Annotated in this window: 27 protein-coding genes and 1 pseudogene (1 of these 28 running past the window's edge); 26 read left to right on the forward strand and 2 right to left on the reverse strand. The window is 56.9% G+C overall.

What is annotated here, in order from left to right:
* Positions 1 to 290 precede the first annotated feature (290 nt).
* Complete coding sequence (locus tag ACFPPD_RS09695) at positions 291 to 1,316, reverse strand: hypothetical protein (protein ID WP_209749169.1); 1,026 nt, start codon at positions 1,314 to 1,316, stop codon at positions 291 to 293.
* Between the two features lie 175 nt (positions 1,317 to 1,491).
* On the opposite strand from ACFPPD_RS09695, the gene ACFPPD_RS09700 reads away from it, so the two are divergent.
* From ACFPPD_RS09700 to ACFPPD_RS09735, 8 genes and pseudogenes are all read left to right on the forward strand, one after another.
* A complete protein-coding gene (locus tag ACFPPD_RS09700; protein ID WP_209749168.1) occupies positions 1,492 to 2,499 on the forward strand; it encodes a hypothetical protein in 1,008 nt (335 codons plus the stop codon).
* A gap of 186 nt (positions 2,500 to 2,685) precedes the next feature.
* Positions 2,686 to 6,567: a non-ribosomal peptide synthetase gene (locus tag ACFPPD_RS09705; RefSeq protein WP_209749167.1), complete on the forward strand. Its 3,882-nt coding sequence runs from the start codon at positions 2,686 to 2,688 to the stop codon at positions 6,565 to 6,567.
* 42 nt (positions 6,568 to 6,609) lie between these two features.
* Positions 6,610 to 7,659, forward strand: coding sequence for a hypothetical protein (locus ACFPPD_RS09710; protein WP_209749166.1), 1,050 nt, complete (start codon positions 6,610 to 6,612; stop codon positions 7,657 to 7,659).
* Positions 7,660 to 7,662: 3 nt separating this feature from the next.
* Positions 7,663 to 8,724 carry a hypothetical protein gene (locus ACFPPD_RS09715; protein WP_209749165.1) on the forward strand — a complete coding sequence of 354 codons (1,062 nt, stop codon included), beginning with the start codon at positions 7,663 to 7,665 and terminating at the stop codon, positions 8,722 to 8,724.
* A gap of 25 nt (positions 8,725 to 8,749) precedes the next feature.
* Positions 8,750 to 12,157: an AMP-binding protein gene (locus tag ACFPPD_RS09720; RefSeq protein WP_209749164.1), complete on the forward strand. Its 3,408-nt coding sequence runs from the start codon at positions 8,750 to 8,752 to the stop codon at positions 12,155 to 12,157.
* A gap of 408 nt (positions 12,158 to 12,565) precedes the next feature.
* Positions 12,566 to 14,470 (forward strand): cyclic peptide export ABC transporter, encoded by a 1,905-nt coding sequence (locus ACFPPD_RS09725; RefSeq protein ID WP_378082034.1) that lies wholly within the window; start codon positions 12,566 to 12,568, stop codon positions 14,468 to 14,470.
* Positions 14,467 to 15,195, forward strand: a complete 729-nt coding sequence (locus ACFPPD_RS09730; protein WP_209749163.1) for a thioesterase II family protein — start codon at positions 14,467 to 14,469, stop codon at positions 15,193 to 15,195. The genes ACFPPD_RS09725 and ACFPPD_RS09730 overlap by 4 nt, the downstream gene beginning before the upstream one ends.
* Before the next feature lie 80 nt (positions 15,196 to 15,275).
* A pseudogene (locus tag ACFPPD_RS09735) lies at positions 15,276 to 25,013 on the forward strand (amino acid adenylation domain-containing protein); the annotation flags it as partial.
* Positions 25,014 to 25,702: 689 nt separating this feature from the next.
* On the opposite strand, the gene ACFPPD_RS09740 reads toward ACFPPD_RS09735, so the two are convergent.
* Positions 25,703 to 26,332: an HD domain-containing protein gene (locus tag ACFPPD_RS09740; protein ID WP_209749158.1), complete on the reverse strand. Its 630-nt coding sequence runs from the start codon at positions 26,330 to 26,332 to the stop codon at positions 25,703 to 25,705.
* 203 nt (positions 26,333 to 26,535) lie between these two features.
* Between ACFPPD_RS09740 and ACFPPD_RS09745 the strand changes: the two genes are divergently transcribed.
* The 18 genes from ACFPPD_RS09745 to ACFPPD_RS09830 form a co-directional block, all read left to right on the forward strand.
* The gene (locus ACFPPD_RS09745) at positions 26,536 to 28,290 is read left to right on the forward strand and encodes a methyl-accepting chemotaxis protein (RefSeq protein WP_209749157.1); all 1,755 of its coding nucleotides are present in this window, start codon (positions 26,536 to 26,538) and stop codon (positions 28,288 to 28,290) included.
* A 216-nt stretch (positions 28,291 to 28,506) separates the two neighbouring features.
* Complete coding sequence (locus ACFPPD_RS09750) at positions 28,507 to 28,725, forward strand: cold-shock protein (RefSeq protein ID WP_378082042.1); 219 nt, start codon at positions 28,507 to 28,509, stop codon at positions 28,723 to 28,725.
* Between the two features lie 220 nt (positions 28,726 to 28,945).
* Positions 28,946 to 33,079 (forward strand): hemoblobin-interacting domain-containing protein, encoded by a 4,134-nt coding sequence (locus ACFPPD_RS09755; RefSeq protein WP_209749155.1) that lies wholly within the window; start codon positions 28,946 to 28,948, stop codon positions 33,077 to 33,079.
* Between the two features lie 176 nt (positions 33,080 to 33,255).
* The gene (locus ACFPPD_RS09760) at positions 33,256 to 37,614 is read left to right on the forward strand and encodes an S-layer homology domain-containing protein (RefSeq protein WP_209749154.1); all 4,359 of its coding nucleotides are present in this window, start codon (positions 33,256 to 33,258) and stop codon (positions 37,612 to 37,614) included.
* A gap of 176 nt (positions 37,615 to 37,790) precedes the next feature.
* Positions 37,791 to 41,984: an S-layer homology domain-containing protein gene (locus ACFPPD_RS09765; protein ID WP_209749153.1), complete on the forward strand. Its 4,194-nt coding sequence runs from the start codon at positions 37,791 to 37,793 to the stop codon at positions 41,982 to 41,984.
* 227 nt (positions 41,985 to 42,211) lie between these two features.
* Entirely contained in the window at positions 42,212 to 42,412 is a 201-nt protein-coding gene (locus tag ACFPPD_RS09770; protein ID WP_209749152.1) for a cold-shock protein, read from the forward strand.
* A gap of 75 nt (positions 42,413 to 42,487) precedes the next feature.
* Positions 42,488 to 42,712, forward strand: coding sequence for a cold-shock protein (locus tag ACFPPD_RS09775; protein ID WP_378082047.1), 225 nt, complete (start codon positions 42,488 to 42,490; stop codon positions 42,710 to 42,712).
* A 188-nt stretch (positions 42,713 to 42,900) separates the two neighbouring features.
* On the forward strand, positions 42,901 to 43,734 hold the full coding sequence (locus tag ACFPPD_RS09780) for a formate/nitrite transporter family protein (protein WP_209749150.1): 834 nt from the start codon (positions 42,901 to 42,903) through the stop codon (positions 43,732 to 43,734).
* Complete coding sequence (locus ACFPPD_RS09785; protein ID WP_209749149.1) at positions 43,727 to 44,641, forward strand: L-lactate dehydrogenase; 915 nt, start codon at positions 43,727 to 43,729, stop codon at positions 44,639 to 44,641. Before ACFPPD_RS09780 ends, ACFPPD_RS09785 begins: the two co-directional genes overlap by 8 nt.
* A gap of 122 nt (positions 44,642 to 44,763) precedes the next feature.
* A complete protein-coding gene (locus ACFPPD_RS09790; RefSeq protein ID WP_209749148.1) occupies positions 44,764 to 46,629 on the forward strand; it encodes an NACHT domain-containing protein in 1,866 nt (621 codons plus the stop codon).
* Positions 46,630 to 46,827: 198 nt separating this feature from the next.
* On the forward strand, positions 46,828 to 47,829 hold the full coding sequence (locus ACFPPD_RS09795) for a cell wall hydrolase (protein WP_209749147.1): 1,002 nt from the start codon (positions 46,828 to 46,830) through the stop codon (positions 47,827 to 47,829).
* Between the two features lie 246 nt (positions 47,830 to 48,075).
* Positions 48,076 to 48,513, forward strand: a complete 438-nt coding sequence (locus ACFPPD_RS09800; protein ID WP_209749146.1) for a DUF1641 domain-containing protein — start codon at positions 48,076 to 48,078, stop codon at positions 48,511 to 48,513.
* A gap of 37 nt (positions 48,514 to 48,550) precedes the next feature.
* Complete coding sequence (locus ACFPPD_RS09805; protein ID WP_209749145.1) at positions 48,551 to 49,729, forward strand: NAD(P)/FAD-dependent oxidoreductase; 1,179 nt, start codon at positions 48,551 to 48,553, stop codon at positions 49,727 to 49,729.
* Positions 49,730 to 49,994: 265 nt separating this feature from the next.
* Positions 49,995 to 51,437 (forward strand): SWIM zinc finger family protein, encoded by a 1,443-nt coding sequence (locus ACFPPD_RS09810; protein WP_209749144.1) that lies wholly within the window; start codon positions 49,995 to 49,997, stop codon positions 51,435 to 51,437.
* Between the two features lie 33 nt (positions 51,438 to 51,470).
* A complete protein-coding gene (locus ACFPPD_RS09815) occupies positions 51,471 to 53,273 on the forward strand; it encodes a HEAT repeat domain-containing protein (protein WP_209749143.1) in 1,803 nt (600 codons plus the stop codon).
* Positions 53,252 to 54,340: an ATP-binding protein gene (locus ACFPPD_RS09820; protein WP_209749142.1), complete on the forward strand. Its 1,089-nt coding sequence runs from the start codon at positions 53,252 to 53,254 to the stop codon at positions 54,338 to 54,340. Before ACFPPD_RS09815 ends, ACFPPD_RS09820 begins: the two co-directional genes overlap by 22 nt.
* Positions 54,298 to 56,661: a DUF5682 family protein gene (locus ACFPPD_RS09825; protein ID WP_378082053.1), complete on the forward strand. Its 2,364-nt coding sequence runs from the start codon at positions 54,298 to 54,300 to the stop codon at positions 56,659 to 56,661. The genes ACFPPD_RS09820 and ACFPPD_RS09825 overlap by 43 nt, the downstream gene beginning before the upstream one ends.
* 3 nt (positions 56,662 to 56,664) lie before the next feature.
* On the forward strand, positions 56,665 to 57,671 hold the 5' portion of the coding sequence (locus ACFPPD_RS09830; protein WP_209749141.1) for a VWA domain-containing protein. Its footprint extends 187 nt past the window's final position; the window shows 1,007 of its 1,194 coding nt (coding positions 1-1,007); its start codon is at positions 56,665 to 56,667; its stop codon lies off the right edge, out of view.

Genomic DNA, 57,671 nt, shown 5'->3' on the forward strand with positions numbered 1-57,671 from the left:
CGGATCTGTGAGGGGTAGGGGGCGCAATCCATGATAGGAGAGGCCCCGCCTACTCGACCATTTCGCGGAAAAGATGTAGGGGAAGTTAAGCTGCTCCTATGCTCCTCCTGATCGGAAGGGATAAAGGTACATTTCGCGAACAGCCGAAGGCAGGAACTGGATGTCGGACCGGTCTACCCCAAGAGTGACAAGGGTCATGGGGGTGATTGCCGCATTATGGGAATCCGCCCAAAGTATAAGGACCGGAGGCAAAGCCTCCGGTTTTTTCTTCCCTCGGCTTTTTTCCGCGTTCAAGACCCCGCCTTCAACCGGTGGAGCAAATCGTTCGAGCACTCCAGATCCATGTTAAGCAGCGTCTGATAGAAAGCCGCCGCTTCTTCCAAGATCGACTTATCCTGCGTAAAGAAATACTTGAGAATCATACCTCTTGCCCTGTGCAGCTTTCGCTCCAGATCCCGGTAACGCTCGACGATTCGGGCGTCTTCCATCATGCGTTGTTCCGCCATATAACCCAGCCTTGTCAGCATGACGCTTTTGTGCTCCCACAAAATTTGGAATCTTCGGATGTCGAAGAAAGCGTCGGGCTTGTCGATGATTTCGCGAATATTGCCGATCGCAACCTGATAGACGGCCGAGCAGCCGTAGGCGTGCGGCTTATAGTCGAATAGATTAAAACCGGATGTAGGCATCGTGCCTAGCAAATAATCCTCCAACGATTCCGCGAACAGCCCCGGATCGAATGCGGGAGCGTCGGCTCCGCTGAAGCTGATTAACTGAATCGCTCCTTTTGCTTGAGGAGCCCCGTAAAATTTCCGTTCGTCTTGGGCGGACGTATGCGAATACCCCTCGTCCAACTCTTCGTACGTACACTTCTTGAACTGATATCTGCCGTAATCGAAATTATCCGCGATATAGAACTCCCGGGCATCGTCGTCGTAACCGTAGACGAACAGCTCATGCAAATGATCTCCTCCATGGATGTACGCCGGAATGAATCTGGTTTTGACCAGGAAGGAGACATAATAGCCGCTGTCGATCGCGTTTTTGGCAAAGGCTGCAATATCGTTATCCCACTTGAGCGCAATGAACGTTTTGTCGATTCGTTGGTAATTCAGCATAGGGCAGTCCCGAAAGTTGAAATCCAGATAGTCGACCCAGGCCTTCTGCCAACATACCGTTTGAACGAACCTGTTCAGCAGCCACGGTACGGTACCGGGGCGACTTTCCAATACCGACAAAGCATTCGCATGCGCCGCATATAGCGTAACCATCGGATTGGAGACAGGCAGAATGGATTCCTTGCGAGTCACGGACATTTGAATATCCTCCCAGAATCGTTCTTTTCTTGTGTATTCTCCTTTTCGAAGTCAATATCCTTTGGTAATATTAAGTAATAATGACATTGAATACGAAAACATAATCCGGAATGTAAATGAAAGGGGGAAGTCGAGCAATTGGAATTTCAAAATCGATTCGGCAAGGGGGATGATGATGGAAGATGCCATACGGCTGCCGCTCGGTCAGCCAATCGTTTCGTCATGGGCTAATCATTCGCATATTCTATCTATCATTTCGAGAAGTCCGGACAGCGTCAATTGGATCTATTCGAACTATATTCAGCTTGAGTTGATCGAAGCGCTGAACGATGACCTCATGCTGCTTAATTATTCTTTCCCGACGACTCCCGAGGATGCCTGCCAGTTGCTTGACGTAACCAGATGCCCGAGGGAAAGCGTCGAATTAGGCGGCGGTTTGGTGAATTTTTTGAAAGAGAGCCTGCGGAATAAGCAATACGTCTACCTGTTCCTGGATGCTTTCTATATGCTCGGCTATCCTTTTTACGAAGCGGAGCATGTTCCGCACGACCCTTTAATCGTAGGTTTCGATGACCGCGAGCAAGTGTTTTATTTGGCGGATTTTCATGTGTCGACGGGCGGTATCGTAAAATACGGCATTTTTGCGGTCTCTTATCGGCAAGTCGAGCAGTCGTATTACCTCTTGCCTCCGGAAGGGGACCGCATGAACGGCATCGAACTTTTCGGCTACCGCGCGGACGCGAAGTGCCGCTTCGATGCGGATTTGGTCAAGCTCTATTTATCCGATTATTTGAATGCCTCGTTCACGCTAAGCAAAGAGCAAACTTGGCTTTCCACCAAGGTAGCGGCCTATGGGATCGAAATCTACGATTACTTGTTCAAGCAATTATCGTTAGTCAAGGAAGAACGCCAGGCGCCCGACTTTCGTTTGGTTCATGTTTTGCACGATCATAAAACCCTCATGTATAACCGTTTAAAGCATATGAATGGGATGGGATATATTTCGGAAGAACGATCTCGATCCTATGGGCAGGTCGTAAAGGATTGCGTCAAATTGCGAAATTCCGCCCTGAAGTACGGCGTAACCGGCAATAAGGCGTTTCTAACGGAAGCGCAACATACGCTCCAAGCTATTCTGGAGAACGAAAAACAAATCCTGTATTCGGTTTATGTTGAAATATAGTTAACCATTTTTTACAAAAAACGAACAGAAATGATATTGACCGCAATCGGGGGCTGTTGTTAAACTATTGACATACAAAATTTACTATAAAATGAATTTCAAGTCTAATTATGTCGCATTATGGGAGGTTTTGTCGAACGCATTGGAATAGATCCATTTACCCCCCCATAAGGAGATGGTCCTTTCATGTCGCCTCGCACGTTGGAAGAGCGTGCTTTCGAAAGGCAAGCGTCGAATTTCTGGAACGATAAGCTGCAAGGTTGGGTCAATGAGCCTCCTGTGCAGCCGGATGGTTTCGGAGATGCGATCGGCAAGAACAAAATCGAGATTCGGATTCCGGCCACGGCCATGGAAGATTTGAATCTTTATTGCCGACGGCGCGACGATTTGCGGTTGATCTTTTTCTTCGCCGCTTGGGCAACCGTGCTCTCGGCATTCGCCCACTCGGAACAAAAACGGGCAGTAGCCGTACCCGCGTTTCTTGGAAGCGCGACCGGCCGGCTCGTACCGATGATGATCGAGAAACCGAAGACGGGCGTTTCCTTCAAAGAATGGCTGGGGCAATGGCTCGAGACGTTTCGGGACGCTAACCGGTATTCCGAGTATTGGCATGCCCGACCGGACAAGCCGCTATTGCGGGAAGGAATAGAGCGTTTCGTCTTCACCTATCAAACGATGCAAGGGAGGGAATTCGAGAACTCGTTCGCAGAGGCGAACGGAATGGCAGTATGGCTTCATATCGAGAACGACAACGACAACGCCGGAGAATGGGTCGGCATCTTTAGCTATGACGCCGGTCTTTATAGTCCGGTCTTGATGAGGTCGATAGCGGAAAGCTTCGTCGCCGTACTGGAACAGGCTTCCGCGAATCCCGATAGCGATATGGCCGCATGGGAACTTCGGTCGCGGGAGGAGATAACCAGGCAAGCGTCCTGGAACGACACGTCCGAGCCCTATGACCGCGAACAGACGATTCATGGCAAATTCAAGCTGGTAACGAATCGGTATCCGGATCAACCGGCCGTAGTAACGCCATCCAACCGCCTGACTTATCGGGAAATAGACGACCGATCGGATCGTTTGGCGCGCCTATTGCAGCGTGAAGGGATTGTCGCCGGCGACCGCGTAGCCGTCATGATGGACCGGTCCGCGGAGTGGGTCATCGCCTTTTTGGCCGTTCTGAAAGCCGGCGGCGTCTATACGCCGGTCGACCCCGCCTACCCGGCATCGCGAATCGATTATATGCTCTCCGACAGCCGGTCGTCCGCGTTGATCGTCTCGGGAGAGAACGACACGTCCCGCCGTTTCGACGGTCTCGTGATCGATCTGGCTAACGGACAGACGAGGCTTCATCCGGAAGAGGACGTCATGACCGAATCGCAACCTCGCCTTTCGTCGAAAGATTTGGCCTATTTGCTGTATACGTCGGGCTCGACGGGCGTCCCGAAAGGCGTCATGGTCGAGCACCGCGGGGTAAGCAATTTGCGGCGTTATTTCGAAGGCGTTCTCGGCATCGGGTCCGACGAGCGCGTTCTGCAATTTGCCAGCGCGTCCTTCGACGCGTCCATCTGGGAGCTGACGATGGCGCTGCTGACCGGCGCGCAGCTTCATATTGCCGCCGCGGACGTCATCGGCGATTTCCGGAAGTTCGAGACGTTAATGCGGGAACAAGCGGTCACGGTCGCCACGCTTCCGCCGACTTACGCCGTTCATCTGAATCCGGAACGGATGCCCTCGCTCAGGCTGCTCGTCACGGCAGGCTCCGAATCGAACAGGGAGCTGCTCGCGAGGTGGCGTGACCGCGTCACGTACGTGAACGCCTACGGTCCGACCGAGACGACCGTGTGCGCGACGGCATGGAATGGCAGTAAGGAGCCGCTGCCGGAATCGGCGATCGTTCCGATCGGCCGGCCGCTGCCGAATATGCAAGCTTGGATCGTGAACGATTCGCTGCAGCCGCTACCGGCGGGCTTGGCCGGGGAGCTTGTCGTGGCAGGCGCGGGCTTGGCGCGGGGGTATTGGAACAAGCCGGATATGACGGATAGTAAATTCGTCCGTCTTCCTTCCGACGGAACGCGGATTTATCGGACCGGGGATTTGGCGAGATGGACGCCGGAAGGACGTCTGGCTTTCTTGGGAAGGCTCGACCGCCAAGTGAAAATTCGCGGTTACCGGATCGAGACGGAAGAGGTGCGGCATGCGCTGACGAGGCAAGCGGGCGTAAGGGATGCCGTCGTGACGGTCAAACCGGACGCGCTGGGCGAAGCCGTCTTAATCGGATATTATACGGCGGATCCGGAACATGCGCCGACCGCCGAAGCGCTGCGGGAATCGCTTGCGGGCCGGCTGCCCGGATTCATGGTTCCTGCTTATTTGATCCCGCTGCCCGACATTCCGCTCACGCCTAATGGCAAGCCCGACATGAATGCGCTCCCCGGGCCTTCGGAATGGCTTGCCGGCAAGGATGAGCCGGACGGGGAGCCGCCCCGCGGCGAAACGGAAAATCGCTTGGCCGCGATCTGGCGAACGCTACTCGGAGTCGAACGGATCGGAAGAAGGGACGACTTCTTTAAGCTCGGCGGTCATTCGATGAAAGCGGCCCGGATGACGGCGCGGATTCACGAGACGTTCGGCGTCAATATGCCGCTGGAGCAGATGTTCCGGCATTCGACGCTTGCGGAAATGGCGGATCGAATCGGGCAGATCGGAACGGAACCCGCGATGCCGGGCATTCCTCCCGCCCCTGTCCGGTCCGGTTACCGGCTCTCGCCCGCGCAGACGAGGGTGTTCACGATCGAGAGCTCCCGCCCCGGCAGCGCCTTATACGTATTGCCGTTCGCCTTCTGGCTGGAGCCCGCTCCGGACTTCGAGCGGCTGGAAGCCGCATTCGTCCGGTTGATCGAGCGTCACGAGCCTCTGCGCACCTCGTTCGGATGGGAAGGCGGCGAACCGGTACAAACCGTTCATCCTGCCGTTCCGTTCCGAATGGACCGAATCCGGGAAAGTCCGGAACGACTGGAGGACTTGACCGGGCGGTTCGCGAGGGCGTTCGCCCTGGACCGGCCTCCGCTGCTGCGGGCGGCGCTGGTCGAATTCACCGACGGCAGGACGATGCTCCTGCTCCATCTCCACCATATTATCGCGGACGGGATTTCGCTCGGCATTCTCTTGAACGATTTGACCGCCATGTTATCGGGACATGAGCTTCCGCCTTTGACTTTGCAATATAAGGACTACAGCGAATGGATCAGCGGCAGGGAGATTTCCGCGGAGCACGACGCGTTCTGGATGAGCCGATTCCGGGATTACGCGTCGACCCCCGACCTGCCGATCGATTTTCCGAGATCCTCTTCCTCGCGCCGTTACGAGGGCGGAACGCTGGCTCTTCAATGGGACCGGGCAATGGCGGAATCCGTCCGCCGATTGGCGGCGCGATGCGACGCCACCGTGCATCTGACGATGCTGGCCGCGTATTACGTGCTCCTCTCGAAGGTGACGGGATCGGAAGACGGGGTCATCGGATCGCTGCATGCCGGCAGGGACCATCCGGATCTGATGAATATGGCGGGCATGTTCGTGCATACCTTGGCGCACCGCAACAAGGCGGACGGGAAGATGACGTTCGAAGCCTTCGCCCGCGAGGTCAAACGGCGGGTGGCGGAAGATTACGAGCACGCGGACTATCCGTACGAGCTGCTCGTCCGCAAGCTGAAGCTGCGCGACCCTTCCCGGAATCCTCTGTTCGACACGATGTTCGTGCTGCAAAATCTGGAGGCGCCTCTGCCGCGCGGCGGCCATACGAGATGGATCCCGCATGTGCTGTACGAGAAATGGTCGCGTTTCGATCTCGTATTCCAAGCCTGGGAGAATGCGGAAGGCTTGCTGCTATGGGTCACTTATTCCAGCTCGTTATTCCGCGAGACGACGGTCGGGAAGTTGGCGGAAGATTACCGGAAACTGCTGGCCCGGCTGGCGGAACGACCGGATCTCGTCTTGGCCGACCTCGACCTGGCAACCGGGTACAGGCCCGTAACCTCTTCCCGCCACAATCTGGATTTCCGGTTCTGACGCTCGCGGAGTTCAAGGAGAAAACCGAAGGAGGAACGATCGATGGCCGCCCGCAAACTATTGCCGATCGCCGAACCGGATATTGCTTCTTATGGTCATTTCGCTTTTTTTCTCTCGGTGTTGTACACGGACGCGGACGCGATGCGGTGGGTATACAGCAATTTCGTCCAACTGTTGATGAGGGGCTCGGATAGCGACATGATGGTGGATTATTACACGAGCAATCCGGACGACCATCATTTAGTTCCGAGTCTTGCCGGCTCGCCGCGTCTGGCCCGGAAGATGATTCAGCGGTACTTTCCGCGCTTCGCCGATTTCGTCCGGAACAGCATCGAAGACGGCTATTATGTGACGACGTTCGCGGACGATTTCTATATCCCGGGGACCGTCGGCTACCAGAACCGATCCAATCCCCACAGCATCTTCATTTATGGCTTCGACGACGAGAACAGGACGTTCCATGCAAGCGCTTTTTTGTCCAACCAACGTTACGGCGGCACAACGGTCTGCTACGACGATCTGGAGAAGGCATTCCACGGATTCGAACCGCCTGACGAGTATCACTATACGGCCTATACTCACTTGTACAAACTGAACGAAAGACGGAAATCGGTCTGCGACTTTAACGTGCCATGGCTCATGGAACAGCTGGAGGATTATCGGCTCGCCAAGCCTTCGAATCGCGTGCAGGAGCTGTACGAGGTTAGCAGCTCTCCTCCCCTCGCGTGGGGAATGGATATTTACGACTTCCTTCTGCTCCAAATCGAGCGCCACGCCGCCCGGGAAATCTACCTCGATCACCGTCCCTTTTACGTGCTGTGGGAGCACAAAAGAATGATGAACCGCCGCTTCGCCTACATGGAGCGTCAAGGCTACTACGTGGTCTCCCCGGAGGCGGCGGAAGGCTACCGGAGCGTCGAAAGGTCGGCCTTGTTGAACCGCAACCTGATGTTGAAATACTGGATGACCTTGGACAACCGCTATCTGGAGCAGCTCGCCGAACGGCTGATCCCGCTAAAGGCCGAGGAAGCGCTCGTGATCGAGCGGCTGCTGGACGAATATGCAACTTCGTTGAGAACGAAGGAGGAATGAACGATGTCCGCCCGTAAAATATTGCCGATCGCAACGCCGGATCTGACTTCCTACGCCCATCTGGCCTATCATCTGTCGATCCTGTATACGGACAAGGACGCGTTGCGATGGGTGTACGCGAATTTTATTCAATTGTACGTGAAGGACGACGTTATGGTCGACTATTATACGCAGAACCCCGATTGCAGTCTCGTGCCGAGCATCGGAGGATCTCCGCGCATGACCAAGAACCTGATTCGGCGGTTCTCCCCGAGCTTTACCGACTTTGTCCGGCAATGCATCGACGAAGGCTATTACTTATCGACTTTCGTGGACGAGTTTTACATTCCGGGCACCGTCGCTTATCGGAATCGTTCCAACAATCACGGCATCTTTATCTACGGCTACGATGACGGAAGCCGGATGTTTCATGTCTCCGCGTTTCTGTCCAACCAGAGCTACGGAGATACGCTGGTCAGCTACGAGGATATGGAGCAGGGGTTCCAGGGAATCGAGCCGAGGCCGTTCCATTACACGTTTTATACCCATTTGTATAAGCTGAACGAATTGTACAAACCGTTTTTCGGCTTTTACGCGCCGTGGGTCATGGAGCAGATGGACGATTATTTGCATGCTAAGCCTTCGGACAGGAGAATGCGGGCTTTCGAGGAGACGAAGACACCCTCTTTCATCTGGGGGATGGACATCTATGATTGGATGCGGAACAAAATCGAGCGTCAAATGGCAAGAGAAACGATGATCGACCATCGTCCCTTCTACGTGCTGTGGGAGCACAAAAGAATGATGAATCGGCGCTTGGCGTATATGGAAACGAACGACTTCTACGTGTGCTCCACGGAGGTGCTCGAAGGTTACCGGAAAGTCGAGCAGGCGGCCTTGCTCATTCGCAACCTCAAGCTGAAATTTCTGATGAGCTTCGACAATCGGTATTTGGAGCAGCTCATCGCGCGTTTGGGCGCACTAAAAGCCGAGGAGTCGCTGGTCGTGGAGCGAATGCTGGAAGAATACGAGACTTCGCTGCGGCTCGGGGACGAGAACGCGAGACGGTTGCAAAACGCGTTGTAAGGATTGAGAAAAGGGAGGATGCCAGATGAGTTTGGATGCGTTGGAAATTCAGAAAATATTGTCGAGCGGAAAATTGGACAAGGAAAGACGGTTTTGGTCCGAACTTCTGGAAGGGGAACGGGAATTGACCCGCTTGCCCGAGGACCGAAGGCTGAGCGGAGCGGAGTCTGCCGCCCTGCGCGAATGGCATACGGAATTCGGCCCCGATCTCTCCGGCAAAATCAAAGCGCTGGCAGGAGCCTCGGACATCGCCGCTTTCCTCGTATTGTTAAGCGGCGTTCTGTTGGTAGCCCGGAAATACGCCCATGCGCCGGAAGCGTTGATCGTCACGCCGGTGTTCGACGCGGACGAACGGAACGCGCTCGTAAACCGTCTGCTCGTCGTTCCGTTCGCGCCGAACCCGGATGCCTCCTATCGGGAGTTCTTGAACGAGCTCAAAGACCGGCTGGCCGACATCTTGGACAATCAGAACTATCCGTTCTCCCAGCTCGCTCGGGATCGCGGATGGGGGAGCGCGGACGACGCGTCCGAATTCCAAATCCCGCTCGCCGTCGGCTACGATCGGATTCATTCCGTCCAAGCGCCGGAGGAGATGAACGCGGAATTCATGTTTTGGTTCGCGGAAAGGGAAGGGGAGTGGTTTCTGCAAATCCGCTGCGATACCCGGCGTTATTCGGACGGCTTCGCGCAGGCCGTCGCCTCCCACTATCTTCGCGCGCTGGAACGCCTGTTGACCGACCCGGATGCTCCGTTGTCTTCCTTGGAGATGCTGGACTCCTCCGAACGGGATGCGGTCGTTCGCGGTTTCAACGATACGGATGGTCCTTTTCCCCGCGATCTGACGCTCCATCGTTTATTCGCCGATCAAGCGGCCAGAACGCCGGATGCCGTAGCTGCCCTATTCAAAGACGAGACGATCGGCTACCGGGAGCTCGACGAGCGGTCCAACCAATTGGCAAGAACGCTGCGGAGCACGGGCGTACGTCCGGAAGATCGCGTTGTCCTGTTATGCAGGCGTTCATTCGATATGATCGTCGGCGTGCTCGGCATCCTGAAGGCGGGAGGGGCATACGTCCCGATCGATACGTCTTGGCCCAAGCGCCGGGTGCAGACGGTGCTGGAACAAGTGGGCGCCGCCCATATCGTCACGCAAAGGGACGTGTTCGCGCCCATGGCCGACCTCCTGTGGCGGACGAACTCGCTTGAGCATGTCGTGCTTATGGATGAATCCGGACCGGAACCGGCTACCGCCCATCCGGATCGGGAATCGGTCGTCCGGATGTTCGACGATCTCGCGGCCAAAGCCATCGACCGCGTGTCGTCGGGCGGGTTCATTAGCTCTTACACGGGAATATTCTTCACCGAGGAAGAAGTGGACGAATATCGGGACCGGGTGATCGAGCTGGCCTTGCCGTACGCCGGAGAGGGAAAAGCCGCGCTAGAAATCGGCTGCGGATCGGGTATCGTGTTGTTCGAGCTAGCCGGGCGATTCGAACGGTACACCGGCCTGGATCCTTCGACGGCGACGCAGGAACGCAACCTTCGCAAGATCGAAGGCGATGGCCTGGCGGAACGGGTAAGGCTCGTTACCGGATTTGCCGACGAGATATCCGGCATGGCGGACGGCTCCTATGACGCGGTACTGCTTCCGAGCACGATCCAGTTTTTCCCCGATTATTTCTATTTGGAGAACGTGCTGCGGGAAGCGGTGCGGCTCCTCCGGCCGGGAGGGGCGCTGATCGTGGCGGACGTTCCGGACGAAGCGGAGAAGGAAGAGTTCCGATCGTCGCTCGAGGAATTCAGAAGGAATCACGGCGCCTTCTACAAGACCCGCGTGCAATTGGATCAGCATCTGTATTGCCATGAGGACTTTTTCACGGGTTTTGCCGGCCAATTCCCCGGTTTGCGCGTCGAAATCCGCAAGAGGACGCGAGGGTTCAAGAACGAACTCCGCTTCCGTTACGACGTCGTGATCACGAAGCCGGAAGAACCGAACGCGGAGCCGGCCGCGCGCCTGATCAACTTCTATTCCAAACAGCGCCTGAACGAAGAGGATAGCGGCGGGCTTCCGGCCGCGGGCGATCCTTCGGACACGGCGTACGTCATCTTTACCTCCGGCTCGACGGGAACGCCGAAAGGCGTCGTCGTGCCGCACCGTCCGGTCGTTAACGTCATCGATTGGGTCAACGGAACGTACGGCGTGAACGCTCGGGATCGTCTGTTTTTCGTCACGTCGCTTTGCTTCGATCTGTCCGTCTACGATGTGTTCGGAATGTTCGCGGCCGGCGGGGCGATCGACATCGTTCCGGAGGAGGACGTCCGCAGGCCGGAAACGTGGCCGGAGCGGATGGCCGCAAGCGGCATCACGATCTGGGATTCGGCGCCCGCCGCTTTGGCCCAGAGCATTCCGTTTTTCGAGAAGCATGGCGGCGCGCGGGCGCCGCTGCGCTTGTGCCTGCTCAGCGGGGATTGGATTCCCCTGCCGCTTCCGGACCAATTGCGGCATTTGTTCCCGGGCAGCCGGGTCGCGGCGCTCGGCGGAGCTACCGAAGCCTGCATCTGGTCGAATAGCTACGAGGTGGGCCAGATCGACCCGCAGTGGCTGAGCATTCCTTACGGCAAGCCGATTCGGGGCGCCAAGTATTATATTTTGGATCCGGATAGGAAGCCGTGTCCGATCGGGGCCCGGGGAGAGCTGTTCATCGGAGGGGAATGCCTGGCGAGCGGTTATCATGCCGAACAACTGACGAAGGAACGTTTCCTACCCGACCCGTTCGCCGCGGATCGCGCCGCCCGCATGTACCGGACGGGGGATTTGGCGAAATGGATGCCGGACGGCAATATCGAATTTTTGGGCCGGGTCGATCATCAGGTGAAAATCCGCGGCTACCGGATCGAGCTGGGGGAAATTCAGGCGAAGCTGCTCCGCCACCCCGACATCGCCCAAGGCGTCGTCCTCGATTGCAAGGACGGCTCCGGGCAAAAAGCGCTTTGCGCCTATTACGCCGCACCGGCCGAACTGCCGGTTCGCGAGCTGCGGGATTACTTGGGCGCGGATCTTCCGGGGTATATGATCCCTTCCTATTTCGTCCGAATGGAAGCCATTCCGGTTACGGCCAATGGGAAAGTGGACCGCGCGGCATTGCCGGATCCGCTGTCCCAAGTCCGGTCGGACGAAGCTTACGAGCCGCCGGCGAGCGACATCGAAGCCGAGCTGGTCGAGATGTGGAAGCAGCTGCTCGAAATCGAAGTCGTCGGCGTGAACGACAATTTCTTCGAGCTGGGCGGCCATTCGCTGCTAGCCGTCAAGCTGGAAATCGAGATGGAGCAGCGCGGACTCGTCATCTCTCCCGAGGATTTCCAACAGTGTTACACGATTCGCGACCTGAGCCGGTTCACGACCAGAGCCTCCGATGCGGACGCGGCCAGTTGACGGTATTAATGATGCCGTTATTGAACACTGGCGTGAGGTACGGCGGGTTGAGAAGTTATAACGGTTTTTAAAGACGTAAATATAAGTGGAAATAATACTACTAATTTCCACGAATAATCGGCTAATTGAATACTAAAGGGAAAAAATGCATTTAATTCTTCCGAAACGCCTCCATTTAGCTGAGTTAGAAGGAAAATAAGCGTACTTTTTCCCTTTAGAAAGTCAGGATTTCGAAATAGGGCTTATTTAAATGCATGATTTCCCTCTATATAGACAGTGGCGTGAGGTACGGCTGGTTGAGGAGTTATAACGGTATTTTAAAAGCCGTCAATATAGTTGACGGAGTGTCCGGGAATGAACGGAAGCTTATTGCCGCTAACCGCGGTCCGATGAGAAGGGGGAGGACCTATGCCGAACGCGTTATGGATCTGGATAGGAGCGCTCGGGCTTTGCGTGCTGCTTAGCGCCGCGGGAATCGCGGTTGCGTTGGTCGATATCCGTACCGGCAAAAGGCAGCTATTGCACTCGGGCAGAAGAATCTTATCGTATTTGCCGTTCGCCGCCGGTTTTTACGGATGGCTCGGCTATTGCGTCTACGGCATCGGCTGGCTGCTGACGTCGGATCGGTCCGCCGCCGGCTTCTGGAAAGACGCGTCCGCGCCGGAAATCGTCGTTGCCGCGTCGGCCTGCGCCCTCCCGGTATTGTTCGGCGTCTATCTCGCCTTGACGTTCCATTACCCGAAACGGAGGGAACGCCCCTATGCTGCCATGCTGCTACTCAGCATCGTCAGCGGGGTCGGCAACGCGTCGATGATCTTCGTCATCAACGCGGCGATTGCCGAAGGCGGGGAAGTCCGCGTCCGGCTGTTTCCCTTTTTCGTCCTGGGCATGTTGCTCTTCGTCTGCGGGCAGAAGCTGCTGCGTTCCCGCCTCATCCGCATGACCAACGGCATGGTGTACGACAAGCGGATGGAAATTCTCGGCACCGTCCTGAACGCGTCCTACGAAAAAATGGAAGCGATGGAACGCGGAAAAATCGAAACTTGCCTGAACAACGATACGGAAACCGTCAGCGCCTTCGCCAACAAATTGGTCAGCATCGGGACATGGACGGTCACGATCATCGCCGGCTTCGTCTATTTGGCGCTGATCAACGGGGCCGGATTTCTGCTGTCGCTCGGAGTCGTGGTTATCGCATCCGGCTCTTTCTACGCGATCGCCCGGTCCGCCAACAAGCTGTGGGAGCAAGCCAGGGACATTCAGAACGTGTTTTTCAAATTTATCCACGATCTCATCCATGGCTTCAAGGAGCTGTACCTTCACCGCGACAAGGCGCGCGATTTCCGTGAGGACATGGGGGACAGCTGCGCTTCCTACCGGGACAAACGCATGAAAGCGGAAGCCAAAATCGCTAACGTGATCGTCATCGGCGACCTGCTCTTCGCTGCCGTTATCGGAGCCGTCGTGTTCGCGTTTCCTGCCTTGTTTCCCGGTATGGGGGACGGAGAGCTTCGCAGCTTCGTGTTCGTCTTTCTGTATATGGCGGGCCCGCTTACCGCGATATTAAGTTCGCTGCCGGAGCTGTTCCAAGCCCGGATCAGCTGGAATCGGATCAAGCGATTTTCCGAGGAGCTGTCCGGGCTCCGCGGCCGGGAAACGGAGCCGTTCGCGGCGGAGCCGGTGGACGAGGTGTCGCTTCGGCTCGACGAAGCGGTGTACGCGTACCCCCGGAACGAAGAAACGGCGTTCGCCGTCGGTCCGATCGATTGCGAGTTTCGCTCGGGCGAGCTGGTCTTTATCGTCGGCGGCAACGGCAGCGGCAAATCGACGTTGGCCAAGCTGATCACGGGACTCTACGAGCCCAAGGGCGGAAGCGTGACGCTCAACGGCGAACGGCTGCATGCGGGCGACATCGGCAGCTACGTGTCTACGATTTTCAGCGACGCGTATTTGTTCGACCGCTTGTACGGAATCGACTTCGCGGCCAAGGAAAAGGAGGCGCAGCGGTATTTGCTTCTGCTGGGGCTTCAGGACAAAGTGAGCATTCGGGACGGACGCTTCAGCACGACCCGGCTTTCTTCCGGTCAACGGAAACGGCTTGCGCTGTTGGTCAGCTATCTGGACGACAAGCCGATCTGTTTGTTCGACGAATGGGCCGCCGATCAAGACCCGGAATATCGCGATTTCTTCTATACCGTATTGCTGTCCGATTTGCGGAGCCGCGGGAAGTGCGTCATCGTCATCACCCACGACGACCGGTATTTCGGACTGGCGGATAAGCTCATCAAGCTCGAAATGGGGAAAATCGCATGAAGCTTTTCTGTCTGCCCTATGCGGGTGCCTCGGCGGCTATCTATATGAAGTGGAATAAAGCGATCGCGCCCGGCGCGGCATGTTTCCCCCTCGAATTGGCCGGCCGCGGAGTCCGATCGGGAGACCCTTTCTACCGGGGCATGGAAGAGGCGGCCGAAGACGTGCTCGAGCGGTTGATGCGCCATTACGACGGCACGCCTTATGCCGTGTTCGGCCATTCGATGGGCGGGATGATTTTGTATGAAGTCTGCCGCCTCCTTCGCGAGCGGAATCTTCCGCCGCCAGCGGCTCTATTCTTCTCCGGGCGTCCGGCGCCGGACGTCAGCCGTACGGAGGAGCCGATTCACCTGCTGCCCGACGATGAATTCGCGGAGCGTATTCTGGAGATGGGAGCGACCTCCGCGGAAGTGTTCTCGAGCAAACCGCTGATGGACGTGTTCATGCCGATTTTGCGGGCCGACTTCCGGCTCGTGGAGACGTACCGGTACGAGGAGAAGGAGCCGCTTCCTTGGAGGCTGACGATATTGGCCGGACGGGACGAGAAGTGGACGGACGAGGAGCTGGAAGGCTGGAGCCGCCATACGACGGCCGAATGCCGGTTTGTCCGTATGCAAGGCGGTCATTTCTATTGGCAGAACGGATCGGATGATTTGCAGGTATTCCTGCAAAACGAGTTGTCGGCGGCACCGCGGATCGAGATGAATTTCGTAAAAGGAGGAAGATGATGAAGCCGTTCGCCCATATGACGGATGTGCTCGAATACGGGGCCGCAAGCGGGAAAGGCATCGTGTTTATCCATAAAAAATCGGAAACCCGCTTGTCCTATCGCGAGCTGTACGATCGCAGCCTGGATTTGGCGACGCGAATGCGCGCCAGGGGTTGGCGGCCGCGCGACGAAATCGTCATCCGGATCGAAGATCCGCAATCGTTTATTACCGCTTTCTGGGGCTGCCTTCTCGGCGGATTTATTCCGGTTCCGCTGACGGCGGGCGGCAGCGAGGACCATCGGACCAAGCTTCTTCACGTGTGGAGGCTGCTGAACCGTCCCAAGCTGCTGGGGGAATCGGATCACGCGTCCGACTTCGCGGACGAATCCGAAGACGGGCCGCGGCCGGAGCAATGTCATAGCCTGGACGGCCTGCTTGCCGAACCGACGGGGGAGCCGGTTTCGGCTCATGAAGACGACTTGCCCTACCGTTCGGACGGAAGCGAGATCGCCTTCATCCAATTTTCGTCCGGTTCCACCGGCGAGCCGAAAGGCGTCATGCTCACCCACGCGAATCTGCTGTCCAATATGGAAGCGATTGTCGCTTGCTCGGGAACGACTTCGCGGGATTCATCGCTTAGCTGGATGCCGCTTACGCACGATATGGGCTTGATCGGTTTCCACTTGGCCCCGATCTATGCGGGCATGGAGCAGTATCTCATGCAGCCCGCGCAGTTCATGCTCGATCCGATGCTCTGGCTCGCCAAAGCGCACGAACACCGGGTGACGTCCATCGCTTCTCCCAATTTCGGCTACAAGCATTTTCTCGGCGCTTATAAGCCCGAGCAGGCCGAAGGGTGGGACCTGAGCTGCGTCCGGCTGATCTTTAACGGCGCGGAGCCGATTTCCGCCGAATGGGCCGAGCGTTTTCTTATGGCGCTCGAGAAACACGGCCTTCATCCCGCCGCCATGTTTCCGGTATACGGCATGGCGGAAGCGACGCTGGCCGTCACCTTTCCGCCCGCGGGCGAGCGTCTCGTAGCCGTCCGGCTCGATCCCGGCTCGCTGAAGATCGGCGAGCGGGTCCTACGCGCGGAAGTGGACGACGAACGGGCGATCGCGTTCGTGGACGTCGGATTCCCGGTTGCGGACTGCGAAGTACGGATATGCGGCGACTCGGGAGCGTCCTTGCCCGAAGGTATGGTCGGCCATATCGACATCCGGGGCAAGAATGTCACTGCCGGCTATTACAATGCGCCGGAAGCGACCGAGCGGGCGTCGGCTCCCGGCGGGTGGCTGCGGACGGGCGACGTCGGTTACATGCAGAGCGGCAGGCTGGTCATTACCGGCCGCTTTAAGGACATTATTTTCGTCCGCGGACAGAATGTGTACCCCCATGACTTGGAGAAACGGGCGGAAGCGGTGGAAGGAGTCGGCTATGGTAAAGCCGCCGCGTGCGGAGCGACCGATCCCGGCACGGGGGAAGAAGAAATCGTGCTGTTCGTCCAGCACAGAGGCCGGTTGGAGAAGTTCGTTCCCTTGGCCGAGCGGGTCCGGCGCCAATTAAACCGGGAAACCGGGCTCGATATCGGCCGCGTACTTCCGATCCGCAGCATCCCTCGGACGACAAGCGGCAAGATCCAGCGCTTCAAGCTGGCCGAGCGGCTCGCCGGCGGTGAATGGGACGAAGCGTCGAGCGAGCTGGAATCGCTTCGGCACGAGAACGAGTCGGCGGCCGCGCAATCCGTTTCGGCGCCGGAGCGGGTCGAGCATCCGGACTTGCTTCGGTTGAAGGCGGTGTGGCGGGATGTGCTTGGCACGGCGGCCGTCGGGACGGACGATCACTTTCAGGAGTCGGGAGGGAATTCGTTAAAGGCGGCGCAAGCGTTGGCGGGCATACGCAAGGAGTGGGGCGTGGAGCTGTCCCTTCGCGACTTGTACGATTATCCGACACCGCGCAAGCTCATGGAACGAATCCGAAGCGAGAACGGCCGTCCGTCCGCGGATGGGGGAGCATTGCCGCCAGCTCTTAGCGGAGCAGGGGTTCATGGCGATCTATACCCGTCGTCGGTCGCGCAGAAACGGATGGCGCTCGTCGAGCAGTCCGAACATATCGGCTGCGCCTACCATATTCCGGTTGCGCTGTCGATCAGCGGCCCGCTCTCTGCGGATGCGCTAATCGCCGTCCTGCGATCGTTGACGGAGCGGCACGAGACGCTTCGGACCTCCTTCCATTGGGAACAGGGGGAGCTTGTTCAGCGGGTTCATCCTAATGGTTCGGTCGAACCGGATATAGCGGTTATCCATTGCGACGCGGCCGATTTTCCCGATGAAAATAGGCTGGGGAAGGACGATCTCGCGGGATTGACGGCCCCGTTCGATCTAACTCGCGATCCGATGCTGCGGGCGAGGGTATGGACGGACGGATGGGAGCGTCATCTCCTGTTGCTGAACGTCCACCACATCGCGTCAGACGGCATCGGCATGAACGTGCTGATGAAGGAGTTCGCCGCCCTTCTGAACGGGGAAACGCTGCCGCCGCCGAATCGCCACTACAAGGATTACGCGGTATGGGAGAACGGCGCGGAGGAGCGGCCGGAGGCCGAGGCTTATTGGCGGGAGGAGCTTCGCGCACCGCTTCCCGTCCTGCATTGGCCGGATGCCGGGGCGAGACCCGCGGGAAGGACGTTCAAGGGTGGGACGGTGAAGGCGGAGGTGCCTTCGGAGACGGCGTGGGAATGGGAGCGGCTGGCCCGGACGGACAAGGCGACGATGTCTTCGCTCCTGCTCGGTCTTCATTCGTTCGTCGTCCATCGTTACAGCCTTCAGACCGACCTTTCGATCGGCCTGCTACTGGCCGGAAGAACGCATCCCGATACGGCCAACATGGTCGGCATGTTCAATAATTACGTTCCGGTGCGGCTAGCGATCGACGACGGCCGGACGTTCCGCGATTTCTGGCTGCGTACGCGGGATAAGCTGTGGGAGGCGCTCGGCCACTCGGACGTTTCCTATGAACGGTTGATAGAGCTTTCCGGCCAGAAGCCGGACCGTTCTCGCAATCCGCTGTTCGATACGATGCTCGTCTACCATAATCAGTCGGAAGCGGCGTTTAACCGTTTCGAAGCGGCCGGCTGCCGATTCGTTCAGCTTCCGGTGGAAACCGGAACGGCGAAGCTGGATCTGAAGCTGGACGTGTATCCGGAGCCGTCGGGAGCGCTCGCTTGCGTCTGGGAATTCGACGAACGGCTGTTCCGCCGGGAGACGGTGGAGCGGATGGCCGGCCATTTCGTCCGGCTGGCGGAGACGTTGGTTCGCGAGCCGGAACGGAAGCTTGGAGATATTAGTTTGTTATCCGACGACGAGCGGAGGCAGGTCGTCGAAGAGTTCAACGACACGAAAGCGGCGTACCCGGAGGAGCTGACGCTACCGGAGCTGTTCCGCCGGCAGGCGGAGCGGACGCCGGAGCGGACGGCTGCCGTGTTCGAAGCGGAGCGGCTGACGTACCGCGAGCTGGACGCGCGTGCGAACCGAATCGCCCGGGCGCTGCTGGATGCGGGGCTTGCGCCCGAGCAACCCGTCGGCCTGATGGCGGAGCGTTCGCCGGAAATGCTGGCCGGGCTGCTCGGCATCCTGAAGGCGGGCGGCGCTTACGTGCCGCTGCCGCCGGAGTTTCCCGAAGAGCGGCTGCGGTTCATGGCCGAAGATAGCGGCATTCGCCTGATCTGCGCGCAGCGGCGCTGGATGTCCGCGGCGGAGAAGGCGGCGCCGGAAGCCGAGCGGATTGATCTGGACGACGCGAGATGGCGGGAAGGCATGGCGGAAGCTTTGGAAGCGTTGGACACGCGCGCAGATGCGCTTGCGGCAGGGCTCGCAACCGCCGCGTCGCCGGATGGGCTGGCCTACATTCTGTATACGTCCGGCTCAACGGGCCGCCCCAAAGGCGTCATGATCCGCCACCGGTCGGTCGTTAACCGGCTGCATTGGATGCAGAAGGCGTATCCGCTCGGCGCGGACGACGTCATTCTGCAGAAGACGCCGTACAGCTTCGACGTCTCCGTCTGGGAGCTATTCTGGTGGATGCTAGCGGGTGCTAGCGTCGCGTTCCTGCCGCCGGGGGCGGAGAAGGACCCGGGGCAGCTGATCGAAGCGATCGCCCGCCACCGGGTGACGACGATGCATTTCGTGCCGTCGATGCTGGCGGCGTTCCTGGAATCGGCGCACGCGGAGCCGGCCGGGCAACTGAGGGAGAAGCTGGCGACGCTGAAGCGGGTGTTCGCGAGCGGAGAGGCGCTGCACCGGGCGCATGCGGACCGGTTCTTCGCGCTCACCCACACGCTGGGGCTTGAAGGCGCGAAGCTGGTTAACCTGTACGGCCCGACGGAGGCGACGGTGGACGTGACCGTACACGAATGCGAAGCGGACTGCGCTTTGGATTTCGTGCCGATCGGCCGGCCGATCGATAACACGTCGGTGTACATCGTCGGCGGACAAGGGCAGGCGCAGCCGATCGGGGTGCCCGGGGAGCTGTGCATCGCCGGGATACAATTGGCCCGTGGGTACGCGAACCGGCCGGATCTGACGGCGGAGAAATTCGTGCCGAACCCGTTCGTTCCGAACCATTTCGTTCAGGGCAGTCTCATGTACCGGACGGGGGATTTGGCGCGGTGGATGGAGGACGGTCAGGTGCAGTATCTGGGCCGGATCGACGATCAGGTGAAGATTCGGGGCTACCGGATCGAGCTTGGGGAAATCGAGCGGACGCTGCTGCTGCACGAAGCGGTGTCGGAGGCGGCGGTCGCAGTAAGGGACGATGGGGCGGGAGACAAGCGGCTAGTCGGCTACGTGGTGGCGGACCGGGCTTGCACGTCCGGGGAGCTGCGGACGCACTGCGCCGGGCGGCTGCCGGACTACATGATTCCGGCCACGTTCGTGCAACTCCAATCGATGCCGCTGACGGCAAGCGGGAAGGCGGACCGCAAGGCGCTACCGGAGCCGGAAACGGAGATGGCGACGGGAACGGCCTACGCTGCGCCGGAGAGCGAGACGGAAGAGAAACTGGCCGCTCTCTGGCGGGAGCTGCTGCGGCGCGAGGAGGTTGGTATCGACGACGACTTTTTCGAGTTGGGGGGCCATTCGCTCAAAGCGGCCGAACTGACGGCAGCCGTCCATAAGCAGTTCGAATGCGCGTTGACGCTACGGGAAGTGTTCGATCGGCCGACCGTGCGCCGATTGGCGAGCCTCATTCTGGAACGGAGGGCGACGGGGGAAGTTCGCCGTTACTCTCCTATCGCGAAAGCGGAACGAAGGCCGTACTATCCGCTTGCTTCGGCGCAAAACCGTTTATTCGTGCTGCAATCGATGGACGAGAACAGCACCGCCTACCATCTGCCGTCCGTCTTGACGATTCGCGGCGAGCTGGACCGGAGCCGGTTATCGTCGGCCGTCCGGGCTCTGTCGGAGCGGCACGAGATGCTTCGCGCTTCGTTCGATTGGGAGAACGGGCAGCCCGTGATGCGCATAGCCGAGGAGCCGTTCGCGGCAATCGAGTTTGCCGTCGCGGAGCCGTCGGAAGATCCGGATGCTTGCCTGCGGTCGTTCATCCGGCCGTTCCGGCTGAACGAATCGCCGCTGCTGCGGGTTAAGCTGGTCCGCATGCCGGAAGAGGACGTTCACCTTCTGCTGCTGGATGCGCACCATCTGGTCGCCGACGGCGTCTCGATGGCGGCGATGGCCAGGCAATTCATGGAGTTGTACGAGGGCAAACCCGCCGAAGCGCTGCCGGTTCAATACAAGGATTACGCGGCTTGGCAGTCGGAATGGCTGCGTTCGGAAGCGTGCGGGGACCAAGAGCGTTATTGGCTCCGGACGCTGTCGGGTGATATTCCGGCGCTCCAATTGCCGTATGATTTCGCGAGACCGCAGCGAATGGATTACGAAGGCGATCAGGTATCGTTTTCGTTCGATGCCGGTTGGACGCACGAGCTGGCGGCATTGTGCGCCCGTACGGGAACGACGCCTTACATGGTCCTGCTTGGCCTCTATACGGCATTGTTGCATCGGTACACCGGGCAAAACGACATATGGATCGGAAGCCCAACAGCGGGAAGGCCGCACGCCGATTTGGCCGATCTGATCGGAATGTTCGTCAACACCGTCGTCATTCGCGGCCATGCGAGCGGCGACCAAACGTTCGGCGAGCTTCTGGAGCAAGCGAAGGACCGCGTTCTCGGCGCGCTCGACAACGACCGGTATCCGTTCGAGGAACTGGTCGACAAACTTGCCGTACGCCGGGACGTCGGCCGGAATCCTCTGTTCGACGTCATGTTCGTCCTGCAAAACACGGGAATGCCCGCGGTGGCTTGCGGCGAAACGGTGTTCGAGCCGTTCGAATTCCGCCGGACGACGGCCAAATTCGATCTGACGCTGGAGATTGTGGAGCAAGGAGACGATTGGCGCTGCCGCTTCGAATATCGTACCTCCTTGTTCCGCCGGGAGACGGTGGAGCGGATGGCCGGCCATTTCGTCCGGCTGGCGGAGACGCTCGTTCGCGAGCCGGAACGGAAGCTCGGCGATGTCGATCTGATGTCCGCGGAAGAGCGGCGGCAAGTGGTTGAAACGTTCAACGACACGAAAGCGGCGTATCCGGAAGAGCTCACGCTTCCGGAGATGTTCCGCCGGCAGGCGGAGCGGACGCCGGAGCGGACGGCCGCCGCGTTCGAAGCGGAGCGGCTGACGTACCGCGAGCTGGACGCGCGCGCGAATCGAATTGCCCGGGCGCTGCTGGACGCGGGCCTGGCGCCCGAGCAGCCCGTCGGCCTCATGGCGGAGCGTTCGCCGGAAATGCTGGCCGGGCTGCTCGGCATCCTGAAGGCGGGCGGCGCCTACGTGCCGCTGCCGCCGGAGTTCCCCGAAGAGCGGCTGCGGTTCATGGCCGAAGATAGCGGCATCCGCCTGATCTGCGCGCAGCGGCGCTGGCTGTCCGCGGCGGAGAAGGCGGCGCCAGTCGCCGTACGGATCGATCTGGACGACGCGAGATGGCGGGAGGTTTCGGTTTCGGTGGAAGGCCTCGCGGATGCGCCGGATGCGGACGCGCTAGCTAACGGACTCGCGGCAGGGCGCGCGTCCGCCGCGTCGCCGGATGGACTGGCTTACATCCTGTATACGTCCGGCTCGACGGGCCGCCCGAAAGGCGTCATGATCGGCCACCGGTCGGTCGTCAACCGGCTGCATTGGATGCAGAAGGCGTATCCGCTCGGTGCGGACGACGTCATTCTGCAGAAGACGCCGTACAGCTTCGACGTCTCCGTCTGGGAGCTATTCTGGTGGATGCTGGCGGGAGCTAGTGTCGCGTTCCTTCCGCCGGGGGCGGAGAAGGACCCGGGGCAGCTGATCGAAGCGATCGCCCGCCGCCGGGTGACGACGATGCATTTCGTGCCGTCGATGCTGGCGGCGTTCCTGGAAACGGCGCACGCGGAGCCGGCCGGGCAACTGCGGGAGAAGCTGGCGACGCTGAAGCGGGTGTTCGCGAGCGGAGAGGCGCTGCATCGGGCGCATGCGGACCGGTTCTTCGCGCTCACCCGTACGCTGGGGCTTGAAGGCGCGAAGCTGGTCAACCTGTACGGCCCGACGGAGGCGACGGTGGACGTGACGGTACACGAATGCGAAGCGGACAGCGCTTTGGATTTCGTGCCGATCGGCCGGCCGATCGATAACACGTCGGTGTACATCGTCGGCGAACAAGGGCAGGCGCAGCCGATCGGGGTGCCCGGGGAGCTGTGCATCGCCGGGGTGCAATTGGCCCGGGGATACGCGAACCGGCCGGAGCTGACGGCGGAGAAGTTCGTGCCGAACCCGTTCGCTCCAGGCAGTCTCATGTACCGGACGGGGGATTTGGCGCGGTGGATGGAGGATGGCCAGGTACAATACCTGGGCCGGATCGACGACCAGGTGAAGATTCGGGGGTACCGGATCGAGCTTGGGGAAATCGAGCGGACGCTGCTGCTGCACGAAGCGGTGTCGGAGGCGGCGGTCGCGGTACGGGACGACGGGGCGGGCGACAAACGGCTGGTCGGCTACGTGGTGGCGGACCGGGCGTGCACGTCCGGGGAGCTGCGCGCGCATTGCGCCGGGCGGCTACCGGACTATATGATTCCGGCGGCGTTCGTGCAACTCGAATCGATGCCGCTGACGGCAAGCGGGAAGGCGGACCGCAAGGCGCTGCCGGAACCGGAGGCGGAGATGGCGCCGGGCACGGCCTACGCTGCGCCGGAGAGCGAGACGGAGGAGAAACTGGTCGCCCTGTGGCGGGAGCTGCTTCGGCGCGAGGAGGTCGGCATCGACGACGACTTTTTCGAGCTGGGAGGGCATTCGCTCAAAGCGGCCGCGCTGACGGCGCGTATCGAACAGGTCTTTTCCGTCCGGCTGTCGTTGAAGGACGTGTTCATGAAACCGACGGTCCGCGGGCTGGCTTCCCTGCTGTCGTCCGGCATGGCGGAGCGATCCGTTTCTCCGATCCCTCGCGCGCAAGACAAGCCGCATTATCCGGTGACTTCGGCGCAAAAGCAAATGCTGATCCACGAGAAGAGAAACCCCGGCGGCCTGTCCTACCATATGCCGGCGGCGCTTCTTCTGACCGGGATGCTCGACGATGAAAGGCTGCGATTGGCATTGAAAGGGCTGGCGGCGCGGCATGAGTCGCTCCGCACCTCGTTCGATCAAGCCGATGGTCTTATGGTGCAGGCGGTGCGCGAGGGCATCGATGTTCCTTTCCAACGGATCGACGAAGCCGTCTTTTTCGGCGGCGGAACGGAGGAGTGGGAGCAAGCGGCCCTCCGCTGGCTTCGGCCCTTCGAGTTGTCGAAAGCTCCGCTGTTCCGGGCGGGCCTCGTTCCGCTCGGCGAGGATCGGCATTTGTTGCTGTTCGATATTCATCACGCCGTGTCCGACGGCATGACGAACGCGTTATTGAACCGCGATCTCGTCGCCTTGTACGAGGATCGGCCGCTCCCGGACGTGAAGGCGCAGTTCAAGGATTACGGCGAGTGGCTTTCGCGGCTGCTTTCGGGCGAGGAACGGGAACGCCATCGCGATTATTGGCTGAACCGGTTCGCGGACGGCGTTCCGCAGCTGGAATTGCCGACGGATTCGGATCGAGCGGCGTTAGCCGATGCAACCGCCCGGGATGAAGGCAAACGTTACAGGTTCGCCGTCTCCGGGGAGGTCGCGGCAGCGCTTGAACGGCTGGCCAGGCAGTCTGGTTGCACGCTTTCCATGGTGCTGCTCGCTTCTTATCAGGCGATGCTCGCGTATTGGTCCGGGACTCCGGACGTCGTGACCGGCGTACCATCCGCGGGCCGTTCGCATCCGGATTTGGCCGATACGGCGGGGCTGCTGCTGCAGATCTTGGCGATCCGCGGCCGACCGATCTCTTCGCTTTCCTTCGAAAGCTTGCTGGCCGATACGAAGACCGGCATGCTGCAAGCGTTCGATCATCCTTGGCTGCCGGCGGACGAACTGGTCGAACTGCTGGACGAACGGGGGCTGATCCGCTGGGATCCGACGCGTCATCCGCTGTACGATACGATGTTCGTCATGCAAAACATGGACGCCATTCCGGCGCAAAGCGGCGATCTGGCGTGGGAGCCGCTCGATTGGGAATTTACGGCGGCGAAGACGGACTTGGTGCTGCAGGCGGAAGAGCGGGGCGGCAAGCTGGAACTGAGCTTCGAATACCGAAGCCGGTTGTTTTATGAGGAAACGGTCGCGCAGATGGCCGAAGGCCTCTTGAAATTTCTGGAGCAGGCGGCCGCGGAACCGCAAGCGAGTCTCGGAAAGCTGACAGGTCTTCGGCAAACGTCGGTCTTCCCGGCAAAGCCGGATAACGGGGATGGCGACGGGCAGGACCAGGCGTGGTTCGAAGCCGGATTTCAATTTTGAAATTTCATCGGGGATAACCTCATAAGCCGCTGTTCCGCAAGGTTCGTCAATGAGTCCGTTCGCGGTTCCTGATCGGCACCCCCTTGTTTCCTTTACGGAGGCGAGGGGTTTTTCGTTTATTTATTTCGGCTAAGTCGCCATGCGGCCACGACATTACGATAACGTTACGCCATCACGCTAGTTCCCCCAATTGGGCGAAAAACATAGAAATAACGACTCGCCATCACGCTATTTCAGAATTTTGGGCAAATTTGAGGTCATTCTGGAGATTTAACGTTATAGGATCACTCTATTTTCCTAGAAGTAACATACTTATCACAGTCATGTGCTTGGTTTTTGGAAGTCGCGGTTACACGAGGGATATTGATGCTATTTTCGAACCGAGTAGCGACATTTATTTATATGCCCAAGAAATTGCCGGAGAAATGGGATTGATGCTATGCGGCGAGACTGGAGACAGACGATCTGAATGATGCAATCGTTTTGGAAAAACGCCTTGGACTAAGGGATCGAGAGCGTAGATTGCCCCAAAAAGCCTTGATTCGGAATCCGCCGAGCCGAGGCTGTTTTGCTGAACTCTTACCCTTCTAAGAAGCCAACGCCTCATTCGTAATCTTCGCAATATCGATAGGAGATCTCGAGCCTTCGCTAACCATGTCCGGCAAGATATGCCGCAGGAAATAATCCACGCAATGAAGCTTGATCTGCTTGATCTTGATCAGTGCCGCCCGGTACATCACGACGAATTCCTTTTCCGTGTTCCCCCGTTGCAGCTCCGCGAAGGCCTCGTAGATCTGATCCATTTTATCGGCGACCTCCAAGATTTGCCCTTCCACCGAATCGTCTTTGCCTTCGCGCAGCTGTCTGCGGAAGATCGGCTTCAGCTCTTCGGGAATATGCTCGTCGATGAAGAGGGAGACCATTCCTTCCTCTACCTGTTGCAGCATGGACCGAAGCTCCAGCGAATAGTGCTTCACGGGCGTCTTGATATCTCCGATGAAGATTTCGCCGTAATCGTGACTGCTCGTGATTTCGTATAGCTTCTTCCAATCCACGGCCACGCCATGGCTTTCCTCGATATCCGCCAACGTCTTCGCGTATTGAACGACCTTCCAGGAATGAGCCGATACGCTGTGCTCCTGAAACTTGAACTTGCCCGGGCAACGAATGATTCGCTCTAGGTCGTTTAACGATTGGAAATAAGTGTGGATGCCCATGTCGGATGTTCCTTTCCATGAAGAATGCGGGATGAGCGGCTCACGTTCAGTATAAGTCGGATTTGTTAATGGGCGATTAACTTCCGCCTAACAAATATTGTGTCGATATTTGTCCAAAATTAGCTAATCTGTTGTAAAATAATAGAGTACATACGTCTAACGGAAAATCGCATATACGATAACCAAAGGGGAATTCCGACACCATGACCGGATTGAGAAGTCGACTGTCAGTAAAGCTAAGCATTTTTATTCTGGCGATTCTGATCGTCCTATCGTTTACCCTGATATACATGCAGATCCAGAACACGAAGAAGGCCAGCGAAGAAGCGATCGGCGAGTTCAGCATCCATAACGCGGAGGCTTATGCCGGTCAATTCGACGTGAAGAACTACGAAGCGTTCGCCAAGAATCCCCAAGAGAGCGACCAATACTATAGTATCCGCGAACAGTTGAACCAATACCGCATCCAGACCGGCGCCTTGTACGTGTACACGGTCAAGATCGACGACAAGGGGCAGCCGCTCCTGCTCATCGACGGCCAGCCGAAGGATTCCGACTTCGCGTCTCCGATCGGCGAAGTGACGGATATGCCGAAGGGCGCGATCGAGGCGGTGCTGAAGGGCGAGTCGGCCAAGTCCGGCATAATCCATAATCCGGAATACGGGAATTACATTTCCGCGTACGCGCCTCTTCGCGGCGCCGACGGTACCGTCGTCGGCGCGCTCGGCATCGACACCGACGTCTCCGTCTTCCATACGGTCTACCGCGAAGTCATCAAGGACAACACGCCGCTCTTCGTTCTGATGGGCGCGCTCACGCTTGTCTTCTTCCTCGTCATCGTGCTGTTCCTGTCTCGGGCCTTGAAGCCTCTCGGCGTCATCGTACAGGGAGCCGAGGCGATCGCCCAAGGCGACTTCGCGGCTGCGAAAGTTCGGCTCGGCGCGATCCGGACGAGATCGAGCGACGAGATCGGGCAAGCTTACTCCGCCATGAACAAGATGATCGAGAGGCTTGGCGTCACGATGGGCGAAGTCGTTCGCGACATGGAGCTGACCGCTCATAATCTCGTCGAGTCCACCGATCGGTTCGGCTCCGAGGCGGAGCAGATGGTCGCCTTGAACGTGAAGCTCGAGCAATCGATCGCGTCGCTGGCCGACGGCGCGCAGCACCAACGCTCCGGCGCCGAAGAGAGCGCCAAGTCGATGGAAGAGATCACGACGGCCATCCAGCGGGTGTCCGAAGCGTCGGCCAACGTCTCGAGAGCTTCGGTCGAAGCGCTGGAGACGGCGGAGCAAGGCAGGGTCTCGATCCGACAGCTCAGAGGGCAGGTCGCCCGCATCTCCGACGGCGTATTGGATTCGTCGAATGCCGTAACGACGCTCAACCGGCACATGGACGAAATCGAACCGGTGCTTCGCTCGATTACGGACATCGCCGAGCAGACGAAGCTGCTGGCGCTGAACGCCGCCATCGAAGCGGCGAGAGCGGGCGAGCAGGGAGCGGGCTTCGCGGTCGTCGCCGGCGAAGTGCGCAAGCTTGCCGAATCGTCCGCGGTGTCGGCGACTCATATCACGTCCGTACTGCAACAGATTCAACAAGAGTCCGCCCGGATCGGCGAACGGATGGCAGTGGGCAGCCGGGAGATCCTCGTGGGTACCGAGCTGTCGGGCCAAGCGGAGACGCTGTTCCAAGACACGATGGACCGGTTCGTGCACGTGAGCGGACAGATTCAGGAAATCTCCGAGGCGTCGGAAGAAGTGCTGGCCGGTTCCGAGGAAGTCGCCGCGTCGGTCGAGCAGATTTCCGCGATCTCGATCGCGGCTGCCGAGAATACGGTATCCATTCAGAGAATGTCGGCTGATCAGCTGGACGCGGCCCAACGGATCGCCGACACGACCGAGCTGCTGAAGACGAGAAGCGCGGGGCTCGAAGCGGCGGTCTCGAAGTTCAAGCTGTAAGACGCGTAACGGCTATCGCGGAGCTTCCTTTGCGATAGCCGTTTATTTGCCATTAGCTATTCCCGGCCGAATGGGGTATAGTAAGAGAATAGAATTTGTGACCGAATTCACATAGCGTAGAGGGTTATTCTTGCACGGAATAGCCTTGTACGATATGTGAATTTTTTATTTCCGAGCGAAATAAGACATTCATGTAATCGAGCATTGGAAAGAGGGATGCACTTGTATTATTCTCGCAAAAAGCAACAGGAAGACGTGCCGGAGGAGATTACCGCCATATGGTCCTGCTCAGCTGCAAGCTGCAAGGGCTGGATGAGGGATAATTTCACGTTTTCCGTCGTACCCGTCTGTTCCCAATGCCAATCCGTGATGGTAAGAAGCGAAAAGATGCTTGCGACTGTCGCGAATACGAGCCCGATTCGTCTGAAACCGTGAGTGAGTAACAACGGGGCAGGCGCCAATAAATAAATTCCCGACAGGGTCCATATCCGCGAAAGCCTTACACGGCGCGGTTGTGGGCTTTTTTTCGTTATTTTCTTTTATTATTCTTTCATCGGCGTTCCCTATAATCGAACTGGCAGGAGTATTGTCCATAGCCACGCTATTTTCGCGAAATGCTCTCTTACCCATCTTCGATTAGAGGAGTTAATGATCTATGTTACTAACAAGAATGAAGAAGGTTTTGTCGCTCAACTTAGCAATGCTATTAGCCGGATTGGCGCTATTGTCCGTCTTATCGATCGCCTCTCCGACGACGCAGCATGCGTCCGCGGAAAGCCAGTGGACATTCTGCGCGACCGAAGCGACGAATTGTATCTTCACGGGCACGAAAAACGTGCGTTACGGGGCAACGGTTAACGGGGTGGATCAATTCGTAACCGAATTAAAAGAAGCGAAATCTTTTATGGGCATCAGTTGCTTGACCAGCGAATTCGGCGGGTTCGATCCGGCGCCCGGAAAGCCCAAATCCTGTTATGTCAGCAATCTGACGCAGGATCAGATGTGGTCGGTATCCACGAACGAAGGCAACAATTCCATCGTCATTCCGTTCTTGGTGAATTTTGCGTTAGCGGGGACTCTTGAAGATTTGAAAAACAAGATATGGATCAAAAGAACGGATGTGCCCGGCTTCACTGCGCTCGGTCCCGAAGATACCGTCGGTTTGACAAGGACCGGGGGACTTTATAACGGGAAGAGCACGCTGACGATCGGCTTAAGCAAACCGTTAACGGGATCGGATAACGAATTGATCATCGGTGCGGGCGCTTTTTTTAATTACGCTCAGGATATCGTCATCAATGAACTGAAAGAAAAGGATGCAGGCAGCTGGCAATTACTTGGCGACCAGTTCTCGCCGGGTCGTTCGTTTAAGATGTCACTTGCCGTCTTTCACGGCACTCCTTACTTGGCTTACGTCGATCAGACACTTGGCTCTCTCTTCGTCAAGAAGTACGTTCAAGGCGCCTGGGTGGATACGGGGGGCGGAGCGTGGACTGGAATTTTTCCTACTTTGGTTGCCGAAGGCGACAACTTGTATGTGTCTTATATGGATGGCGGAGGATTCGTAAAAAAGTACGACGAGACCGGCAACGTATGGTCGACCGTCGGGGGCGGGGTCGTATCGTCGGGCGTGCTCTCGATGACCGTCGCCAAAGGCATTCCTTATGTCGCTTATCGTGAGGGGGGTAACGGCAAACTCACGGTAAAGAAATATAAGGAGTCCATCGACGGATGGGAAACCTTGGGGACCGTAGGATTCTCGGATACTGCGGTTACGGAGATTTCCTTGTCGGTCTTAGACGGCATTCCTTATGTGGCTTACCGGAGTGAATCGATGGAATGGGTTCAATACGAAGGTTATATGTTAACATACACAGGGGGCTGGGTGAAGAAATTCGACGAGACGAGCAACAGTTGGCAGGACATGGGCAAGTTTGCGGATAACAATCTGCTGAAGCCGCTCTTATACATGGAGGGCGGGATCCCTCATGTGCTTTTCGTGGATTTGTCTCACGTCGCGGTCGGCATGAAGAAGTATACGGGAAGCAGTTGGAGGCCTTGGGAACCAACGGGCAATCCGGATTCGTTAAGGGGTGCCTTCTCGTTCGATGCCACGTCCTTCTTCATCAGCGACGGGATTCTCTACTCGGCGTCTGATCAAGCGGACGGCACTGCGGCGGTGAAGAGATATAACGGCAGCAACTGGATTCCTATGGGCTCTCTCGGCGTTTCGGGCGCCCTGTCGCTCTTCGTCGACCAAGGCGTTCTCTACGCGGCCAATTCCGAGAACTTGGGGTTCATTGGTTATAAGCCGATGATCCGACGATTCTTGCTGACGCCTCCCGCGCTAACCGCGGATACGACCATCAACGATACGTTGAGCCCGATCGAAGTGACGTTCCCGGAGTCGTCGGCGTGGCGTAACGAGATCGTAGCCGTGAAGGACGGGACGACGACCTTGCAACCGGGAATGGACTACGTCGTTACCGCCGGCAAGATCACGTTTCATCCGGGCGTGTTGGCGGTGGGGGATCATACGATTACGGTGTCGACTCGGCATTATGCGGATGCGACCGCGAACCAGCGGGTATTCCTGAGGTCGCCGACGCTAACGGCGGATGCTACGGTTAATTACGTCGTGAATGCGATCGAGGTGACTTTCCCGGAGGATGCGGCATGGAGCGGAGCGATTACGGCGGTGAAGGACGGAACGACGGCCTTGCAGCGGGGGACGGATTACGTCGTGAGCGCCGGCAAGATTACGATTAACCCCGGCGTTCTGGCCGAAGGCAGCCATCGGATTACGGTGACGGCTACCGACTACTTGGACGCAAGCGTAGATCAGACGGTGACTTGGATTCCTTCGCCGTCACTGTCGGCGGACGCGACGGACAACGATCCGTCGACCGAGATCGAAGTGACGTTCGCGGACGACGAGGCGTGGCGGGACGAGATTACGGCGGTGAAGGACGGAACGAAGACGTTGGCGTTATCCAAATACAGCGTTAACGCCGGGAAAATCACGTTCAAAGCAGGGGCCCTGGCGTTAGGAACGCATACGATCAAGGTGGTGGCGCCGAACTACGCCGATGCGACGGTCGTCCAGACGGTCGCAGACCGTGTCGTCCCGGTTAGCAACGACGCCTTGTTGTCGGGCCTGACCGTGGATCAAGGCGCGTTGACGTTCGTGCCGACAGAATTGAATTACTCGGTAGATGTGCCTAACAACGCGACGAGTCTTCATATTACCGTCGTTTTAGGCCATGCGGATCAGACGCTATCGGTAACGGGGGCGACTTACTCTTCTATAGATAACGGCGTATATCATTATGATATCTCCGGCTTGGAGGTCGGCGCCACCGTCATCTCGATCGACGTCACGGCGCAAGACGGGCTGACGATGAATCCGTATCGGCTGACGATCCATCGCGCGGCTCTGGCCAGCGACGATTCGAACTTGAGCGGCTTATCGTTGTCGAGCGGGGCGTTAAGTCCCGGCTTCACTCCCGATACGACGGTCTATACTGCCGGCGTGGATTACGACGTATCGAGCCTGACCGTAACGGCGAGCGCGGAGGACGGCAACGCGACGTTGTCCGTACACGGGAATCCGGCGATTAGCGACGAAGCCAGCGGTCCGATTTCTCTGAACGTAGGGCCTAATCCGATTGCCATCATCGTGACGGCAGAGGACGGCAGCGCCCAGACGTACACGGTTACGGTAACCCGCAACGCTCAGGCGAGTGGCGGCAGCGGAAATAGTAGCGGAAGCGGAAGTGGCGGTGGAGGCGTCAGCGGTCCGACGGTGCCGATCGCTCCGCCCGCAACCACCACGTCCAACGACGGCCAATTAACGCTTCCGCAGGGAACCTCCGGCGAAGTCAGCTTGAACAATGAAGTGACCGTCACTATTCCCGCGGACGCTTCAGAACAAGAACTGAAGGTTACGATCGACAAGGTTCTGGATTCGCAGTCGCTGCTTACGAACAATGAAGTTGTCGTCAGCCCGATTTTCGAAATTCTGAAGAACTTCGAGCATAACTTCGACCACCCGGTCACGTTGACGTTCGCTTTCGATCCGGCGGGATTAAAGAGCGGCGAGACGGTCGCCGTCTTCTATTATGACGAAACGAAGAAGGAATGGGTAAAAGTCGGCGGCGTCGTGAACGGCAACGAAATCGTCGTCGACGTCGATCACTTCACGAAATACGCGGTATTCGCCGTGAGCCCAACGGCGGAGGAGCCGTCGACCGGCACGCAGCCGAACTTCGGTGACATCGCCGGACATTGGGCGGAAGCGAGCATCAAGCAAGCGGTGGAGAGCAGAATCGCCTCGGGTTACCCGGACGGCACGTTCAAGCCGAACCGGACCGTGACGCGCGCCGAGTTCGCCGTCATGCTGGTGAACGCGCTCAAGCTGCAGAGCGAGGAAGCGCAGCTCACCTTCGCCGACGCGGCGAACATCGGAGCTTGGGCGAAGAAGGCCGTCGCGTTGGCGGTAAAGGCAGGGATCTTGAAAGGCTACGCGGACGGCAGCTTCCGCCCGGATGCGGAGATCACCCGCGCCGAGATGGCGGCGATGATCGCCGGTGCATTGAATTTATCTATCGATGCGAACGCCGCAACCGGCTTCGCGGATGACGAACAGATTCCCGCGTGGGCGAAAGGCGCGGTGGACGCCATTCAGAAGCATGGACTGGTTAAAGGCAAAAGTTCGGGCGAATTCGATCCGCTTGGCAAGACGACAAGAGCGGAGGCCGTAACGGTTCTTCTCCACATGGTCCGGTAACAGACCGGCAGGACCCGTGTAAACTCGCGGGTCTTTTCTTTTTTTTACGAATCTCGTCAATACCTGACATGAAGCGCTTTCTTTTTAGTTTAGTCTGCAAGAGTGATCGGTAAAATGATTGAAAACCATCCAGCAAAAATGGAGGAAGAGGAATGAGGTTAAGGGGTAAACGGAAGTTGGGGAACAAAGCAGCGGCCATCATCTTGGCGATGTTGTTGGTATGGGGAGCGATTCCGGGGCTGCTTGCGCCTAGGGAAGGCAAGGCATATGCGGCGGATATGGTGCAGGTATGGGAGACGGCAGGCGACGCTGGATTTTCGGCAGGAAATGCATCATACACATCGTCATTTGTCTACGATGGGACACCGTATGTGGCCTATAAGGATGGCGCGAATCGCGGCAGAGTCACGGTGAAGAAGTATGAAAGCGGCAGCGACAGCTGGGTAACTGTGGGCAGCTCCGGATTTTCGGCGGGTCAGGCTTCCGAAACGTCGTTATTTGTCTACAATGGCATCCCTTATGTGGCCTATAAGGATGGCGGGAATAGCAGTAGAGCGACGGTGATGAAGTATGATGGAAGCAACTGGGTGACCGTGGGCAGCGCCGGATTTTCGACGGGTACTGCAAGCAGCACATCGTTATATGTCTACAATGGGACTCCCTATGTGGCCTATATGGATGGCGGGAATAGCAGTAGAGCGGCGGTGAAGAAGTATGATGGAAGCAACTGGGTGACCGTGGGCAGCGACGGGTTTTCTTCGGGTGGGTCATCCTACACGACTCTATTTGTCTACAATGGCACCCCGTATGTGGCCTATACGGATGCCGGATATGGCTATAGAACGACGGTAAAGAAGTATAATGGAAGCGACTGGGAGACCGTGGGCGGCGAAGGGTTTACTACGGGTGCGACCTGGTCCCCGTCGTTATATGTCTACGATGGGACTCCCTATGTGGCCTATAGTGATGGCGGGAATAGCTGGAAAGCGGAGGTGATGAAGTATGATGGAAGCAGTTGGGTGAATGTGGGCGACGCCGGATTTTCGGCGGGTACTGCAAACGGCACATCGTTATATGTCTACGATGGGAATCCCTATGTGGCCTATAGTGATGGCGGGAATAGCTGGAAAGCAACAGTGATGAAGTATGATGGAAGCAGCTGGGCGACCGTGGGCAGCGCAGGATTTTCGGAGGATGAAGCAGCTGTCGAATCGTTATATGTCTATGAGGGCATCCCGTATGTCGCCTATGAGGATCACTTGAATAAAGCGACAGTGATGCGTCTGAACACGGCTATGGCATCTCCGGGCTTGACAGCGGATACAACGGATCTGGATCAGTCGCACGACATTGAGATTACGTTTACGGATGACGCCGCTTGGCGTGCGGCAATCACGAAGGTGAAGGACAACACGACATCGCGGCTGCTGACAGAGGGAACCGATTACACGCTCAGCGAAGGGAAGCTCACCATCAAGGCAGGCGTGTTGGCTGAAGAAGGCGATCATAAGATTGTGATCAGGGCTACCGGGTGTGCGAATGCGACAGTGGTGCAGACCATGTCCTCCGTATTTGCCCAAGCAGGGACTGCCGACGATCCTTATCTGATCGCAACCGCCGGTCAGCTTTATTCCGTCAGGAACCATTTGGACGCCGGCTTTTATTTTAAGCTGACGTCGGATATTGATTTGAGCAGGTACGCGGCTGGCGAAGGCTGGCTGCCTATAGGAGATGGGAATAAGCCATTTAAAGGAAATATGGACGGTAACGGGTATGTCATTACGGGCTTGACCATTCATAGGTTGGGTTCGAATGATTATGTAGGGTTATTCGGTTATGCGAATAATGCCGGACTATCGAATATGAAGCTGATAAATGTTAATGTTACAGGCATCTATTCGGTAGGCGGCTTGGTCGGATTAAATAGTAGTGGAACAATCAGCGGCAGCTTCGTCACAGGAAGCGTGTCCGGAACAAGCGGGTTAGGCAGCAAAGTGGGCGGCTTGGTTGGAAATAGCAGTGGAACGATCAGCGACAGCTACGCTGCAGCAAGTGTGAGCGGGGAAACCAGCTATTCCCCAATCTACACAAGCTCTATAGGCGGCATGGTTGGTACTAATAACGGAACGATCAGCGACAGTTACGCCACGGGAAGTGTAGAAGGAAGCAGCAGATATGTAGGCGGTTTGGTTGGATATACTCCGGGAGGAACGATCAGCGGGAGCTACGCCGCAGGACCTGTAACCGTAACAAGCAGCCAAAATGTAGGCGGTTTGGTTGGATATACTGAGGGAGGGACGATCAGCAACAGCTTCTACGACAAGGATACAACAGGACAGACGGATACAGGCAAAGGCGACGGCCAATCGACGGAAGAGCTTAAGACGCAAAGCACTTATACGGAGGCAAGCTGGGACTTTGACAGCGTATGGGGAATTCATTCGCAAGCGAATAACGGATATCCGTATTTGCAAGCGCTGGCGTTCACCGTGACGTATAACAGCAACGGCGGAACGGCTGAAAACAGCCAGCCGGTAGCTTATGGCGGCACGGCGACCGAACCGGTCGCCCCGACGAAGACGGACTATACGTTCCGCGGCTGGTACGCGGACAGCGGCTTGACGACAGCTTTCGATTTCGCAACTCCGATCACGAAAGATACGACGCTGTATGCGAAGTGGACAGCGAACCGCCTTACGGTAAGCTTCGAGAGCAACGGCGGAACGGCAGTCAGCAGCCAGACCGTGACTTATGAGAGCGTGGCAACCGAACCGGAAGCCCCGACGAGGACGGGCTATACGTTCGGCGGGTGGCATGCGGACAGCGGCTTGACGACAGCTTTCGATTTCGCTGCTCCGATCACGGCGGATACGACGATATATGCGCAATGGTTTTCAACGAATGCCATGTTGTCCGGCCTGTCCGTGGATCAGGGAACGTTGTCGCCATCGTTTACGCCATCGAATTTGAATTACAACGTGGACTTGGATTACGCGATGTCCAGCCTGAATGTCTCTTTCGTGCAGGCAGACCCGGCCCAGACAGTGTCCGTTACGGGAGCCGTATATCAAACGGTAACGGGCGCGGTTTATACCTATCAGGCATCCGGCCTGACCGTTGGGTCGAACCCGATTCGGATCGGAGTGACCGCGCAGGACGGCACGGAAAATGTGTATACGGTAACCGTGAATCGCGCTTCCGGCAGTAATGCGGACTTGAGCGGATTGGCGCTGTCGAGCGGCACGTTAAGTCCCGGCTTCGCGTCCGGAACGACGGCCTACGCTGCCGGTGTGGCGAACGGCATTTCGAGCCTTACCGTTACGCCGACCGCATCCGATTCTCGTGCCGCGATCACGATTAACGGGCAATCGGTGATCAGCGGTCAACCGAGCGGCGCGATAAACCTTGCCGCAGGGGATAACCCGGTCACGATTGAAGTGACGGCGCGGGACGGCACGAAGAAAACGTATACGGTAACCGTGAATCGCGCTTCCAGCAGCAGCGGGAGCGGAGGAGGAGGTAGCGGCGATGTAAGCCCGATCACCTCTAAGGACGGGAAGCTTACGCTTCCGGCCGGGAGAACCGGCGAGGTGAGCCTGGATAACGCCATCGTCATCTCCATCCCTACAGGCGCTTCAAGCAAGCAGCTGGACTTAACGATTGAGATCGTGTCGAATACGCAAAGTGTAATGAGCAATGGAGAGATTTTGTCCAGCCCGGTATACGAATTGCTGAAAAACTTTTCGGAAAACTTCAGCAAGCCGGTTACGCTGACGTTGTCGTTCGATCAGGCGAAAGTAAAAAGCGGACAAACGGTAGCGGTCTTCTACTATGACGAAGCAAAAAAGATATGGGTGAAAGTGGAAGGCGGCAAGATCAACGGCAATCGCATCAGCGCGGAAGTCGATCATTTCACAAAATTCACGGTGCTGGTCGTTGACGGGAAAACGGGCTTGGCCGTAACGGAGGAAACGCCGACGGAAACGCCGACGGAAGAGACAACGGATGCTGCATTCCGCGACGTTGCCGGCCATTGGGCGGAGGCGAGCATCAAGCAAGCGGTGAGCACCGGTTTCGTCGCCGGGTATGCGGACGGCACGTTCAAGCCGAACCGGACCGTGACGCGTGCGGAATTTGCCGTCATGCTGGTGCGGGCGTTGAAGCTGCAAGGAGAAGGAGCCGAGCTGTCGTTCACGGATACGAAGGAGATCGGAGCATGGGCGCGGCAAGCGGTCGCGCTGGCAGTGCAAGCCGGAATCATCAAGGGCTTTAACGACGGTACGTTCCGTCCGAATGCGGAAATCACCCGCTCCGAAATGGCGGCGATGATCGCCGGTGCTTTGGAACTGCCGATCGATGCGAACGCCGCAACCGGCTTCGCGGATGACAAGCAGATTCCAAAGTGGGCGAAAGGCGCGGTGGACGCCATCCAGAAGCAAGGCCTGGTGAAAGGCAAAGGCTCGGGCGAATTCGATCCGTCCGGCAAGACGACAAGAGCGGAGGCCGTAACGGTTCTTCTCAACATGACTCGGTAACAGACTAGCAGGGCCCGCGTAAAATCGCGGGCCTTTCCTATTTTATTTTTACGATTTTCAACAATACCTGACTTGAAGCGCTTTCTTTTTAGTTTTGTGCATATGAGACGCCGGTAAAATGAACGATGATTCAAACCGAGCCCATGAATATCAGGAATAATCAGGAGGGATAAAAGATGAATTTCAAGCGGAAGAAATTATGGGTGTTGATGCTGGCGATGGTTGTGGCCATTGGCGGCATGCCGGGATTGTTTGTACATGGAGGAAGCCACGCTTATGCAGCTGCAGGCAACTGGGAGACGGTAGGGAATGCCGGGTTTTCGGCTGGCCAGGCCGATTTTACGTCGCTCTACGTGTACGACGGCACTCCTTATGTCGCTTACAGGGACTATGGAAATTCCAACAAGGCCACGGTGATGAAGAAAAACGGAAGCAGTTGGGAGACGGTGGGGAGCGCCGGGTTTTCGGCTGGCCAGGCCGATTTCACGTCGCTCACTGTGTACGACGGCACTCCTTATGTCGCTTATAAGGATGGCGCAAATTCCGGCCAAGCCACGGTAATGAAGTATGATGGAAGCAGTTGGGTGACGGTAGGGAACGCTGGCTTTTCGGCTGGCGCAGCCTTTAGCGTATCGCAGGCTGTCTATGGCGGTACCCCTTATGTTGCTTATGCGGATTATGGAAATTCCGGCAAAGCGACCGTGATGAAGTACAATGGAAGCAGTTGGGAGACGGTAGGGAACGCCGGATTCTCGGTCGACGTGGCCGATTTCACTTCGCTGTATATATACAACGGTACCCCTTATGTCGCTTACAAGGATTCGGGAAATGCCGACAAGGCGACGGTGATGAAGTACAACGGAAGCAGTTGGGAGACGGTAGGGAACGCCGGCTTTTCTGCAGGCGTGGCCGATTACACTTCGCTGTTTGTCGATGACGGTACCCCTTATGTTGCTTATGAAGATGGTGCAAATTCCAATAAAGGTACGGTGATGAAGTACAACGGGAGCACTTGGGAAACGGTAGGGAGCGAAGGATTTACGTCAGGAGGGGTCGACTACACTTCGCTGTACGTGTACGATGGTACTCCTTATGTCGCTTATCGGGATGGATTTTCCACCAATGCCACGGTTCAGAAGTACAACGGAAGTTGGGAGACGGTCGGGAGCGCCGGATTTTCATCAGGCTCGGTCATGTACACTTCATTGTATGTGCATAACGGCACACCTTATGTCGCTTATGCGGATGGGGGAAATTCCAATAAGGCCACGGTGATGGCGCCGATGTACACCGTTACCTTCGACGGCAATGGCGCTTTGTCCGGGACCGTACCGGCAGGAAGCAGCGGCTTTGTCCAAAACGCCAACGTTACGGTGTTGGACAACACCGGAAGTTTGGCGAAAACGGATCATACGTTCGCAGGATGGAATACGGCGGCGGATGGAAGCGGAATGGATTACAACGCCGGAGATACCTTCACGATGGGGACGAACGACGTGACGCTGTACGCGCAGTGGACCGTCAGCAGTTACAGCCGCACGGTAACCTATGACGTCAACGGCGCCGTATCCGGAAGCGTGCCGACACCAAGTGCCTACGCCTACGATTCCCGCGTTACGGTGCTTGGCAACACGGGGAATCTGGTCAAGCCGGGCTATTTATTCGCGGGGTGGAATACGGCGGCGGACGGAAGCGGAACGTATTACGCCGAGGCAGACACGTTTACGATCGGCGCAGCCGATATAACACTTTACGCGCAGTGGACGGAATCAACGGAAACCGTAAAAACATGGCGTAAGGTAGGCAGCGCCGGATTTTCGGCAGGGGAGACCTCTTACACCTCGCTGTATGTCGATAAGGGCACACCTTATGTCGCTTACAGGGATTATGGAAATTCCGACAAGGCCACGGTGAAGAAGTACAACGGGAGCGGTTGGGAGACGGTAGGGAACGCCGGATTTTCAGCAGGCCAGGCCGATTTCACGTCGCTCACTGTGTTCGGCGGCACTCCTTATGTCGCTTATAAGGATGGCGCAAATTCCGATAAGGCCACGGTCATGAAGTATAATGGGAGCGGTTGGGAAACGGTAGGGAGCGCCGGATTCTCGGCCGGCGCAGCCTTTAGCGTATCGCAGGCTGTCTATGGCGGTACACCTTATGTTGCTTATGCGGATTATGGAAATTCCGGCAAAGCGACCGTGATGAAGTACAATGGAAGCAGTTGGGAGACGGTAGGGAGCGCCGGATTCTCGGCAGGCGTGGCCGATTACACTTCGCTGTATATATTCGACGGCACCCCTTATGTCGCTTACAGGGATTCGGGATATGCCGACAAGGCTACGGTGAAGAAGTACAATGGAAGCAGTTGGGAGACGGTAGGGAGCGAGGGAATTTCGGCAGGCACGGCCGATTACATTTCGCTGTATGTGTACGACGGCACTCCTTATGTGGGTTATAAGGATTGGCAAAATTCCGACAAGGCTACGGTGAAGAAGTACAACGGGAGCAGTTGGGAGACGGTGGGAAGCGAGGGGTTTTCGGCAGGTAAGGCCGATTACATTTCGCTGTATGTGTACGACGGCACCCCTTATGTCGCTTATAAGGATTTTGGGAAATCCGACAAGGCTACGGTGATGAAGTACAACGGGAGCGGTTGGGAGACGGTAGGAGACTCGGGATTTTCAGCAAGCGCGGCCAATTACATTTCGCTGAATGTGTACGACGGCGATTCTTACGTCGCTTATGTAGACGGGGGAAATTCCAACAAGGCCACGATGATGAAATGGTTGGATAAGTCCACCGTCGCCTACGACGGCAACGGCGCTACGTCCGGGAATGCACCGGCAAACCGCAACTATAACCAAAACGCCAGCGTCATGGTGCTAGGCAACACGGGGAATCTGATCAAGGCAGGCTATACGTTCGCGGGGTGGAACACGTCGGCGGACGGAAGCGGGACGCGTTACGCAGCGGGAGATACGTTCGTCATGGGAGCGGACAATTTCACGTTGTACGCGCAATGGCGAAGCAACAACGCGCTGTTGTCCAACCTGTCCGTGGATCAGGGAACGTTGTCGCCATCGTTTACGCCATCGAATTTGAATTACAACGTGGACTTGGATTACGCGGTGTCCAGCCTGAATGTCTCTTTCGTGCAGGCAGACCCGGCCCAAACCTTGTCCGTCACGGGAGCCGTTTATCAGACGGTAACGGGAGCGATTTATACCTATCGCGCATCCGGCCTGATCGTGGGGGCGAACCCGATTCGGATCGGGGTGACCGCGCAGGACGGCACGGAGAACGTGTATACGGTAACCGTGAACCGCGCTTCCAGCAGCAGCAGCGGCAGCAGCGGAGGTGGCGGAGGCTTAAGCCCGATCACCTCTAAGGACGGGAAAATTACGCTTCCGGCTGGAAGAATCGGCGAGGTGAGCCTGGATAAAGCGATCGTCATCTCCATCCCAACAGGCGTTTCAAGCAAGCAGCTGGACTTAACGATTGAGATCGTGTCGAATACGCAAAGTGTAATGAGCAATGGAGAGATTTTGTCCAGCCCGGTGTACGAATTGCTGAAAAACTTTTCGGAAAACTTCAGCAAGCCGGTTACGCTGACGTTATCGTTCGATCAGGCAAAAGTAAAGAGCGGACAAACGGTTGCGATCTTCTACTATGATGAAGTGAAGAAGCTTTGGGTGAAAGTGGAAGGCGGCAAGATCAACGGGAATCGCATAAGCGCGGAAGTCGATCATTTCACGAAATTCGCCGTGCTCGTCGTTGACGGGAAAACGGGCTTGGCCGTAACGGAGGAAACGCCGACGAAAGAGACAACGGATGCTGCATTCCGCGACATCGCCGGACATTGGGCGGAAGCGAGCATCAAGCAAGCGGTGGAGAGCAGAATCGCCTCGGGTTACCCGGACGGCACGTTCAAGCCGAACCGGACCGTGACGCGCGCCGAGTTCGCCGTCATGCTGGTGAACGCGCTCAAGCTGCAGAGCGAGGAAGCGCAGCTCACCTTCGCCGACGCGGCGAACATCGGAGCTTGGGCGAAGAAGGCCGTCGCGTTGGCGGTAAAGGCAGGGATCTTGAAAGGCTACGCGGACGGCAGCTTCCGCCCGGATGCGGAGATCACCCGCGCCGAGATGGCGGCGATGATCGCGAACGCCCTTGGACATTCGGCGGACGCGCAAACGACGACCGGTTACTCGGACGATAAGGATATCCCGGCATGGGCGAGAGCCGGCGTCGCTTACGCGAAGCAATCGGGCATCGCGCAAGGAAAAGGCGACAACCGGTTCGCTCCGCAAGACCGCGCCACCCGGGCGGAAGCCGTTGCCGTGCTTCTGAAAGCGGCGGCAGCAGCGAAATAGCATAGAAAATCAAATCGGACCAGGCATTCCATGAGGAATGGGCACTGGTCCGATTGCTTTTTGCACGAGGATGCGGTATAGTGAGTAGGTTGAATAAAATGACCTAATTCACATATTGTAGAGGGTTGTTGTTGCTCGCAGCTTAATAACCTTGTCCAATATGTGAATTTTTATTTTGTTTCATAAAATAAGAAGGTCATGTAAATATTAAAAGGTGGTTAAACAAAATGGAATCGGGAATCGTAAAATGGTTTAACGCGGACAAAGGCTTCGGCTTCATCGAAGTCGAAGGCGGTAACGACGTATTTGTACACTTCAGCGCGATCGTAGGCGACGGCTACAAGTCTTTGGACGAAGGCCAACGCGTTGAGTTCAACATCGTACAAGGCAATCGCGGCCCGCAAGCCGAGAACGTCGTTAAACTGTAAGCAAGCGAACCATGCCCCGGACTTCCCGTTTGGGGCATTTTTCTTCGCATCACCCACTTCAGGATGGAAAGAGGGATGTTCTTGTATTCTTCTCGGAAAAAAACGGCTGAAGAGTTGCCCGAGGAACTAACCGCGATCTGGTCTTGTTCGGATGAGAACTGCAAGGGATGGATGAGGGACAATTTCGCGCTCTCGTCTACGCATCAGTGTCCTTTGTGTCAGTCCGAAATGGTGAAAAGCGAAAGAATGCTCGTCGCGCTCGCGAACACTAGCCCGATTCATCACAAAGTCGGGGAATGAGTTCGGCGGCGACATTAAAACGATAGGAGTCCGACTCGTCGGCTCCGGCATGAAGAACCCGACCTTTCGAGGTCGGGTTTTTTTGTCCGTTGAGCTATTTCGGGCACGTAAATGTGATTTTTCGCACATCGCAAGGCCTTCGCTTCGCGTAATCTACGCTTATCTCCTTCGGAGGGAAGGTGGGCGCCATGGAAGTCGAAGCACTCAAGAAGGTCGAACGGCTCGCCCTTAAGAAGCACCGGGTATTCGCGACGAGTCGTCTCCGTTATCTCGCCCGATCCGCGCTCGCCAGCATGTTCATCGGGTTCGGGGTCATCGTCGCTTTCAAGACGGGTAGCTTCTTCTACGCGGAGCACTCGCCGCTGACGTATCCGATGGCGGCGATCACGTTCGGGGCGGCCATTATCTTGATCTCCTACGGCGGCGGGGACTTGTTCACGGGCAATACGTTCTATTACACCTACGCCGCGCTGCGTCGCAAACTGCGCTGGTCCGACGTCATGCGGCTATGGCTATTCAGCTACCTGGGCAACATTCTGGGCGCCTCGTTCTTCGCGCTATTGATCTATACGACGGGCTTGTTCTCGGAGTCGTCGGTCAACGGATTCCTGCTCAGCGTCGTGGACAAGAAGATGAACTTGCCGATGATGGAGCTGTTCTTCCGGGCGATCCTCTGTAATTGGCTCGTCTGCCTGGCGTTCTTCCTCCCGATGTCGATGAAGGGCGACGGCGCCAAAATGTTCGCGATGATTCTGTTCGTGTTCTGCTTCTTTATTTCCGGTTACGAGCATAGCATCGCCAACATGTGCACGTTCGCGATCGCGCTCGTCTTGCACCACCCGGGGACGATCTCGATGGGCGGCGTGCTCCATAACCTGATCCCCGTCACCTTCGGCAATCTGATCGGCGGCGGATTGTTAATGGGGTTTATGTATCACTACGTGAATAAACCGGATTTGGAAGAACATTTGGACGAACGGGAAGACCAACTTAACGAAGCGGAGAGTGATCGGGATGAGTAAAACGAAGATCGTCGTCATCGGCGTCGGCGCCGTCGGAGCAACTACGGCGTATACGCTGCTGCTGAGGGAACGGGCGGACGAATTGGTGCTGATCGACGCGAACAAGGACAAAGCAAAGGGCGACGCAATCGACATGAATCACGGGCTTCCTTTCGTCGGGAAAACGAAAGTATGGGCCGGCGATTACGAGGACTGCCGCGGGGCTAGCATTATCGTCATCACGGCGGGAGCGGCGCAGAGACCGGGCGAATCGCGGGTCGACCTGCTGAAGAGAAACTCGGCCATCTTCGATAGCATCATCGGCGAAGTGCTGAAGCATAACGACGACGGCATTCTGCTGATCGCGTCCAATCCGGTGGACATCATGAGTTATTTTACGTGGCAAAAGTCGCAATGGCCGGTTCGCAGAATTATCGGTTCGGGCACGTTGCTCGACAGCGCCCGGTTCCGGTACCTGATCGGCGAAGAGCTCGGCATCGATCCGCGAAGCGTGCACGCGCATATTATCGGCGAGCACGGCGACTCCGAGCTGCCTCTCTGGAGCTTGGCCAACGTCGCCGGAACGGGCATTCGGCTGGACGAAGAGAAGAAGGAGCGGATCTTCGCGAACACGAAGGACGCCGCGTACGAGATCATCGCCGCTAAGGGCGCGACTTACTACGCGGTCGCCCTCGCGCTCGACCGGATCTGCACCGCGATTCTCCGCGACGAAGGCGCCGTATTGAACGTATCGACGCTGCTGCGGGATTATCACGGCATCTCCGACGTCTACCTGGGCGTTCCGTGCGTCGTCGATCGCGGCGGCGTCCGCGAGGTGCTGCAGCTGGATTTGTCGGAGCGGGAGCAACGCGAATTGCGCCTTTCGGCGGAGAAGCTGAAGGAGCTTATTCGATCGATGGAAGGTTAGAAAAATGGCTCGCAGGTTGTCATCTGCGGGCTTTTTTTAATAAGTTATCCAAATGAAGGAAAACGTCAAAAATGATCGAAATAGCTAATAGAGGGATAAAGCGAAGGGTTTGGAGGATATTCATGAATATTGATTTCGGATCGATAGCGTCGGAATTGGTTCAAAATAATATCGAAAGAATCATTTCCGTAATATACAAAAAGGGTTCAGACCAGTTTAATCAACTGCTTATTAGGAGCGGTGCCGCCTACAAGAAGTACTTACATGAATCGGTAAAGAAATATAGCAGGGTCAAAACGATTCTTTACAGGGATTCGCCGGTTTATTTATATGACTTTTATTTGGACACGAATATTAGCATTAACGATCATACATACAGCGCAAGTAATATGAACGGAGTTCTGGAACATGGTCATTTTATCAATTTCATCGGATCCGCGGGAAGCGGAAAAAGCACGCTGTTCAAGCATCTCTTCTTGGATACAATCAAGAATACTTCGTATATCCCGATTATGGTCGAACTGAGGGAGATAAACAATCGGGATCAAACGTTAGCGGAGTGCCTATTTCAATCGATGTGTAATTTAGGATTCGATTTGGAATACGAATATTTCAGCAAGAGTATTTCTAGCGGAAGATATGTTTTCCTCTTCGATGGATTCGACGAAATCGACTACCAAAAGAGAAACGAAGTATCCAAGCAGCTTCTGGAGATGAGCGATAAATTTCCCGATAATTATTATTTGATTTCGGCCCGGAAAAACGATCAAATCTTTACAGGCTGGAATAAATTCATAGATTTCGAGATCAATCCGTTGGAGAAAATTCAGGCTCTTCAATTGGTCTCCAACTTGACTTATGACCCGGATATTAAAGACAAGTTCCTAGCCGAATTGGAAAAGAAACTTTTCGACGAGCATACGTCGTTCGCTTCCAATCCGTTATTGTTGACGATTATGCTGATTACGTACAGCCAATACGCCGAGATTCCGGATAAAATACACCTCTTCTACGGACAAGCATTCGATGCGTTGTATTCTCAACACGACGCAACCAAGTCGGGTTATAAAAGAAGAATGAAAACTCAACTGGCTTCCGACGATTTTAAAAGCGTCGTTGCTGCTATTTCGATTTCTAGTTATTTGGACAGGGTGTTCTCTATGACATCCGACCAACTTTTATCGTATTTAAGCCAGGCCAAGGACTTAGTCGATATCGATTTTAACGTGGACGACTTTAAAGCAGACCTTGTTGAATCGGTTTGTCTTATCATGCTGGACGGACTGGAGTATAAGTATACGCACCGATCGTTCCAAGAGTATTTCGCCGCGAAATTCATTGTGAGCGTGAATGACGAAGATCAGACGGATATTCTTCGAATCTTGTCGAGCAAACAAATTTCCAGCTTTAGAGTCGATAATGTATTGAATTTATTGTTCGAAATGGATAAAGAACGGTTCGAAAGAAATTTTATCATCCCGATGATTAAAGAAATGATTTCATGGCTGGAGGACGGAGCGACTTCGCAGGAAGAAAAGTATATCCGGTATATCGATTCCAAATTTGAAAGCTTTGGCATTAGTTATATTGCTTCTGGCGTAGAGGATGAGGACGAGGAGGACGATGAAGCCAGAAGAGTGGTTTTTATGCACCGCCCGAGTCCTGCCAATAGTTATTACGAAATCGTTAAATTCATTTTTGAAAAATACATCGGTATCGTACAGATCGGAACGGAATTATTACCCTCCTATCATCAGGTGGATATGATTAAGAAATACGGCGAAGAAGAAAGCGATGGGATGGAGTTTTTGGTCAGCACCGATCGGATCAGGCACGACACGGAATTAAGCAAGGAGTTCATCGGGCACGCGAGTTTTATTTTGAATAGGCTTAATTATGTCATCGCGTTGTTGCCTGTATTGGAGCAAAAACATAAAGATAAAAAAACGATCAAGGAACTTCTTTTTAAGATAAGGTCAAGCAATTAATCAACGAATGGATTGGTTCTTTAAAAGGCTTCTATATATGCGGATATGCCGCGTAGCAGGAGCCTTTTTCGTTTGTCCGGACTGTAATAACTGAATTGTGTGAAAACGTTAATGCTACAAGTCATTCACCCTGTGATATATTTTTACAATGTTAATAAAAACGATTTCATAATTTCTAAACATTGCCGGGAGGTTGTTATGCTCCGTTTTCACTCTTATATTCGAAGCCGATTGCTCATCCCGATAGTCGCCCTATTGCTCCTGACGTCGGCGCTACCGACCGTAGCCGCCGCTGCCAAAGCCGACGACGGCGTCGCCGACAACGTTACGATCATGATCGACGGCGAGAAGGCGAAGCTGGCCGATCCGGTGCGCATGAAGGACGGCAGATTGTTCTTGCCGATCGCGAGCGTCGCTTCCCTGCTGAAAGCGAAAGCCAAGTGGGACCAAGACAACGAAGCGGTGACGATCCAATCCGCCCGCGGAGACAAGATCGTGCTGAGCAACGGCGTTCCGATCGTCTACTTCAACGATAGCCGCTATCGCATGGATACGGTGCCGTTCCTGGACGACGGAAGGATGTACATACCGCTGCGCGCCGTCGCGGAGCTGCTCCACGCCACCGTGAAGTGGGAGACGGAGACGCAAGTCGCCGAGATTACGCAAATCGAGCCGGCCGTCGTGACGGCGGAGTACGGCTTGGCGGAGATCGGCGAACAGTTCGGCGTCAGCAAAGCGGCGTTGCTTAAGCGCAACGGGCTGAAAGCCGCCGAAGAGGTGAAGGAAGGGGCGAAGCTCCGCGTCGTCATCCCTTCGATCTTCGACGACGAAGCCGAACCGTATTCGAAGGACGACTACACGTTGCTCGCGAAGATAATCCAGGTGGAGTCGGGTTACGAGTCCTACGAAGGCCAACTGGCCGTCGCGAACGTCGTACTGAACCGGGTGAAGGATCCGCGCTTCCCGAAATCGATCAAGGACGTCATCTATTCGGGCAAGCAATTCCCCGCCGCGCACAACGGCATCCTGCAGAAGAGCGTGCCGAACGCCAGCGTGCTTCGCGCCGCCAAGGACGCCTTGAACGGCAAAAACAACGTCAAAGACGCCGTGTATTTCTACGATCCGAGAGTGTCCAAGGGCTCGTTCTGGTCCGGTCTGGATACGATCGCGACGATCGGCACGCACCGGTTCGCGAAGTAGCATCGGCGACGACAATCGGCATTTCCGGCATGTGAAATCCCCATCGAAAGGCGGTGGGGATTTTATTTTGCCCCCGATTCGACAACTTCATTAATTTACCGCGGAAAAGCGCAAGATTTTATCGAAAGATGCCAAATATATACTTGTACTATTCGCGCGGAAAAGGATAAAATAAAGCAATAAATGTGATTAAATTCACAAAACTTTCTTAGACTGCTGACGATTTCGATTAGGGGAGGAAACAGAATGTCTGAATCGACTGTATTGAATGCCGATCAAGGGTCCGTCGTGACCGATGCCGCGGCGAAGTTGGACGTGCTGGATCAATTGTTAAAACCGGAAGTGCAGCAAGCGATCACCCAATTGGTGGATCAATTGCCGAGGCTGGCCGAGATGATGACCGTTCTGACGAACGTGTACGATTTCGCGCAGAAGGTTGCGAAGGACAAAGTGCTGATCGAGGATACGCTCGGCGGCATCCAAGAAGTGGTCAAGCCTCTCGCGGAGAAAGCCAAAGGCTTCGCGTCCGCGGCCATCGAAGCGAGCGACCGCGCGGAGAACAGCGACGCGACGATCGGCGTGTTCGGCATGATGAAGCTGCTGAAAGATCCGGAATTGCAGAAGATGCTTCGTTTCAGCCAAGCTTACCTGAACATTCTGGGCGAAAGAAAAAATAACGGTTAATCGGACCGATCCATAGGCGAAGAACGGAGGAACATAGATGAGAAAAGAAATTCTGATTCTCGGGGCGGGTTACGGCGGGTTGCTGAGCGCCCTGTCCGCCAGACAGCATCTGTCGACCGCGGAAGCGAACATTACGATCATCAACCGCTCGAATACGCACCAAATCATTACGGAGCTTCACCGTCTTGCCGCGGGTAACGTGCACGAGAAAGCCGTCGCGCTTCCGCTCGAGAAATTGTTCAAAGGCAAGCAGATCAACGTCGTGGTCGGCGAAGTGCAATCCGTCGATCCGGAAGGCAAAAAAGTTTCCTTGAATAACGACACTTCTTACCGTTACGATGCGCTCGTGCTCGCTCTCGGAAGCGAAACGAACTACTTCGGCATCCCCGGACTTCAGGAAAATAGCTTGATCCTGAAATCCGTGAACGACGCGAACAAAATCTTCGCTCACGTCGTAGACCGCATCAAAGCGTACGCGAAGTCGAAAGACAAAGCGGACGCGACGTTCGTTATCGGCGGCGGCGGATTGACCGGCGTCGAGCTCGTCGGCGAGCTTGCCGACGAATTGCCGGCCATCTGCCGCGAGAACGGCGTGGACTTCTCCGACGTTTCCTTGAAGCTGGTCGAGGCGATGCCGACGATCTTGCCGATGTTCTCGCCGGATCTCATCCAACGCGCGGTCACGAGCCTGGAGAACCGCGGCGTCGAATTCTTGACGAGCTTGCCGATCACGGAAGTGAAAGGCAATGTGGTCACGTTAAAAGACGGTCGCACGATCGAAGCGAACACGGTCGTATGGACGGGCGGCGTCCAAGGCAACACCCTCGTCGCGAACTGCGGCATCGAAGTGAACCGCGGCCGCGCGTCCGTTAACGAAGCGCTGCAATCGGTGTCCCACCCCGACGTCTACCTCGCGGGCGACTGCGCGGTCGTCTTCGGACCGGAAGGCCGTCCGTATCCGCCGACTGCGCAATTGGCATGGCAAATGGGCGAGCTCGCGGGCGCTAACATCGCGGCTACGTTCAAGGGCACGAAACCGGATGCCTTCAAGCCGGTCTTCTCCGGTACGCTCGCGAGCCTGGGCCGCAAAGACGGCATCGGCGCCGTCGGCGGCACGGGCATCGAGCTTCGCGGCACGCCGGCTTCCCTCATGAAGAAGGCGAGCAACGCCCGTTATCTGTCCCACATCAACGGCTTGTTCACGCTGGCTTACTAAGCCGAAGGCGCGGGCCATTCCCGTACTCGCTTAACGGAATCAATAATATCCAACCCGCGATGCTAATTCGTTCGAATGGCATCGCGGGTTTATTGTTTTAAAGTAAGGTCGAAGCCCGAGGTGCTTCTTTCATTTTCGGAAGGTGATTTTAATCTTTTCTCGAATCTTATAAGCTATTAAAAGATGGAAGGAGGATCGATTAACTGGGTATCCCGTTAATCGCCTCCAAAGTCTCGCCATCCAATTGATTTCAGCGAGGGATCGAATGATAACTATTACCGAAGCTTACGTGGATAGCTTGGCATTGAACGCTAACGCGATCAAGAACGGCCGCGATCTGGTCAAGAAAAACAGTTTCCCCCTGCTATGCCGGACGGAGGACGATACGCTGTTGTTCGGCGAATGCAAGGGCAGCGGAAACGAGCCTTATCGCTGTTCCGTGGATTTCGTCAAGCCTGAAGGCCCGACATTCCGTTGTTCTTGTCCGAGCCGGCAGTTTCCGTGCAAGCATCTGCTCGGTTTGATGTACGCCTATGCGCTGGGCAAAAACTTCGCGACGGCGGCCATTCCGGAGGATATCGCGGACAAGCGCGAGAAGGCGGAAAAGCGGGAAGAGAAGAAAAAGGAAGCGGCATCCGACTCCGAGGAAACTCCGCGCAAACGCCAGACGAACAAATCCGCTCTCGTCAAGAAAATCGTAGCGCAGCTCGAGGGCATCGCATTCGCCGAGAAGCTGCTTCAAGGAATCGTTCAAGCGGGGCTGGGCGGCATCGATAAAAAGGCGATCCAGACGCTCGGCGAGCAGGTCAAGCAACTGGGCAATTATTATATTCCGGGCATTCAGGGCTCCTTTCGCGAGCTTCAGCTCGGCATGAACGCCGATCAACCGCGGGAAGCGATGTACGAGCGGGCCATTCCCCGGCTCGGCCAGTTGTACGCCTTGCTGAAGAAGAGCAGGGAATACTTGGAGCGTCGCAAGGAGAATCCGGACGAGACGACGCTAGATGCGGAATCGACCTTGGAGGAAAGCATCGGACACGCCTGGCAACTGTCGGAACTTCGGGAGAGAGGGCTGACCCGGCGCGACGCGGAATTGCTCCAGCTCGCCTTCCGATCTTATGCGGATCCCGGCCGGGAGCAATTCGTGGACGAGGGCTTCTGGATCGAGCTGCGATCCGGGCGTGTTCATGCGACGCGCACGTACAGGCCTTATCGGGCGGCGAAGCATATTCGCGAAGACGATTCCGTTTACCTGGTGGCCGCGACCAAAGAGCTGTTCGTCTATCCCGGCGAGCTTAACGCAAGGGTCCGCTGGGAAGAGGCGTCGTTCCGCGAGCCTTCTTCCGAGGATTTCACTGTCGCCCGGAGCCATGCGGGAAAATCCTTCGCGGACGCGATCAAACAAGCGAAAAATCAAATAAAGAACCCGTTGTCCGACAAAAATCCGGTCATGCTCGTCGCCTATCGGGATGTCGTCGTCATCGACGGACGTTACGTTCTGTTAGACGAACAAGGCAAGCAAATGCCGCTCGCGGACATACCGTCCATGAACGATGCGACGACGCAGCTACTGCCGTTAATGAGGACGGAAGATTTGCGGGGCGGGGCGATGCTCGTCATGTTCCATCACGATACCGGGAATAATCGGCTATCCGCGCAGCCTCTGAGTCTCGTATCGACGCATGGGATAACGCGGTTATCGTTCTAGAAGATTCATATTCGCGATGAGGGTGATAAAAGAATGAGTATCGGGTTGTTGCAAGAATTGGAACAAGAGACGCGAAGGCTCTTCGTGGCGGGCAGCAAGTTGGCTTCCGGCGACTTGCGCTTGGGCAAGCTGTTGCCCCAGCTTCGGAAACTGGGAGAGGCGGCCCCGGTATTCGCCAGGGTGGCGCAAGCGGTAGAACAAGCGACCGAGGCAGGAGAGGACAACCCCTCGGTTAAGCTGCTCGAGCTGTCGACGTTGCTCTCTTCGATTCTATACACGCAAGGAATGACCGAGAGCAAGGGCGAAGCGTTGCCCTTAGAAGGCGGCGAGAATTTCCGGCAGACCTCGTCGACGTACCGTAGATTAAGCCCGGTCCTCGAAGCGCTGTCCCAGAAAGGGCAAGGACGCCTCGAAGTCATCCGACAGGCGCGACAGGACGGGTTGTTCGACGATTACAGGCTACTGATACCCGCGGTCGCCGCGCTCGATGAAAGCTACCCGGAAATCTCCGATTTCTTGGAGTCGGAAGTCGTTCCGCTCTATGGACGGGACGCGTTGCCCGTATTGCGCCGTCAGTTCCGCATGGACGGGGGCAAGGGCGATGCGCGAAGGCTTCAGTTGATTCACAGGCAGCTCGGCTCGTCCGGCATGGAGCTGTATCTGGAGGCCGCCGAAGCCGGCTCGCAAGAAATCAGAACAACCGCTATCGGATTGTTGGGACATTATCCGGAGCAAGAGAGCTTCCTGCTCGGCCAAGCGGGCGAACGGCGCAAGGAAATTAGGCGCGCCGCGCTTTCGGCATTGGCAACGATCGGGACGCCCAGGGCGGCGGATCGCCTCTTCGAAGCGCTCGCTTCGCCGAAGGACGGGGAACTGGCGGTAGAACCGATCGCAAACAGTCGGGATGAAGAATTGATCCTTCGAGTCGTATCTTTCGCGCGCTCTGCGTTCGATAAGCTGAGAGAGAGCGGCGAGAGCGAGGAGACGCTGGGGAAGTTGCAAACCTCTTTGGATGCGCTTCGGTCTCGCGACGCCGAGGGCATGTCGGAGCTTGTCCGAGACATTCTTTCCGAGAAATCCTTCACCGGCCTGGCGGCCTCCCGCATTCAAGAAAGCGCGGCACGGCTGCTGATCGGCCTGTCCGATCCGGAGGCGAGAGCGTTCGCGGTCGGGCTAAAGGACACGCATAACCATCGTTTTCTCGACTATAGCTTGAGGGCGGCAATCTGGAGCTTGTCTCCCGAGGAGGTGTACCTTCGTTACTCGGGTTATTTGACGGGGACCCACGAGTCGGCGGGCAAGCTTCTTCTTCAGGCCTTCCTGCAACTGCTGCCTAGCCTATACGAGAAAATGACGGAAGACGGTTCGCGGATCGCCGCTTCTCTCGACCCCCGATGGGTGCAGGCGTTCATCCGCCTGGACGAGGCGGAGCTCGTGTGCCGCGCCGCGGAATCGCCCGATCGGCATACGGTCAACTACTTGATCGGTAAATGCAGGCGAATCGTCGGCATCGGCAACGACTACGATATTCACTGTTTCCTCGCGTTGTTCCATATCGGATACCCGGATGCGTCGGAAGTACTGATGGATGCGCTGACATCCGGGGCCGGCAGGCAGATGTATTACCTGTACGGGCTTCAGGAATTCTTGTTGCTGCAATTGTCCGCTTCCAGCGCCGATCGCCTCGTTCGTCTCGCCGAGAACGAAGTGCCGTACGAGAGCACCCGAAAGAAGCTGATCGAAATCGCGGAGGCGATTCGTACGAAGCCGCAAGACGAGCAAGGCGAGTTCGGCGATAAGAAGGGATGGAGCAAATGGATAAGCAAAATGTTTTAAGGCTGCCGGCGGAACGGCTGTATGCCGAAGAATTGGCGGCGTTGGTCGCCTCCGACCAAGACGCCAAGCCGGCCGGCTGGCAGTTATCGCCCCGGGCCGCGCTGACTTTCATCATCGGCGGACAAGCCGGCGGAACGACGATTACGCCGAAATACATCGGCAACCGCCGTCTCGTCGAGATGGCGATCGCGACGCTGCTGACCGACCGCGCGCTGCTCCTTATCGGAGAACCGGGAACGGCGAAATCATGGTTATCCGAGAATTTGACGGCCGCCATTAACGGCGATTCCTCCAAAGTCGTTCAAGGCACGGCGGGCACGAGCGAAGAGCATGTTCGTTATGCGTGGAACTACGCGATGCTGTTGGCGCAGGGTCCTTCCGATCAAGCGCTTATCAAGAGTCCGATTTACAGGGCGATGGAAGCGGGAGGAATCGCGAGATTCGAGGAAATATCGAGATGCGCTTCCGAAGTTCAGGACGCGCTGATCTCCATCCTGTCGGAGAAGACGGTCGCGATTCCGGAACTGGGGCGCGAAATCTCAGCGGCGAAGGGCTTCTCCATTATCGCGACGGCCAATACGCGCGACAGGGGCGTGAACGAGATGTCGGCCGCGCTGAAGAGGCGCTTCAATATCATCGTGCTTCCCGCTCCTTCGAGCTTGGAGACGGAGGTCGATATCGTGAAGCGCAGGGTCGCGGAGATCTCGGCGAGTTACGAGCTGAAAGCTTCCTTGCCGGAAGAAGAAGCGGTCCGCCAAGTCGTGACGATCTTCCGCGAGCTCCGGAGCGGGGCGACGCTGGACCGCAAGAAGAAGGTCAAGCCGCCTTCGGGCGTCATCTCGACCGCGGAGGCGATTTCTCTTCTGACCGGAAGCATGGCGCTGGCCGCCAGCTTCGGCAGCGGCAGGCTGACGGACGAAGATCTCGCTGCCGGCCTGCAAGGGGCGGTCGTCAAAGACGACGAGAAGGATCGGCTCGTCTGGAAAGAGTATCTCGATAACGTGATGAAAAAGCGGGGATCGGAATGGCGGAGCCTCTACAACGCTTGCCGGGAAATGAACGATTGAACGCCGCGCCGGACGGGGTTCGTGTCTTCGGCATTCGGCATCTCTCGCCGAACGGCGCACATCATTTGCTCGCGTTCCTGGACGAGATCCGTCCGACCGCGGTGCTCGTGGAAGGGCCGAGCGATGCGAACGAACTGATTGCCCAGTTGACTTCCCGCGGCGTCGTGCCCCCGATCGCGATGCTCGCCTATACGGAAGAATTGCCCGTTCGGACCTTGCTTTATCCGTTAGCGGAGTATTCCCCGGAATACCAGGCCTTCCTATGGGCGCGTAGGAAAGGGGCGGTATGCGAGTTCATCGATTTACCGTCGGGCAGCGCGCTTGCGCTGCACGTCGCGAAGTCGGAGGACGAAGAAGAGGAGGGCTCGGAATCCGAGGCGGCCAAGCTCGACTTCGTTCGTTATCAGAACGGCTTATACGGTTCGATCGCCGAACGGGCTGAAGAACCCGACTACGAGGCGTACTGGGAGCGGTACTTCGAGCATAGCGCCGATCCGCTCGCTTACCGAAGCGCCATTCTCGAACTGTCGGATCGCATGCGGGAGATGACCGAACGGGACGAGCTAACCTTCCGTCCCCGGGAGTACGCCTACAACGAAATCCGCGAAGCTTACATGAGACGGAGAATTCAAGAAACGATAGCGGCGGGGCACGACGCCGCCAAAGTCGTCGTCGTAACCGGCGCGCATCATGCCTTGGCGCTTGCGGGAGGAAAGCCCGCCATGTCCGATAAGGAATGGGCCGGGTTACCGTCCTCCAAGACCCGTCTTACGCTCATGCCGTATACGTATTACAAGCTCTCGTCGCGGTCCGGTTACGGCGCGGGCAACTTTACTCCGGCTTATTTTCAGCTTTACTGGGAATGCCTGCGTAAGGGACGGTTACCGGAATTGCCGCATTTCTACTTGTCGAAGATTGCCGGGTATTTGAGGGAAAAAGGAACTTACCGCTCGACGGCGTCCGTCATCGAAGCGGTAAGGATGGCCGAGGCGCTTGCCGCGATCAAGAACGGAAGCCGGCCGACCTGGAAGGACTTGCACGACGCGGCCGTTACTTGTCTGGGAGGCGGCGAGCTGGCCGCTATCGCGGATGCCCTATCGCGGGTCGACGTCGGAACGGCCATCGGCCGTCTGCCGGAGGGCGTCAGCCAAACGCCGATCCAGGACGATTTGAACCGAGAGCTGCGCCGGCTGAAGCTGGACAAATACAAGTCTCCGGTCGCGCAAAACCTCGAATTGGACCTGAGGGAGAACAGACGGGTAAAGTCGGAGGACGCGGCCTTCCTCGACCTGCGCAGATCCGTCCTGTTGCACCGGTTGGAGTTGCTGGACATCGGCTTCGCGCGCAAGTTCGCGGCTCAACAAAACGGCGCGACTTGGGCGGAGCATTGGACGCTGCGCTGGACGCCCGAATCGGAGATCCGGGCCGTCGAATCGACCTTAAAGGGAGAAACGATCGAGATCGCGGCGGCTTACGTGCTTCATGAGCGTCTTCAAGCCTGCACGGATATCGCGGAGGCATCGAAGCTCATCCGCTTGGCGATCCATTGCGAGTTGCCGTCCGCCATGGAAGAAGCGAAGTCTTTGCTTCAGACGCTCGCCGTCGACGACGTCAGCTTCGCGGACATAGCGGAGGCGGCTTTCGAATTGTCCGGTCTGATCCGGTTCGGTTCGATTCGGAGACATGACGCGCAACCGCTGCTTCCGCTGTTGCGGCAGTTGTTCCTTAGAGGCTCGTTGACGCTGAACGACGCGGCGGACTGCAACGACGACGCGGCTCCGTCGGCGTTATCCGCCTTGCAGCTTCTTCATTCGATTTCCCAAGAGCATTTCGACGAAGTAGACGAGCCTCTATGGATCAAGGAGCTGAAGCGGTTGGCTTCGAGGGACGACCGCAATCCGAAGTTATCCGGCTTCGGATTTGCTCTGCTGCTGGAGAAAGACGAATTCGCGCCCGATGCCATCGAAAGCGAAATGTCCAGGAGGCTGTCTCCAGGCATTCCGGCAGATCTAGGGGCCGGCTGGTTCGAGGGGGTGTCCATGCGCAACCGTTACGCGCTGCTATCCCGGGCGTTGCTGTGGGAGCGGCTGGATGCTTATATCGGATCGCTCGAGGACGAACAGTTCCGCAGATCCCTCGTGTACTTGCGCCGGGCGTTCTCCTCGTTCGAACCAAGGGAGAAAGCCGCGGTGTCCGATCTGCTCGGCGAACTGTGGGGAGCAGGCGCGGAGGATGCCGACCTCTTGCTACAACGGCCGCTTACCGAAGAGGAAAAGATTAGCTTGGACGACATTAACGAATTCGATTTCGGAGACCTGTAGCCTATGAATGATAAAGACGCGATGAAGTTAAGAAGATGGAGGCTCGTCCTCGGAGCGGCGGCGGAACGGAATTTGGAAGCCATGTCCGGGGGCAAAGGGCTGGGGTTAACGGACGATGACGCGGTCATGGATGCGGCGCTCGCCGCCATTTACGACGAAACCTTCGAACCTGCCGGTCAAGGCGGAGGAGGAGCGCGCTCCGCTGGCCTCGGCAAATCGTCGCCCCGAATCGCCAAGTGGCTGGGAGACGTCCGCTCGCTCTTCCCGCCGGATATCGTGTCCGTCATCCAAACGGACGCGATCGAGCGCAAAGGCTTGAAGCAGTTGTTGTTCGAGCCTGAATTGTTGTCGCAAGTGAAGCCGGATCTTCACATGGTAGGGACGCTGATGGCGCTTCGGGGGCAAATCCCCGAGAAGGCCAAGGACGCGGCCCGGGAGCTGATTCGTTCCGTCGTCGACGAAATCATGAAGCGCATGGAGCAGGAGCTTCGCCGCGCCGTCACGGGAGCTCTTAACCGCCGGCAACATTCACCGCTTCCTTCGGCGAACAGTCTGGATTGGAAGACGACGATACGCCGCAACTTGAAGAACTACGATCGCGAACGCTCGCTCCTTATTCCGGACAAAGTCTATTTCTTCGACCGTACCCGCAAAAGCAAAGAATGGACGGTTATACTGGACATCGACCAAAGCGGTTCAATGGCGGGATCCGTCGTCTACGCCTCCATCGCGGGCTCGATTTTCGCCAGCATGCCGGCTCTCGATACGAAGGTCGTCGTATTCGACACGGAAGTCGTCGATCTCAGCGAGGCTTGCGCGGAAGATCCCGTGGACATGCTGTTCGGCATTCAGCTCGGCGGGGGAACGGACATTAATAAGTCCGTCGCTTATTGCGAGCAGTTCATCCGGGAGCCGGCCAAGTCGTTGTTCATTCTCGTGTCCGACCTGTACGAAGGCGGCAACCAAGCGGAACTGATTCGTCGCCTGGGCGAGATGAAGCAAACCGGCGT

Source organism: Cohnella suwonensis (assembly GCF_042655365.1).
GTDB classification, from domain to species: domain Bacteria; phylum Bacillota; class Bacilli; order Paenibacillales; family Paenibacillaceae; genus Cohnella; species Cohnella suwonensis.

Excerpts from the sequence above, each read along its gene's own strand:
- ACFPPD_RS09730 (WP_209749163.1), top strand. The coding sequence starts at position 14,467 with ATGAAGCTTTTCTGTCTGCCCTATGCGGGTGCCTCGGCGGCTATCTAT.
- ACFPPD_RS09825 (WP_378082053.1), top strand. The coding sequence starts at position 54,298 with ATGGCGGAGCCTCTACAACGCTTGCCGGGAAATGAACGATTGAACGCC.
- ACFPPD_RS09815 (WP_209749143.1), top strand. The coding sequence starts at position 51,471 with ATGAGTATCGGGTTGTTGCAAGAATTGGAACAAGAGACGCGAAGGCTC.
- ACFPPD_RS09795 (WP_209749147.1), top strand. The coding sequence starts at position 46,828 with ATGCTCCGTTTTCACTCTTATATTCGAAGCCGATTGCTCATCCCGATA.
- ACFPPD_RS09715 (WP_209749165.1), top strand. The coding sequence starts at position 7,663 with ATGTCCGCCCGTAAAATATTGCCGATCGCAACGCCGGATCTGACTTCC.
- ACFPPD_RS09745 (WP_209749157.1), top strand. The coding sequence starts at position 26,536 with ATGACCGGATTGAGAAGTCGACTGTCAGTAAAGCTAAGCATTTTTATT.
- ACFPPD_RS09720 (WP_209749164.1), top strand. The coding sequence starts at position 8,750 with ATGAGTTTGGATGCGTTGGAAATTCAGAAAATATTGTCGAGCGGAAAA.
- ACFPPD_RS09750 (WP_378082042.1), top strand. The coding sequence starts at position 28,507 with ATGCACTTGTATTATTCTCGCAAAAAGCAACAGGAAGACGTGCCGGAG.
- ACFPPD_RS09700 (WP_209749168.1), top strand. The coding sequence starts at position 1,492 with ATGGAAGATGCCATACGGCTGCCGCTCGGTCAGCCAATCGTTTCGTCA.
- ACFPPD_RS09790 (WP_209749148.1), top strand. The coding sequence starts at position 44,764 with ATGAATATTGATTTCGGATCGATAGCGTCGGAATTGGTTCAAAATAAT.
- ACFPPD_RS09725 (WP_378082034.1), top strand. The coding sequence starts at position 12,566 with ATGCCGAACGCGTTATGGATCTGGATAGGAGCGCTCGGGCTTTGCGTG.
- ACFPPD_RS09770 (WP_209749152.1), top strand. The coding sequence starts at position 42,212 with ATGGAATCGGGAATCGTAAAATGGTTTAACGCGGACAAAGGCTTCGGC.
- ACFPPD_RS09780 (WP_209749150.1), top strand. The coding sequence starts at position 42,901 with ATGGAAGTCGAAGCACTCAAGAAGGTCGAACGGCTCGCCCTTAAGAAG.
- ACFPPD_RS09805 (WP_209749145.1), top strand. The coding sequence starts at position 48,551 with ATGAGAAAAGAAATTCTGATTCTCGGGGCGGGTTACGGCGGGTTGCTG.
- ACFPPD_RS09710 (WP_209749166.1), top strand. The coding sequence starts at position 6,610 with ATGGCCGCCCGCAAACTATTGCCGATCGCCGAACCGGATATTGCTTCT.
- ACFPPD_RS09820 (WP_209749142.1), top strand. The coding sequence starts at position 53,252 with ATGGATAAGCAAAATGTTTTAAGGCTGCCGGCGGAACGGCTGTATGCC.
- ACFPPD_RS09810 (WP_209749144.1), top strand. The coding sequence starts at position 49,995 with ATGATAACTATTACCGAAGCTTACGTGGATAGCTTGGCATTGAACGCT.
- ACFPPD_RS09800 (WP_209749146.1), top strand. The coding sequence starts at position 48,076 with ATGTCTGAATCGACTGTATTGAATGCCGATCAAGGGTCCGTCGTGACC.
- ACFPPD_RS09785 (WP_209749149.1), top strand. The coding sequence starts at position 43,727 with ATGAGTAAAACGAAGATCGTCGTCATCGGCGTCGGCGCCGTCGGAGCA.
- ACFPPD_RS09740 (WP_209749158.1), bottom strand. The coding sequence starts at position 26,332 with ATGGGCATCCACACTTATTTCCAATCGTTAAACGACCTAGAGCGAATC.
- ACFPPD_RS09695 (WP_209749169.1), bottom strand. The coding sequence starts at position 1,316 with ATGTCCGTGACTCGCAAGGAATCCATTCTGCCTGTCTCCAATCCGATG.
- ACFPPD_RS09765 (WP_209749153.1), top strand. The coding sequence starts at position 37,791 with ATGAATTTCAAGCGGAAGAAATTATGGGTGTTGATGCTGGCGATGGTT.
- ACFPPD_RS09775 (WP_378082047.1), top strand. The coding sequence starts at position 42,488 with ATGTTCTTGTATTCTTCTCGGAAAAAAACGGCTGAAGAGTTGCCCGAG.
- ACFPPD_RS09755 (WP_209749155.1), top strand. The coding sequence starts at position 28,946 with ATGTTACTAACAAGAATGAAGAAGGTTTTGTCGCTCAACTTAGCAATG.
- ACFPPD_RS09705 (WP_209749167.1), top strand. The coding sequence starts at position 2,686 with ATGTCGCCTCGCACGTTGGAAGAGCGTGCTTTCGAAAGGCAAGCGTCG.